Here is a 54,120-nt window from a genome sequence, read left to right on the forward strand (position 1 = left end):
GTGATGTGCAGCAAGACGCCGCCGTGGCCGCAGGGGTTGCCTACCCCAACCTGGACAGCGCCGAGCAGTTGGTTGAGCTGAGCTACGGCTACCAGGCCACCCCGTGGCTGACCCTGCGCCCGGATGTGCAATACATCATCGAGCCGGGGGCGTTTTCCGCTGAGAACATCGACAACGCGCTGGTGTTCGGCCTGCAGGTCAAAGCCACGTTCTGAGCCTTGCTGACACCGGTGAGCGCCGGTTGGTCTATACGCGCCCGGGCAATCCGGGCGATGATCGCGCTCCCGGTTTTCAAGGATTGAAGATGAATACGCTGCTTTCCATCTACGCGCTGTGCGTGGTCGTGCTGTTTGTGAAGATGCTGGCGATCTCCTGCTACCAGGGCTTCTATCGCATCAGCCGCCTGACCTTCAAGAACCCCGAAGACGCCGGCCTGGTCGGCCGCCCGCCGAGCGCCGAGGAACTGCCGCAGGTCGCCCGTGCGGCTCAGGCCTGGGCCAACGATCTGGAGAACATTCCGCTGTTTTTCGTGCTCGGCGCGCTGTGCCTGGTATTCAACCCACCGCTCATGCTCACGGCCGGGCTGATGCTGTTGTTCACCGTCGCCCGCCTGCTGCACACAGTGTGCTTTCTGGCCCGCTGGCAACCGTGGCGCACGATCGCCTACGCCGTGGCAATCGTCTGCCTGTTGGCGATGGCGGCGCTGGTCAGCATGGGCGCCCTGCGGCATTTCTGATCGGGCTTGCCAGGAAGTTCTTAAGTATTGGGAATTTGCAACGAGAAAATGGCAGGGGCGGCTGGATTCGAACCAACGCATGGCAGGATCAAAACCTGCTGCCTTACCGCTTGGCGACGCCCCTGTAATTGTAGCGATGAGTGCCTGGCACTCGCTTGCGATGATGCAGCGTGGTGCAACCTGGAAAGTTGCGGGCCTGCGCTGCCAGCCGGTGAAGGCCGTTGCAAGAATGGCCGGCAATTTAACAAACTTGATTGCATCTGGGAAGCCCCCAGGCAAACAAATTGTTGTTAAAACAGCCACTTACTCTGAATCGAGGCGCCAGGTCGGCGCCTCGACCGTTCACCGGCTACGCCCGACAAGGCGCAACCGGTGTTTTACCGCCGCAAGAAACTCAGTTCCACGGACGGTCGCCGTTCTCGTCTTTGACCCGAGTCGGCAGGCCCATCACATCCAGTGCCTTGAGGAACGGCTCGGCTGGCAGCTCCTCGACGTTGACCATGCGCTGCACGTCCCACTCGCCACGGGCAACCAGCAGCGCTGCTGCTACGGGTGGTACGCCTGCGGTGTAGGAAATACCCTGGCTGTCGGTTTCGGCGTAGGCCTCTTCGTGGTCCGCTACGTTGTAGATGAACACTTCACGCGGCTGGCCGTCCTTGGTGCCCTTGACCAGGTCGCCGATACAGGTCTTGCCGGTGTAACCCGGAGCCAGCGAGGCAGGATCCGGCAGCACGGCCTTGACCACTTTGAGCGGTACCACTTCAAGGCCTTCGGCGGTCTTGACTGGTTGCTCGCTGAGCAGGCCAAGGTTTTTCAGCACGGTGAAGACGTTGATGTAGTGCTCGCCGAAGCTCATCCAGAAACGCACGTTCGGCACGTCGAGGTTCTTCGACAGCGAGTGCACTTCGTCGTGGCCGGTCAGGTACAGGTTCTGCGAGCCGACTACCGGCAGGTCGTCGGTACGCTTGACTTCGAACATGGTGTTGCTGGTCCACTGGCTGTTCTGCCAGCTCCACACCTGCCCGGTGAACTCGCGGAAGTTGATTTCCGGGTCGAAGTTGGTGGCAAAGTACTTGCCATGGGATCCGGCATTGACGTCGAGGATGTCGATCGAATCAATGCTGTCGAAATACTGTTGCTTGGCCAGGGCGGCATAGGCGTTGACCACGCCCGGATCGAAGCCCACGCCAAGAATGGCGGTAACGTTCTTTTGTTGGCACTCTTCGAGGTGTTTCCACTCGTAGTTGCCATACCAGGGCGGCGTCTCGCAGATCTTGCCCGGTTCTTCGTGAATGGCGGTGTCCAGGTAGGCCACGCCAGTATCGATGCAGGCACGCAGCACCGACATGTTGAGGAAAGCGGAACCGACGTTGATGACGATTTGCGATTCGGTTTCGCGGATCAGCGCTTTGGTCGCTTCGACGTCCAGCGCATTCAGCGCGAAGGCCTTGATTTCTGCGGGCTGCTTGAGGCTACCCTTGGCCTTGACGCTGTCGATGATGGCCTGGCATTTGGAGATGTTGCGCGACGCGATAGCAATACGACCGAGTTCGTCGTTGTGCTGCGCGCACTTGTGGGCCACCACCTTGGCGACACCTCCTGCACCAATGATAAGAACGTTCTTCTTCAATTTCTCTTGCTCTCCTTTACTGCCAGCTTACGACAGGCTGGACAAGTAGTCTTCGAAACCAAACTCACGAACCAGCTCGACACTACCGTCGAGTTGTTTCACTACGATGGACGGCATTTTCAGGCCGTTGAACCAGTTTTTCTTGACCATGGTGTAACCCGCTGCGTCAACAAACGACAGCCGATCGCCGATGGCCAGCGGACGATCGAATTGGTATTCGCCGAAAATGTCACCGGCGAGGCAGGACTTGCCGCATACCATGTAGGTGTGTTCGCCCTCGCTTGGCGCCAGCTTGGCGTTCAGGCGGTAGATCAGCAGGTCGAGCATGTGCGCTTCGATCGAGCTGTCGACCACCGCCAGGTGCTTGCCGTTGTAGAGGGTGTCGAGCACGGTAACTTCCAGCGAGGCGCTCTGGGTGATCGCCGCTTCGCCCGGCTCCAAGTAAACCTGCACGCCGTACTTCTCGGAGAAGGCTTTCAGGCGCGCGCAGAAGGCGTCGATTGCATAGCCTTCGCCGGTGAAGTGGATACCGCCGCCAAGGCTGACCCACTCGACCTTGTGCAGCAGGTGACCGAAGCGCTCTTCGATGGTGCACAGCATCTGGTCGAACAGGCCGAAGTCGCCGTTCTCGCAGTTGTTGTGGAACATGAAACCGGAGATCTTCTCGATGACGGCCTCGACCTTCACCGGGTCCCACTCGCCCAGGCGGCTGAACGGGCGCGCCGGGTCGGCCAGCAGGTAGTCGGAGCTGCTCACCTGCGGGTTGACGCGCAGGCCGCGGACCTTGCCTTCAGACTGTTCGGCAAAACGCTCGAGCTGGCCGATGGAGTTGAAGATGATCTTGTCGCAGTTGTCGAGCATCTCTTCGATTTCATCGTCGGCCCAGGCCACGCTGTAGGCGTGGGCTTCGCCGGCGAACTTCTGGCGGCCGAGCTTGAGCTCGTACAGCGACGACGAGGTAGTGCCGTCCATGTACTGCTCCATCAGGTCGAACACCGACCAGGTGGCGAAGCACTTGAGTGCCAGCAGGGCCTTGGCCCCGGACTGCTCGCGCACGTAGGCGATCTTTTCCATGTTGCGCAGCAGCTTGGTTTTGTCGATGAGGTAGTACGGCGTTTTGATCATTTCGAGGCCCCCGGCCAGGCCGGCCAAAAAAAGGACACGCATTGTGCCTTCCCTTGTCTCAAGTCGAAAGAGCAAAAGCGCTTTTCCCTGGATCGGCGGTCAATTTCGGTGCATTCACCCGTGACCGAGCCATTGCTCGAGGAGCAAAACCGCAGCAATCACCACCATCGCCAGCCCCGACACCCGGCTGACCACCTGCGCCGCCGCTGGCCGCGCCTGCAATACCGCCTGGGAGCCAAAGCCCACCAGCAGGTAAACCACCGCACAACTGCCGGCATGCACCAGGCCCAGGGTGACGATCTGCACCGGCACGGGCCAGGCGGCCATGGCATCGGTGAACTGCGGCAGCAAGGCCAGAAACAGCAGGAACACCTTGGGGTTCAGACCACTGACGCAGACGCCCTTGAACGCCCAGCGTGCCCACGACGCCGACTGCTGCGCCAGCCCGGCCTGCGGCGCTGAAGGATGAACAAACATGTTGATGCCCAACCACAGCAAGTAACCGCAACCGGCCACAGTCAGCAGGGTCAGGGCCATGGGGTTGCTGGCCACCAGCCCCCCTACCCCGGCGGCGACAATCAGGGTTGCCAGCAGATGGCCGAGCAGCAACCCGGCCACTGCCGGCACCACCACCCGCCCACGCAACCCGGCGGAAATCGCGTAGGCCCAGTCCGCCCCCGGGGTAATCACCAACAATAACGACACCGCCCAGAACGCGGCCAGCATGTTCAAGGTCATGGCCACAGCTCCGGGTGCTGAATCTGGAATTTTCTTGCCTGCATGCTTGCCTCCGCTCGCTGATCTGACGTTGAGCGGGAGATTAGAGAAAAGCTGATAGGATTATCTTTCTAATATTCCAGAACTAACGGCCAGAACAGAAAGGTTCTTCCCCATGGACAGGATTGACCGCAAGATCCTTGCGCAGCTGCAAAACGACGGGCGCCTGTCGCTGACCGAACTGGCCGACCGGGTGGGCCTGAGCCTGTCGCCCTGTCACCGCCGGGTGCGCGCGCTGGAGCAATCCGGGGTGATTCAGGGCTACCGCGCGCAGTTGGCGCCGGGCGCCCTGGGGCTGAATTTTTCGGCCATGGTCTTCGTCACCTTGCGCGAAGGTGATCGCCAGGCGGTCAGCGTCTTCGAAGCGGCGCTGCAGGAGATTGCCCAGATCGTCGAAGCGCAGCGGCTGTTTGGTGATCCGGACTACCTGCTGCAGGTGGTCACCCGCGACCTGCCAGCCTTCCAGCAGTTGTATGACGAGCGACTGTCGGCCCTGCCCAATGTGCAGCGCCTGACCTCGACCCTGGTGATGAAACGGGTGATCGAGAACCGCTCGTTACCGATGTAAGCTGCGCGCACAATTGTTCTAAACCCCGCCGCACAAACGGGTTATGGTCGTGCATGCCTCACTGCCCGGAGCCCGCCGTGCCCAGCCACAACTGGATCGATCTCGCCCAGGACGCCGACACCGGCATCGAGTCGGTGCGCGCGCATTTCAAAGGCCACGCCTATGACCCGCACTGGCATGACAGTTACCTGATCGGGGTCACCGAGCAAGGCGTGCAGCAGTTTCATTGCCGCCAGTTGCAGCACTTCAGCACGCCGGGCAAGGTATTTATGCTCGAACCTGGGGAACTGCACGACGGCCATGCGCCAACCGCGGACGGCTTCACCTACTCGATGCTCTACCTCGACCCGCAGTGGCTGGAGCGCGAGCTGCAAGCATTGTTCGAGCAGGCGCCAGCGGCTAGTCAGCCCAGCTTTGCCGACACCTTGAGTGGCGACCCGCAGCTGTGCGGGGCCATTGCCCGGGCCTTCCAGGCGCTGCATGGGGGTGAGCTGAAAATGCTCCGGCAGACGGCAATGGACGAGCTGCTCGGCTGCATGACCCGCCATACCCTGTGGAGCAAACGCATCGACCCCGACCCACGCCTGCCGCAGGTGGCGCGCATGGCCCGCGAGTATCTGCACGCCCATTACACCGAGGACATTGGCCTGGTGGAGCTGGCCGAGGCCTGCCAGGTCGATCGCTTTCGCCTCAACCGTGCCTTCAAGAGCGCCTTTGGCCTGGCGCCCCATGCCTACCTGATCCAGCTGCGCCTGGCCAAGGCGCGCCGCTGGCTGGCCCGTGGCGACAGCCCGGCAGTGGTCGCCGCCGCCCTCGGCTTTGCCGACCAGAGCCACCTGGGTCGCTGGTTCCGCCGCGCCTATCGACTCACACCTGCCGATTACCGTCGCCGCTGCGCAAAGCTTCCAGACTGAAAGCCCACCAGCCGGGAACATGGGGCTCCCCTGCACTGGAGTCCGATCATGTTGCCCAACCTGCTGCCTTTCGCCCTGTTCGCTTTTGTCGCCAGTATCACGCCTGGGCCGACCAATATCCTGATCCTCGGCCATGGCGCGCGCTTCGGTTTGCGCGCGACCCTGCCGCTGATACTAGGCGCCTGCCTGGCCGCCGCGCTAGTGGTGCTGCTGGTCGGCCTGGGGCTGGGTGAAGTGCTGCTGGCCTACCCGCGAGTGCAGCAACTGATGACTTGGCTCGGCGTGGCCTGGTTGAGCTGGCTGGGCTGGCAATTGCTCAATGCTGGCGCAGCACCGCTGGCCAGCCCCGACAGCCCCCGAGACCTGCGGGCCCGGGACGCGGCACTGTTGCAGTTGATCAACCCCAAGGTGTGGTTGATGGCGGTCGCGGTGCTCGGGGTTTTCAGCAGCGCCAGCGCGAACCCGTTGCAGGACAGGCTGCAACTGGCGCTCTTGTTTCTGCTCATCGCCCTGCCGTGCATGACCAGTTGGGCGCTGATGGGCGTCGGTAGCGCACGCTTGCTGCGCTCGCCGCAAAAGGCCCGGCGCTTCAATCAGCTGTTGGCGCTGCTGCTGATTGCCTCGGCCTGGCTGGCGGTGCTGGGATAGCCACGGCGGGGCCTTGCGCCCCGCCTCGCACCCTCAGCTGAAGGCGTTGATGAACCAGGTAATCAGCGGCAAGGCGACGATGTCGATCAGCACCGCCCCGCACAGCGGCACGATGATGAAGGCCTTGTACGAGAACACCTTGTAGTGGTCGCAGATCGCGCCCATGTTGGCCACCGCGTTCGGCGTCGCGCCCAGGCCATGGCCCATGTAGCCGGCGCACAGTACCGCCGCGTCGTAGTTGCCGCCGAACAGGCGGAACAAGACGAAGATGCACAGCAGCACCATGATCAGCACTTGCACCACCAGGATCACCAGCAGCGGCAGGCCCAGTTGCTCCAGCTCCCAGAACTTCAGGCTCATCATCGCCATGGTCAGGAACATGCCCAGGCTGATGTCGCCCAGGGTGCTGACGGCATTGTCGGGAATCTCGATGACCCGTGCGCGATCGTTGAAGTTGCGCGCCAGGATGGCGACGAACATGGCGCCGACGTACACCGGCAGGACGATACCCAGGTGCGCCTTCAGCGCATCGCCGATCCAGAAGCCGAGCACCATGATCACCAACATGCAGGTCAGCAAGCGCAGCAGCACCGGCGTATCAATGCTGACAACGGGGGTTTCATTGGCTTTTTCCAGGGCTTGCAGGGCATCGACCTGGTCTGCCTGTACCACCAGTTTCTTGCGTTCGATCAGGTAACGCGCCACCGGGCTGCCGAGCAGGCCACCGGCAACCATGCCGAAGGTCGCCGAGGCCAGCGCGGCTGTAGTGGCGCCGACCGTGCCGAGGCTCTCGGCGATCGGGCCAAAGGCTGCGGCGGCGCCAAAGCCACCTTCCAGCGACACGGCGCCGGCCATGATCCCCAGCAGCGGGTCGATGCCCAAGGCCTTGGCCATGCCCACGCCGACCAGGTTCTGCAGCAGCGCCAGGCCCCAGCAGGCACCCAGGTAGATGAACAGGATCTTGCCGCCCTGGCGCAGCAGGCCAAGGCTGCCGCCCAGGCCGACGGTGGTGAAGAACGCCACCATCAGCGGCGTTTGCATGGCGGTGTCGAGCTTGATGTCCAGCCACTGCTGGTCACGCAGCAGCCACACCACCAGGGCAAAGCCAAAACCGCCGATGACCGGCGCCGGGACACAGAGCTGGCGCAGCCAGTAGCTGTGCTTCTTCAGTTGCGCACCCATCGCCAGCAGCAGGAGCGCCAGGGCGACGGTGGTCAGAGCATCGAGTTGCAGGGTCAGCATGGTTAACACTCTTCTTTTTATAGTTGGATAGGGGTTGTGGATTTCAGTCGACCAGGCTGGCCAGCAGCCGCGCAGCAATGCGCGCGGTGCGTTGGTCCTGGTCAAGACCGGGGTTGAGTTCGGCGATGTCGGCCATGCGCAACTTGCCGCTGGCCTTGGCACGCCGCGCCAGGTGCTCGACCACCATCAGCTCGACGCCATGGGCCGAGGGCGCACTGACGCCGGGCGCCTGGCTGGCCGGCAGGACGTCCAGGCAGAGGGTCAGGTACAGGTGGTCGATGCCGCTGAGAAAGTCATCGACGAAGGTCTCCAGCGCGGCGATATTCCACGGCTGCATCTGCCGGTCGAGGCGATAACGCACGTTCAGGCGCTGGGCCTGGTCGAACAAGGCCTGGGTGTTGTTCAGCTCGCTGACGCCCAGGCAGCAGTATTCAAAGGCCATGCCGGCCTGCTGGCAGTACTCGGCAATCTGCCGGAACGGCGTGCCGGAGCTGCTCTGGGCGCTGTGGCGCAGGTCGAAGTGGGCATCGAAATTGAGAATGCCGATGCGCGGCTGCGCCTCTTGCTGGCGTAAATGGCCAGCCAGGCCGAGAAAACTGGCATAAGCGATTTCGTGCCCGCCGCCCAGGCCCAACGGCAGATGCCCTTGCCCCAGCAGTTGCGTCACCCGCTTGGCATAGGCCTGCTGGGCACCTTCCAGGTCAGTACCGAGGCAGACGAAGTCGCCGCTGTCATAAACCGGGCGCTGGCCACGCCAGGCCAGGTTGGCCAAGGCCTTGCGCAGGGCCGGCGGCCCCTGGCGGGCGCCGCTGCGGCCCTGGTTGCGGATCACCCCTTCGTCACAGGCCAGGCCCACCAGGGCGTTGCCAGCCGGTTGGTCATCAGCCCAGGGCTGCACCCATTGGTGCCAGCGCAGGGCCGCCGTGCCTTCTGCGGCGTCGACGCGGCCCTGCCAGAGCGGCAGTGCGGTAGTGCTGTTCATGCGGGTACTCCAGTAGATTCAGTCCAGCCGCGCACCGATGCGCAGGGCCACGTCGCAGGTCCAGCGGGTCAGGCGCTCGCTGTTCTGCCGGGCGCGAATGGCCGGGGCCATCAGGCTGATTGCGCCATGCAGGCGGTTGCGGCTGTCGAGCACCGGGGCACTGACGCCCCAGATGCCGTCGTCGATTTCACCGAGGCTGATGGCATAGCCATGGTCACGGATCTGCACGAAGCTCTGGCGGTAACTGTCCAGTGCTTCGGCTTCCAGGCCCTGCTCTTCAAGAATCGCCAGGCTGCGCGCCGGCTCCATGTGCGCCAGCAACACCCGCGCCGACGCGCCGACCCGCAGCGGTTGCGCCAGGCCCTTCTGGTAACAGCAGCGCAGTGGCTGCGGGCTGTCGATCAGTTCGATGCAAATGGCCTGGCCGTTGCTCGGCACCATCAGTGCCACGCTTTCCTGGCTGAGTTCGGCCAGGCGCTTGAGCTCGGGCTTGGCCAGCGACACCAGCAGTGCTTCGCGGTCGAACTTCTTCGCCAGTTGCAGGCAGGCCGGGCCCGGCAGGTAGCGACCATGGCCGTTGTCTTCGGCCAGGCCCCAACGCAGCAGGGTCTTCAGGTGCCGATAGGTGCTGCTCAGGGGCTGGTCCAGTTGCAGGCTCAGCTCCTTGGCCGACACGGCCTCGTTGGCCTGGCCGAGGGCGACGAGGATCTGCAGCAGGCGATCGGTGGGCGTGGTGTAGGTCATATGTGCTCCTTGGCGCCATGGTGCACAGTCTTTCTCAATAGGTGAAACTCGATTCCCATTGAATGGGAAATATCCTACTTATAGCCCCTTGGCCGCCCACTGCAGGCAGCGTGTTTGCAAAAAGCCCTGCAACGCCTTGACCCGCTCGGTCACCTGCGCCCGGTGCGGGCACATCAGGTACACCGGGGCGTGCTCGCCCTGCCAGTCGCCGAACAAGCGCTGCAAACGCCCGGCCGCGACGTCCGCGGCCACGTCCAGCCAGGCCTTGTAGACCACGCCATGCCCGGCCAGGGCCCAGCGCCGGGCCACTTCACCGTCATCGCAGCGGTATTCGCCGTGCACCCGCACTTCGTTCACTTCACTGCCACGCGCAAAGCGCCACAGGTCATAGGGCCGGCCGTTGCGCTGGTAGATCACGCACTGATGGTCAGCCAGCTCCTGGGGCATCGAGGGCGTGCCGTGGCGCGCCAGGTACTCGGGGCTGGCGCAGGCCACGCGGTGGTGATCGAGCAGAATCGGCAAGGCGACCATGTCGGAATCGGCCGGCACGCCAAAACGCAGGGCGACGTCGACCGGTTCGCGGTACAGGTCGCTGGCCTGGTCGTTGAGCAGCAGTTGCAGCTGGACCCGCGGGTATTCGCGCTTGAACGCATCGAGCCAGGCCAGCAGCACGCTGCGGCCAAAGTCAGAGGGCGCCGCCAGTTGCAGCAGGCCGCCCATTTCCAGCGCCTGCTCGCGCAGGGCCTGCTCGCCTTCGGCCAGCGCGCCCAGGGCCAGGCGCACGCTGTCGAGGTAGCGCCGGCCTTCGTCGGTCAGCCGTTGCTGGCGGGTCGAACGGGCAAACAGGCGTACCTGCAGGCGCGTTTCCAGGCGCTTGAGCGCAAGGCTGGCGGCTGCCGGAGTGATATCGAGGCTACGCGCGGCGGCAGACAGGCTGCCCTCGTCGGCCACCCGCACGAACAGTTCCAGGTCGAAAAGCGTGCTCATCAGTCCTGCCCGAACACCGGGCGCAAGAACGAGCGCTCATAGCTGAGGATGCAACGGGTGTCCTGGGCGTACTGGAAGGCGGCCAGGCACTCGGGGTCGTTCATCGAGTCCTGGCGGTAGCGTTCGTACGCGGCAAGGTTTGGAAAGGTGAACATCGCCATGGCGATATTGTTGGCACCTTCCGAAGGCAGGAAGTAGCCGTGGTGCTGGCCGCCGAAGCGCTCCACCAGCGGGATCCAGAGTTTGCCGTAGTGTTCGAACTCGGCGAGTTTGTAAGGGTCGAGGACGTAGCGCAGGTAGCAGGTGATCATCGGTGGCTCTCGCTGAAGTTGCTCGGCAGCCGAGAATGCACGATTCCAGCGCTGCCCGCATCAGTCTTGAGGGCCGCCAATCTCATCCATGAAACCTTGCACAAACAGCTCAAGCCGCCGATGCCGCTCGGCCGCCAGACGTGCGCCCTCCCCGGTTTGAAAGCCCGAGGCCAGTTTCAGCAATTTGGTGTGAAAGTGCTCGAGGCTGAACTGGTGGTCCAGGTAGTCGCGGCCTGCCGCGCTGGGATTAGTGAAATCGTACAGGGCCGAGCCCATGCGCCCACCGACGTAGAAGCAGCGAGCCACACCGACCATACCGATGGCGTCCAGACGGTCACTGTCCTGAAGGATTTTTGCCTCGAGGGTTTCCGGCGCCAGGCCGGCTGAAAAACTGTGCGTAGCGACGGCATGAGCGACAGCGCTGATGCGCTCGCCGGGCCAGCCAAGATCGGCGAGTATCCGGGCAGCTTTTTCAGCGGACAGGGTCGAGGCCTGGGCGCGCAGCGGCGAGTTCTTTTCGACCGCGACGCAATCGTGCAGCAGCGTGGCGGCCAGCAGGATGGACAGATCGCCGCCCTCCCGGGCCTGAATCCGCCGGGCATTGCTCCAGACCCGGTGGATATGCGTCAGGTCGTGAGAGCCATCGCCGTTGTCCGCCGGCAGGTGCGGCAACAGCAGGTCAGCGAGGGCTTGGCAGGGATGGAAAGGTTGGGTAGTCATCAGCAGTGGCGCCTTGGAACAGGTCATTGAAAATACGCCAGCGATGCCCGTATTGCGACCGCTGCGCGCTCGATCGCCGGCAAGCCGGCTGCCACAGGGACCATAGGCGCCTTCAACCCTTGTGAGTTCCCTGCAATTCGCCCAGGGCCCGCTGGGTCACCGCCTTGAAGTAGCTCATGTCGTCATGGATCCGTGCCAATAGAATCGCCCCTTCGTAATCCGCTACCAATTGCCGCCCTCGGGCCTGCGCCTGTTCATCATCCAGCAGGCCCTGATAGAGCCGGGCAAACGCCTTAGCCCAGGCGGCAAAGAATTCGCGAATCGGCACCATCAGCTCATTCTTGCCGTAACTGGCATCGATGGCCACCACCGCCATCAGGCAGCCGATGGCATCGGCCTCAAACACCCGACCTGCCTTGCGGCCCATTTCCTCCAGACGTTGAACAGGGCTCAGGCTCAAGTCGTCGGCAATACTGAACAGGTGCTTCGCAAGCCCTTCGTGGGTCCAGGCCAGCACGTCGCGCAGCAGCGCTTCCTTGTTCGGGTAGTGATGATAGAAGGACGCCTTGGTCAGGCCGCAGGCCGCCGAAAGCATGTCCATGGTGGTGCCGTGATAGCCGTAGCGCTTGAAGGTGTTGGCGCAGCGCTGCAGCAGTTGGTCTCGGGGAATTTTCAGCGGTCGCACGGCCAGTCCTGCAGTCGATCAATGGCGCTGATTCTATGCCATAAGCCTGGCCAGCTCCACTTGATAGTTACCGAACGTTTGGTTAGCTTCATCAAACCGAACGATCGGTAAGTAACCCTTCTAACCTCTTTGCCGGAGTGCAAGTCGATGAGCGAAGCCAATAGCGGCCCCGATCGAGTCAGCCGCGAACAGCGTGGCCACCTATGGCTGGTGGGCCTGGACCGCGCCGCCAAGCGCAACGCCATGGACAGCGCGCTGCTGATGGACCTGGCGCTGGCCCTCGGTGAATACGAGGGCAATGACGAACTGCGCTGCATGGTGCTGTTTGCCCATGGCGAGCATTTCACCGCCGGGCTCGACCTTATGGAGTTGGCACCGAAGCTGGCCAGCGGTGGCTTGCACTACCCAGAGGGCAGCATCGACCCCTGGGGCACCCGCCTGCCTCGCCGGAGCAAGCCGGTAGTGGTCGCGGTCGAGGGCATCTGCTGGACCGCGGGCATCGAATTGCTGCTCAACGCCGATATCGCCATCGCTGCCAGCAATGCGCGCTTCGCTCACCTGGAGGTGCTGCGCGGCATCCCGCCATCAGGCGGCTCTACTGTGCGCTTCACCCAGGCCGCAGGCTGGGCCAACGCCATGCGCTACATGCTCACTGGCGATGAGTTCGATGCCGATCAAGCGCGGGCGATGAATCTGGTCAATGAGGTGGTAGCTCCAGGGCAAGCCCTGGCCCGCGCCATCGACTATGCCGAACGCATTGCCAGGGCTGCGCCGCTGGCGATCAAGGCTACTCTGCAATCGGCCTTCCTGGCCCGGGACGAAGGCGATGCTGCGGCATTGGCCAGGCTCGAGGAAACGTTGCTGGAGCTGATCGGCAGCGCCGATGTGCGTGAAGGGGTGATGGCGATGATGCAAAAGCGCGCCCCGCAGTTCACCGGGCGCTGACCACCATGACCCAGATGATCTCCCCGGCCCCGCCGCACGCCTTCACCTTGCATGCCCGTGACGGTTACCCGTTGTCGGCGTACCGCTACCCGGCTGTGGGCGAAGCCCGTGGCAACCTGATCCTGGCCGGCGCCACCGGCGTGCAGCAACGCTTCTACCGGCGCTTTGCCGAGCATGCGGCAGCTCAGGGTTTCAACGTGCTGACTGTCGATTACCGCGGCGTCGGCGAGTCGCGGCCGGCGTCGCTCAAAGGCTTTGAGATGTCCTACCTGGACTGGGCTTACCTGGACTTGGCCGCGGCCGTCGACCTGCTCGGCGCCGAGCCATTACCCTTGTACTGGGTCGGCCATTCCTTCGGCGGCCATGCCATTGGCCTGCTGCCCAATCATGCCTGTATCAGCGCCTGTTACAGCCTCGGCAGCGGCGCCGGCTGGGCCGGCTGGATGCCCTGGCCGGAGGCGCTGAAGGTGCGCCTTTTGTGGCGCTGGGTCCTGCCGCCGCTGGTAGCCCTCAAGGGTTACATGGCCTGGAGCCTGCTTGGCATGGGCGATGATCTGCCACGCGGGGTCTACCGTGACTGGAAGCGCTGGTGCGCCTACCCGCACTACTACTTCGACGACCCGCGCATGGCCCATCTGGCCGGGCAGTACGCCCAGGTACGCATGCCTTGCGTGTTCGCCACCTCGCTGGATGACCCCTGGGCGCCACCGCGCTCGCGGGATGCCTTCGTCAAGGCTTACTGCAATGCACCAATGACCCGCCGTGACCTGCAACCGGACAATGGTGCCATTGGCCACATGGGGTACTTCAAGGCTCAGGCACAACCGCTATGGGACGAGATACTGACCTGGCTCGGCCACTACCCTCGCCCATAAACCAGCAACTCGCCACCGGTGGCGATCACCAGGCTCAAACCGGTATAGGAAAACCCGAAGGCACGCACTTCGGTCTCGATTGCCAGGGTATGAAACCTGGCGGGCCGGTTGTAGCGCGCGCCATGCAGCCAGGAACCCGGCTCGACCAGCAGCAGGTGCTGCTCAGGCCAGGCCAGGGTGATGTTCTCCACCACCCAGCCATCGCTGGTGCTGATCGGCAGGCCGCCGCCCTGGATGCCCGACATGCGGATCACCCGCTCGTTGAGCGGGCCGATGCCGCGGGTTTCCAGATAATGGTCGCTGCCCAGGTTGTCGGTGCGGTCGCGGGCGATTTTCTCGCCGCTGCGACAGTCGATCACACTGCGGCCTGAACTCGAAGCCACCAGCAGCCGCTCGCTGTCACGGTCAAAGCCGATTTCCAGCAGGCCGGCGACGGTGAACTGGCCAGTCAACCGCCACGGCGCAGGTGCGGGTGCAACCGCTTGTTGGCGGATGACCTGGCGCAACGGGTCGAGGTGTCTGCTGCTGGTCATGGTGCCTTCCAGTGCGGATGCGTCAGCCGATACACCCGCACCGGCCGCTCGTGAAACTGCACAGTATCGAAGGCATTGAAGCCGGCTTTTTGCGCCACGCGCAAGGAGGCAATGTTGGCCGCTTCAATAATTGCAATCACCGCCGCCAGCCGGTGCTCGTTGAACGCATGCTCAAGCACGCCGCGCACCGCTTCGCTGGCCAGTCCCTGACCCCAATAGCGTGTAGCCAGACGATAGCCCAGGCTGGCCTGCTCTACCCCTTCGACCTGCTCCGGGCTGACGCCGCAAAAACCGACCAGCTCGCCGTTGACCTTTTCGACCAGCGCCCATTGGCCCATGCCGTAGCTGGCGTAGCACTGCATGCACCAGTCGATGAAGGCCCCGGTCATCTGTTCGTCGCAGACACCGCGCACCGAGAATTTCATCACCTCAGGGTCGCTGAGAATGGCGGTCAGGGCGGGCAGGTCTTGACGCGAGAGTTCGCGCACGAGCAGGCGTGGGGTTTCAAACAGCGGCATGAAGTGCTTCCTTGGGTCATGCAGGCGCGACGATGCGCCGTCGCCCCTACAATCCCTGTCGCCAGCCGCCGGGTCAACCCTCCCGCGAAATCGGCCCCCCCGCGCTGGCTTTCGGCCCGGCCACGGCCCAGGCAATCAGGCCCAGCACGGGTACAAAGACGATAAACACGATCCACAACATCTTGCGATCCGCCCGGCTCTTGCTGCCGATGATGCGTTTGATGGCCCAGAGTTCGACCAGGGTGAGCAATACGGCAAGGGTGATCCAGATATGACCGTTTTCCATGGGTAGCCTCCAGAGGGGTTCTGAAGGTTAGGTGTGCGCAGCCAGCCGGGGTTCATTCTGATTGCCATTGCGGGCCGGGCAATATCTGGCATCATCGCCTCAACCTGCCAGTTCGCGGAGCCGCGCCTTGCCCACCCCACGCCAGTTCAGCAAGAAATCCAGCACCAGTAACATGCTCAACCTCAAGCACCCCGAGGCTGCCTCGACCCCGGCGTACCAGGTGGGCTTTTTGCTGCTGGAGAACTTCTCCATGGCCAGCTTTACCGTGGCCATGGATGTACTGGTGACGGCCAACCTGCTCAAGAGCAACCTGTTCTTGAGCACGCCGTTTTCCCTGGGCAGCGAGCGGGTCACCAGTGACCTGGGCCTGGAGATTTATGCCGCGCACCTGGACCGCGCAGCGCTGGACAACCTCGACATGCTGATTGTTTGCGGCGGCCTGCGTACCCCACTCAAGTACCCGCAGCTGGACAAGCTGCTGTGCGATGCTGCCGCCCACCAACTGGCCCTCGGCGGCCTGTGGAACGGCGCCTGGTTTCTCGGCCGCGCCGGGGTGCTGGAGGGCTACAACTGCACCATCCACCCTGAACAACGGGCAAGCCTGGCCGAGCGCAGCCCGCAGTGCACCATCACCCCGGCAAGCTTTGTGCTCGACCGCGAACGCCTGACCGCCGCCAGCCCCAACGGCGCGCTAGAAATGATGCTGGCGCTGCTCAAGCTGCAACATGGCGAAGCGCTGGCCGAGGGCGTCGAGGAGATCCTGGCGTTTTCCAGCGCGCGCTTTCGCCGGGTCGACAGCAGCCAGAAGAAAACCATGAGCGCGCCACTGCGCACCATCGTCGAGCTGATGGAAAGCAACCTTGAAGAAACCCTCAGCCTCGATCAACTGGCGGCCTACAGCGGCCGTTCGCGCCGGCAGATCGACCGCCTGTTCCAGGCGCAACTGGGCACCTCGCCAAGCCGCTACTACATGGAACTGCGCATCACCAAAAGCCGGCGTCTGTTGCAGTATTCCGACCTGCCGCTGATGGACGTGGCGATTGCCTGCGGTTTTGTCTCGGTCTCGCACTTCAGCAAGTGCTACTGCGCCTACTTCGGCTACCCGCCTTCGCGCGAGCAGCGGTTGGGCGAGTAAGCGCGGCGGTTACCGTTGAGGCTCAAACCGCCCTCCACCACCAGCACCAACACCGCCAGCCAGATCGCAATATAGGTCGGCCATTGCGCCGGGGCGATGCTGTCGCCCAGCAGCACTGCGGCGACCACCAGCAGCACCGGCTCGACATAAATCAGCAGGCCAAACAGGGTCAGGTTCAGCCGTGGTGCCGACAGCGCCTGCAGGCCCAGGGCTGCGGCGCTGATCGCGCCGAGGCCGAGCACCAGCCAGGGCAAGCTTGAGGCTGCGCCGGCAAGGCCGAGCACTACCCCGCCCTTGAGCACGAAATACAGGCTCACCGGCAGGCTCAGGCTCATGTCGAACCACAACCCGCCCATGTTGTTGGTGTCGGTCACCCGGCGCAGCCAGAAGTACAGCGGATAGCCCAGCGACACCACCAGCACCGGCCAGGAAATCGCCTTGGCGATGGCGATCTGGTTAATGATGCCCAGCGCCGCCAAGGCACAGGCCAGCAGTTGCAGGCGGCTGATCGAATCCTTGAACGCCAGGCGGCCGACAATCACCATCACCAGCGGCATCAGGAAGTAGCCCAGCGACACGTCCAGGCCATAGCCGTTGATCGGTGCCCACATGAACAGCCACAACTGCGCGCCGAGCAACACCGCCGAAACCAGGCGAATCGCCCAGAACCAGCGCTCTTCGAACAGGCGCAGGAATATCCGCCGCACCTGCGGCCAGTGCCCGCTGGCGATCACCATCAGGGTCAGGCACGGCACGGTCAGAAGGATCCGCCAGCCATAGATTTCGGCGCCGTCCAGGGGCGCGAGCAGGCTGGTGTAGGCGTACATCACCGCGAACAGCACCGAGGCGAGAACATTGAGCACGACGCCCAACGTGGAGTTATGCGCGGTCATTGCAAATTCCTTAATGAGGACCAGCAGAGGGTGATAATTTATTCCGCAGCCACTGATAAGTGCCCTCGTTTTCACCCCTCAAGATGAGAAATTTTTGCATGGACCTGGATGAATTCGACCTTGCCCTGCTTGCCGCCCTGCAGCGCGATAACAGCCAGCCCCTGCGTGAGCTGGCCGAGCAGGTGCACTTGTCTAGCGCCTCGGTGCAGCGGCGGATCCAGCGCTTGAAAAAGACCGGGGTAATCCAGGCCAATGCCGCGGTGATCAACCCGGACAAAGTCGGCCAGGTGATTACCCTGATGGTCGAGGTGCACGCCGACCGCACCCAGTCGGCGGACCTGGAAGTCATGAAGCGTGCGTTCTCGGGACCTGAAATTCAGCAGTGCTACTACGTCACCGGCGACGCCGACTTTTTGCTGGTGCTGACGGTAGCGAGCATGACCGTGTTCCAGGACATCGCCCAGCGACTGTTTCATGACAACCCGAACGTGAAGTGGTTTCGTACCATCGTGGTGCTGGATCGAGTCAAGACGACCTTGCAGGTGCCGCTGTAAGATCTGCGCCTGCCTGCACTGCCCATGTGGGAGCAACTGTCTTAAGCAGCTTGCAAGTATTGGGGCAGCCAGGCTGTTTGAGCTGATCCATTTGATGATGAGGCGCTGCCGGCGCCTTCCGCCCTTACGGCGGGTCACTTTTGCTTGGCGGCAAAAGTAACCAAAAACGCCCTGTCCCTTCATCGGCCCTGCGCTGCGCTGCGGGTTCCCTCCTTCCACCCTTGCTCCCGTGGGGGCGCGCCGAAGGGCCGTCCCTGGCCCTGCGGCGCTCGCCGGCCATCCATGGCCGTCGCCCCACTACGCAAGGGTTCCACTCGGCCTTCTGCAAGGGACGATCGGTGGCGTCTGCAATTACATACATCTAGAAGCAGAGCGCTTTTTTGCTTTCGCTACTCGTGCATCGCCGGTCCATTCGCCGACAAGGCGCAAAGGTGAAGTGTGAGCAGCATCGCCAATGGATCAGCTCGCGCCTCTAAAGGCCTACGCTACCTGTGGGAGCGGCCGTGCGGCGACCCGACTTGCCCCGCGATGGGGTCAGTTCAGCCTCCCCATCAGGTGGCGTCTGGATTGCGACCGCTTCGCGCTCCATCGCGGGTCCAGCCCGCTCCCACAGCGTTGCGCTGCATTCAAATCCACTATGGCTGCGGCAACGCCTTGAGCGCTGTGGCCAACGCCTCGGCACTGGCATATTCCTTCTGCCCCGCCACAACCCCCTGCTCCAACTGAATCCACAGCACCTGGCCTTCAGCGCCCGGATAACGCGCAACCACCTTGCCGTCGCGGTCCAGCAGCACCCGGTAGTTGTAGTCACGCATGGCCGGGATGGCGAACAGTTTGCTGATCAGTGCCGGCATGCGCTGGATGTCGGCGACGAACACCGCATCGCGTGCTTGCAGGTAGCCCTTGGGCTGCTCACCGACGGCGGCCTGGACCAGCTTGGCACCGTCCATGTTGCGCGCCACCAGCAGCACGCGGGTCTGCGCGTTGAGGCTGTAGGGCTGGTCGTGCTGGTCAAGCAAGGTAAAGGGCGCCAGGCGTTCGCCGACTTCGGCGGCGCCAGCCAGCAACGGCATCAGGCTCAGTAGCAGGGCAATGGCGTATTTCACAGGTGACCTCATTGTCAGTGCAGGACTGCTGATCCTAGCGCGGATGCGAGGGCTGCAGTACCCTTTGCGCTCATTTCAAGGAGGACCCCGCGTGCCAAGGATGCTGACATTGTTGCTCTGCTGTGCCCTGTTCCCGACCACCGCCTGGTCGGCGCTGAGCCTTGGCGAGTTCACGCTGGGCATGCCGCGCGCGCAGGTCGTGGAGGTAATGGAGCGGCATTTCACCCGGGTCTGGCTGATCAACGGCGTGCACTACAACGTGCCCCGTCAGTACTACCAGGCTGTCGACCCGGTACCGGGCATCGAACCCTACAAACTCGGCGGTGTCGAGGTCAGCCGCATCGAAGCGGCCTTCGACAAGGATGACCGCCTGCGCCAGGTTTCGCTGTCACTGGAGACCACCGACGGCGAACGCGCCATGCAACTGGTGCCATTGATGCGCCAGGCCAAAGAAGCGCCGCACAGCAGTGGCCGCCACGACCTGCTGCTCGAAGACGGTGAACTGACCTACTGGACCAGCGCGTTCTGGGAGTGGACGGTAATCAACATCGCCGACAAGCCCACTTCGCTGGAGAACATCCCGGCACGGGCGCGCAGCGACGAGAATCAGCGCGCCAAGGCGGCCAAGCGCTGATCGCGGCCTTACCCCTCGCCATTGCTGGCACCGATCACCCCTGCCCGCTCCCGGCGCGGCAAGCGGCCATTGAGCACGGCATAAGCGCCCAGGCCGATCACCAGCCCCCAGAACGCCCCGCCGATACCGAGCAAACTGATATTGGCGGCCGCAGCCAGAAAGGTGATCAACGACGCTTCGCGGGTTTTCGCATCGGCCATGGCATTGGCCAGGCTGCTGCCAATGGTGCCCAGCAGCGCAAGCCCCGCCAGGGTGCTGATGAAAGTGGCCGGGAAGGCCATGAACAGTGCGGCCAGGGTTACCCCGAAGACGCCGACAAGAATGTAGAACACGCCCGCCGCCACCCCGGCGATCCAGCGCTTGGCAGGTTCTTCGTGGGCTTCCTTGCCGGTGCAGATCGCCGCGGTGATCGCGGCGATGTTGAAGGCGTGGGAGCCGAACGGCGCCATCAACAACGAGCCCAGCCCGGTAACGGCGACAATAGGGTTGGCACTGGCCTTGAAGCCGTCATTGCGCAGCACCAGCATGCCGGGCATGTACTGTCCGGTCAGGGTAATCAGGAACAGCGGCAGGGCCACGCTGAGCATGGCATTGAATGAAAACGCCGGCGCGGTGAAGACCGGCGTCGCCAGTTGCAAGCGCAGCCCTGACAGCTCGACCTGCCCGCGCATCAGCAAAAAGCCCAGCCCCAGCAGCAGGATGCCGACCACCGCATAGCGCGCACTGAAGCGCTTGAAGAGCAGATAGGCCACGATCAGCAGCGCGGCCAGCAACGGGTCGACGCTGAGCCCGGCAAAGGCACCGATGCCGAATTGCAGCAGGATCCCGGCCAGCAGCCCCGCCGCAATGCCCGGCGGGATCAGGCGGATGAGCTTGTCGAAACAGCCCGATAAGCCCAGCAGCACAAACGCGGCTGCCGAGATCAGGTAGGCGCCCACCGCTTCGGCGTAGGGCGTACTGGCCAGGGCCACCACCAGGAAGGCGGCGGCCGGTGTCGACCAGGCGGTGATGATCGGCTGGCGGCTGAGCCAACTGAGCAACAGCCCGGTAACCCCCACGCCGATGGATACCGACCATACCCAGGAAGCCGTGAGGGCCGGGCTCAAACCAGCGACCTTGGCCGCTTGGAAAACCAGGATGAAGGTTCCGCCATAATTGACGATAACCGAGATGAGACCGGCAATGAGCGGGGGCATGAGGTCGCCGGGGCGTAGTGCTGAAGTAGACATGGCGGCAGGGTTCCTTGCGAAGAGGCAGTGACGAGCGACCGAGTGTACGAATAGACTGGCCTGCCCGTTCAGGCCAGTTTCTTCACTTGCGGCAGACCACATGGCAACCACGTTCGAGCTTGAAACCCTGAAGATGCGCGTCAATGACGCCGAGTTCGCAGCGCTGGACCTGCACCAGCGCATCCAGCGTGCGCTGCGCGCGCTGATCCTTGAAGGGGCGCTGTCCGCTGGCGTCAAGCTGCCGGCCAGCCGTGCCCTGGCCAAATCGCTGGGCGTCGCCCGCGACACCGTCGAGAACGCCTACGTGCAGCTGCAGCGCGACGGCTATATCGTCCGCCGCGCAGGCTCGGGCAGTTATGTGCCGGACAACCTCGGCGCGCAACTGCGTGGCAGCGGGCAACGGCGCATCAAGGCCGGGGCGCAAAAACGCAGTGATCTCGAGCCCGGCCAGGGCTTGAGCCTGCGCGGACGGGCACTGTTCGACAACGGCGGCGTCAGCGACCAGCAGGTGATCAAGGCCTTTGCCACCGGCCTGCCAGAAACCCGCTCGTTCCCCCTTGCAGTCTGGGAACGCCTGCAGCGCCAGGCCGTGAAGGACCATCGCGGCAACGTCCTGCTGCACGGCGACCCGCAGGGCAGCGAAGCCCTGCGCAAGGCCATCGCCACCTACCTGAACCTCGAACGTGGCGCCAAGGTGATGCCCGAGCAGGTACTGGTGCTCAGCAGCACCCGCCAGGCACTGTTCCTGTGCGCACAAATGCTGGTGGATGCCGGCAAGCCGATCCTGCTGGAAAACCCCGGTTACTTCGGCGCGAAGAAGGCCTTTGAAGCGGCGCAGGCGCGGATCGTGCCGATCGACGTCGACGCCCACGGCATCCGCACCGACCTGCTGCGCGCCGACCGCAGCGGCGCCAGTTGCGTCTACGTCACGCCATCGCACCAGTACCCCACAGGCGCGACCCTGAGCCTTGCGCGACGCCTGGAGCTGATCGACTGGGCGGCGCAGAACGGCAAGTGGATCATCGAGGACGACTACGACAGCGAGTTCCACTACGACGGCCTGCCCACCGCCTGCGTGCAGGGCCTGGACAGCCAGCAGCGCACCCTCTACATCGGCACCTTCAGCAAGACCCTCTACCCCGGCCTGCGCATCGGCTACATGGTCTTGCCGCCGGAGCTGGTAGCGCCCTTCAGCGCGGCGCGCAGCATCATCGACGGGCACACCCCGCAGGTGCTGCAACTGACCCTGGCGCGCTTCATGGACGACGGCCACTACAACGCCCACATCCGCGCCATGCGCAAACTCTACGCCGGGCGCCGGGCCTGCCTGCTTGATGCGATTGGCAAGCACCTGGCGGGCGTCGTCACCGCCATGCGCCCGCCGGGAGGCCTGCAGATCCCCTGCGTGCTCGAGCCAGGCTGGACAGAGCAACACACCATGAATCTGGCCGCCCGCGCCGGTGTGCAGCTACCCGGGCTCAGCCGTTTGTATGCCGGTGAACATAAACAGCAGGGCTGGCTGCTGGGCTATTCATCGCTGACAGCCAGTGAAATCGAAACCGCAATCCGGCAACTGGCCAAGGTCCTCTGCAGGAGCGGGCTTGACCCGCGATGAGGCCAGCGCCACCCGAGCATCTTCACCCCGCCTGCCCGTCACGCTCCTTGAGCAGTTGCTGGATGACTTGCTCCTGGGTGTCGTAGGCGCCTTCGCCAAAGTGCACATAGCGCACCTGGCCGCTGCCATCGACGATGTAGTGCGCCGGCCAGAACTGGTTGCCGAAGGCGTTCCATATCGCATAGTCGTTGTCGATGGCCACCGGGTAGCCGATACCCAGTTTCGTCACTTGCGCACGCACATTGTCGACTACCCGCTCTTCAGGGTATTCCGGCGTATGCACGCCGATCACCACCAGGCCCTGGTCGGCGTAACGCTTGGCCCAGGTGTTGACGTGCGGCAGGCTGCGCCGGCAATTGATGCACTCGTAGGTCCAGAAGTCCACCAGCACCACCTTGCCCTTGAGCGCTGCGCGGTCCAGTGGTGGCGAGTTGAGCCACTGCACGGCGCCGGCCAGTTCCGGCATCGGCCCCAGTGTCTCAAGGCTTGCCGGCGTGCCGGCGAACAGGCGATTTCCCAGGCCCGCCAGCGCCAGCAGCACGGCCAGCAGTGCGGCGATGCCCAGGGCCCGACGGCGATTTGTGTTGAAATTGATGTTCATGGACGAACCTCCCTGATCGATGGCTTAACCGCCTTCATGGCAGTCACTGGCAAATTTCTGGTACTGCAGGCGGTGTTCCTTGCCCTGGGAATCAAGGTAGTCCATCTGAGCGTTGACCACGCCGCAGCCCATGCTGCTGTCCTCGTGCAAGGCCAGGACCTTGTGCACATCCAGTTGCTGGCCGTAACGATATTGCTGTACCACCACCGCTTCGCTAGCCTGGGCGGCAACGGTGCCGAGGCTGAACAGGGTCAACAGGCTCGCAGTGGCAAGGGTCTTGAGGTTCATGGCGGTACTCCCGAATCAGTTTGCACAGAGGTGGCGGCTGCCACCCGTTGCTGGCTATTTCAGGCCCGCCAGGTATCGCCAATGTGTCCGGATCGGCCCGCTTTGCCTCGCCAGGTATCTATGGCCGCAGCAGATACACTGCAATACAAAGCCCGGCAGGCAAGCCCTGCCCGGCTCTATACACTTGCCGCCACCACCACAGCGGGAGCCGGACGATGGAACATGTCGATCACATCCTGGTCGTCGACGACGATCGCGAGATCAGGGAGCTGGTAGGCAACTACCTGAAAAAGAACGGGCTGCGCACCACCATCGTCGCCGACGGCCGGCAGATGCGCGCCTTTCTCGAGTCCAATGTGGTCGACCTGATCGTGCTCGACATCATGATGCCCGGTGACGATGGCCTGCTGCTGTGCCGCGAGCTGCGCGCCGGCAAGCACAAGGCCACGCCGGTACTGATGCTGACCGCCCGCAACGATGAAACCGACCGCATCATCGGCCTGGAAATGGGCGCCGACGACTACCTGAGCAAGCCGTTCTCGGCCCGCGAGCTGCTGGCGCGGATCAACGCCGTGCTGCGCCGCACGCGCATGCTGCCGCCAAACCTGAGCATCAGCGAAAGCAGCCGCCTGCTCGGTTTCGGCCACTGGCGCCTGGACACCACCGCGCGCCACCTGCTCGACGCCAACGGCACCCTGGTGGCCCTGAGCGGCGCCGAGTACCGGCTGCTGCGGGTGTTCCTCGACCATCCGCAACGGGTGCTCAGCCGCGAGCAACTGCTCAACCTGACCCAGGGCCGCGAGGCGGATATCTTCGACCGCTCCATCGACCTTTTGGTCAGCCGCCTGCGCCAGCGCCTGCAGGATGACGCCCGCGAGCCGGCCTATATCAAGACGGTACGCAGCGAGGGCTACGTGTTCGCCTTGCCCGTGCAGCGGGTCGAGGCCTGAACATGGGCAGCCTGCTGCGTTGGCCGCGCACCCTCGCCTCGCGCCTGGCGCTGATCTTCTTCACCGGCCTGGTGTTGGCCTACGGTTTGTCGTTCAGCTTCCAGTTCTACGAGCGCTACCAGAGCTCGCGCTCGATGATGCTCAGTAACCTCGAGCAGGACGTCGCTACCTCGGTGGCCATTCTCGACCGCCTGCCGGCCGCCGAACGCGCCGCCTGGCTGCCGCGCCTGGAGCGGCGCACCTATCGCTACCGCCTGGATGCCGGCGAACCCGGCCAGCGGCTGAGCATGGATGACGCGCCCATGGCCGCACTGTCCATCGGCAAAGCCCTGGGCGGCCAGTACGCCCTGGACTACCAGAGCATCCCCGGGCCCACGCCGCACTTCCAGGTGCACCTGCGCCTGGCCGACGGCGCACCGTTGAGCGTCGACGTCACCCCGGCGCCGGTGCCGATGTCGAGCTGGCTGCCGGTGGTGCTGCTGATCCAGCTGGCGCTGCTGTTGCTGTGCACCTGGCTGGCGGTCAAAACCGCGATCCGCCCGCTGACCCGCCTGGCCGAAGCGGTCGACCAGCTCGACCCCAATGCCCCGGGGCCGCAACTGGACGAAAGCGGCCCGCGGGAAGTGGTGTATGCCGCAGTGGCCTTCAATACCTTGCAGGCACGTATCGGCGCCTACCTGAAAGAGCGCATGCAACTGCTGGCGGCGATCTCCCATGACCTGCAAACGCCGATCACGCGGATGAAGCTGCGGGTCGAGGCTATGGACAGCAGCAGTGATCGCGACAAGCTCTGGAGCGACCTGGAGGCCATGGAACACCTGGTGCGTGAAGGCGTCGCCTACGCCCGCAGCATCGATGGCAACAGCGAGGCACCGTGCCGGGTCAACCTCGATGCCTTGCTCGACAGCCTGGTGTTCGACTACCAGGACAGCGGCCAGCAGGTCGAGCTGCACGGCAAGACCGGCGCGCTGCTCGAAACCCGCCCGCAAGCCTTGCGCCGGGTGCTGGTGAACCTGATCGACAACGCCCTGAAGTTTGCCGGCGCGGCGCAGCTCGAGGTGCGCAGCGGCGCCAACAACGGCACGCTGATTCGCGTGCTCGACCAGGGCCCGGGGATACCCGCCGAAGAGCTCGACGCGGTGCTGCAACCGTTCTACCGGGTAGAGAACTCGCGCAACCGCAGCACCGGCGGTACCGGCCTGGGCCTGGCCATCGCCGCGCAGCTGACCCAGGCCATCGGCGGCCGCCTGACCTTGAGCAACCGCGACGGCGGCGGCCTTTGCGCGCAGATCGAGCTGCCCTGAGGCAAGCTCAGCCTTGATCACCTGCAGCGACGCTGCAACGACCCGGCGCCAGCACCGCAGTGATGCTGGCGAATGGAATGCAGCGGCATTCATCATCGCAGGCGAAGTACAGCTGCAACTGGTGGGTGCACCAGTCGATGCTGCGCACCACGCCTGACTGGGTTTCCATCACCCCGTACTCGGCGGCAAAACAGCCATACAGCACCACAGTGTCTCCAGGTTGATACAGGCGAAGGCGCTCTTTGTTGTTCTCGTCCATGTCGGTATGGCTCCAGCCTTTGAACCGGCATCATCACCAACCGCAAGGCAGCGCGCTACTGGTAAAAATGTCAGGCGACCAACAGCACGGCACCGCTCACACGGTTTTCTCGCGGGCCACCAGGGTCACCCAGTAGCGGCTGCGCGCCTGTACCGCTACCGGCAGGCTGGCCGCCAGCAGGGCCAGCACCCGATCGGTATCATCCAGGCGGAACGTGCCGGTGACGCGCAGCGTTTCCAGCGCCGGCTCCCAGTGCAGCCAGCCCGGTCGGTAACGCGACAGCTCACGCAAAAACTGCGCCAGCGGCTGGTTGTTGACACTCAGAACGCCATCGCGCCAGTCCGGCTGGTGGGGGTCGAAACGGTCCATGGCGCCACTGCCGTCGGCGGTGATAGTCAGCTGATCGCCGACCTGCAAGGCCAGCGCCGGGCCCTGGCGCGGCTGCACCTGCACTGCGCCCTGGAGCACGGCGATGCGACACTGCTCGGCGTCGCGCCGCAGGCACACCTGGGCCTGGCCGACGCTCACCCGGGCCATGCCAAGGTCAACGTGCAGCGCCTGGGCGCGGCTGACGCTCAGGGCGATTTCGCCCTCGACCAGGGTCAGGCGCTGGTGAGCAAGGTCAAGGTTGACGGCGGTTGCCGTGTTCAACTGCAACAAGCTGCCATCGGCCAGACGCACGCCACGGCGCTCGCCCACAGCGGTGCGCAGGTCGGCGCGCAGGGCCTGCAGCGGCACCTGCTGGCTGAGCAGCCAGCCGGCGGGCAACACCAGCGCCAAAGCCAGGCCACGCTTGAGCAGGGTTCGACGGTTGGCTTCGGGACGGTCGAGGCTGGCCATGGCCAGGGTTGGCGGCACATCCTGGAAACGCTGGCGCAAGCCCTCGGCGCGCTGCCAGATCTGCTCGTGCTGGGCATTGGCCGCGCGCCAGTGCTGCAGACGCTGCAAATCCTCGGCGCTGGCCTGCCCGGAATCGAGCAAGGCCAGCCAGTGCGCGGCGGTGCGCGCCAGTTGCCGGGCTTCGCGGCTGAAGGTGCGGTTCATAGTTCAACCAGCAGGCAATGCTCATAAGCCTGGGCCATGTAGCGTTTGACCGTACGTTCACTGACAGCCAGGCGCTCGGCGATCTGTGCGTAATTCAGGCCTTCAAGCTGCGACCAGAGAAACGCCCGACGCACCGCCGCCGGCAAACCGTCGAGCAGTTCGTCCAGGGCTTGCAGGGTTTCCAGCAGCAACCAACGCTGCTCTGGCGAAGGCATCAGGGCCTCGGGCAGGCTGGCCAGAGCCTCGAGGTAGGCACGCTCCAGGCTGCGGCGCTTGTGGAAGTTGACCAGCAAACGCTTGCCGACGGTCAGCAGATAGGCCCGTGGCTCGCGTAACTCGCTCAGCACCTGGGGGCTTGCCAGCACGCGCAGGAAAGTATCCTGGCTGAGGTCGGCGGCATCCCAGCGGTTGCCCAGGCGCTGGTACAGCCAGCGCTCCAGCCAACTGCGATGCTCTCGGTAGAGGCCCTGCAGGGTCTGCTCGGTGGGGCCCGCCGCTTCGCTCATGTCAACGCACCTGGATGGATTAGACTCAAATGAGATTGATTCTAATTAATACCCTGATGCAAACCAAGCGCTATTACATGGCTTTTATCATCTGCCAGCGTTGCCGCACCTCGCGCACGGTGCCGGCCGACACCCCGCGCAGCTCGCGTGGATAGTCCACCTGCGGGTTTTCCTCGAAGCGCGTGGCGCAGAACTGGCCGTTGCTGGCACGCAGGATGTAGCCGCTGTCCTGGCAGTCTGCCGAGGCCAGGTACAACACCCCGGGCACAACCCACTCGGGCTTGAGGTCTTCGGGCTCGCCCTGCTGACCCCACATGCGCGTGCGCGCCACCGGCGAAATCGCGTTGACGGCAATCCCGTGCTCGGCGCCCTCGGCGGCCAGGGCGTTCATGATCCCCAGTTGCGCCATCTTGCCGGCGGCGTAGGCACCCAGGCCGGTTTGCGCATGGCGCAGGTACATGGCCCGGTCCGAGGTCGTGAGCACGATGCGCCCGCTGCCAGACGCCTTGAGCGCCGGCCAGGCGTGCTTGCTCAACCACAGCGGCGCGTGCACGTTGATGGCCAGGGCGCGCTCGATGAATTCGCTGCTGCAGTCTTCGATGTTCTGGTAACCGACCCAGCCGGCGTTATGGATCAGCGCATCGAGGCCGCCGAAGGTGTCGAGCACCTTGCTGATCAACTGTCGGCACGCTTGCTCATCGCTAAGGTCGGCGCTGTGACCAATCACCTGGTGGCCTTCATTGCGCAACAGTTCGGCGGCGCCCTCGGCAATCGAAGCATCGTGGCCACAACCTTCGCGGTCGGTGCCAAGGTCGCTGATTACCACCTGCGCACCGGTTTGTGCCAGGGCGCGGGCATAGGCCAGGCCCAGGCCACGGGCGCCGCCGGTGATGAGTACGGTTCTGAATGGGGTCACAAGCAGTCTCCTGATGGCCGTTCAGCCTAGCCAGTGAGCGCTGCAAAGTTGAATACTATCGAACAGGGTCGCCGATATCCGTGGGATATCGGCGGCTCCCGGGCACTACTCGCTGCGGCGCGCCAGGCCGGAGACGATGGCAACCATCAGCAAGCTGATACCCCAGCCAATCAGAATTTCGAACCAGATCAGCAGGCGCACGAAATGCTTCCAGCCAAATGATGTGAACTCGTCCCAATACCCTTGCTTGGGTGTCGGCACCAGCGGCGCCCAGTCCGACTCCTGCTGCAGGTCGACCAGGGGCATCAGTACATCCAGGGAATAGGCCAGGGGGCTGAAGCCGGTGTATTCCTCACGCAGGGTTTGGCACAGGTACCAGTTGCCATTGCCATAATAGGTGGGCGGCGTCTCCAGCCCCGGATTGGCCTGCCGCCAGGCGTCGCCCCGGTCTGGTCGACAATCGAAGTAGGCGTCATGCTGGAACACCAGCGGGTTGCTCGGGCCGAACACACGTTGTTGCGAAGCAGCGTACCAATAGAAGCCAGCGCAGATTAACCAGATCGCCAGAAACCAGACCAGTAGTTGCATCGGGCGGTAGCCGAAACCGGTGAGTCGACCGTAGAGCCAGTGCAAGCCTCTGGCCGTGCTTGTGTATATCGGATGTGTCCATTTCCACCAGTTCTGTGGCGGCTGACCAATATGGCCGATGTCGCGCAGTTTCCGTTCAAATGCGACCCCCACTTCACGGGCCTCGGCGGTATGCCCCATGTTCTCGAACACGTGTTGCAGATGGCGCCAGGGTTGGGGGCGAAAGTCATCGCCAGGACTCGCAGGATGGCCTACCAGCGACAGTGCGGGGACCTGCTTGCCCAGCCACGCGACCCTGAACGCAGCGTTGACTGGTGCACTCGCCGCCAGGGACTGGTAGTCCAGGCCGTTGAGCACGATGTTGTCGCCCCAGGTGTCTTCGTCGTCGTCCAGCTCACCAACTCTTGCACCGGCGAACGTGGCGTTACTCAATGGATGATCCAGCGCCCTGAGAATCAACGGCCCCTCCAGATGCATTCCTTCCAGATCCAGTGACACCTTTTTCTCGTCGGCAAACCGGGCTCTGCTGCAATCGAAGCTGCCGGCTAGCCTGGCACCGTCGAAACTCACCGCTTTGTGCGCATGGAAACCATCACCTAGCCTGACCTGCCCCTTCACCTCCACCCTTGCCGCGGCCAGAGAGATATCTTCGTCGCCCTCCAATTCAGCTTTCCCACACATCAGGCCACCGTCGATCTGAGCCCCCATGAGACGAAACGCCCCCGTTGCCTTGAACCCCCGGTGAAGAAAAAGATCTCCTTGAAGAACCATGCCGTCAGCCGACAGCGCATCGCTACCCTGCCCATCGATCACACCGCCGTTAAAATTCAGCTGCCCATCGATCCGGGCCCGAACCAGACGTACCTCGCCCAGCGCGTGGAAACCCTTGCTGAAAAACACGCCTCCCGCAACACCAACACCATCGGCAAACAAGGCTACATTTTGTTGCCCTTCTATACGTCCCTCACAAACTAGTTGCCCATCAATACGGGCCCCTAATAGACGAATCTCACCTATGGCAGCAAAATCGCCTTTCATGCCCAGGTCCTGCCTGAGTTTCAAACCTTCAGCATCCAGAGCCGATTCGCCCATGCCGTTGAGGCTGGCGTCTTCAAGATTCAACTGGCCGTCGATCCGGGCGTTCTGACAACAAACCGATCCCTTTGCCGTGAAAGCGCTGTTCAAACAAACATTGCCTTTCACCCAGGCTTCGTTGAAGAACAGTGACTTCTCGCCCTTGCCGTCAAACATCGAATTACTGCAATCGAGTACCCCTTCGACTTTCATACCCAGGCAGACAACTACCCCCTTTGCCTTAAACTCATCTGAAAGGCGGACTGACGAATCAACCTGCGCATGGGCGAACAGTAGCGCGATAGCCCCTTTTCCATTGAGACGCGCCCCTCGGCCATTCACTTCACCTGATATACGGGCTTCCTGGAACGACACCATGCCCAAGCCAATCAGATCCGTCATCACCAGCGAACCTGCAATTTCGACGCGTGAAGCGAACAACGCAGCCTGTTTGCGCCCATTCAACCTGGCCCTGACCAAGTACAGGCTTCCACCCACTTGGGCATCGCGTAAGTTCATTGGACCGAAACAACGATACTCACTTAGATTCACCGCTCCCCGAACATCCAGCCGTTCAGCCTCGAGGCCCGGGCTTGAGCAGCCAGACATGACCAGTGAGCCGCAAACCTTTGAATCGGTAAAGTTAGGTGAATCACTGAACATACAGTCGCTCAGGGTCATCGAACGAGGTACTGCCGAGCTGCGCAAGTCCAACGTTCCGACGATGTAAGCCCCGGCCAGTTGCACACCACACTCATGAACCGGGGCAGAACGATCACCGCCTAGCAGCAAAAACGCAGAAAATCGGCTCGAATGCTGTTTTCGAACGTTGCCTGGGTCGGCCGCGATGAACCGAATCGAGCTAGCGTTCCGTGTTTGCAGTGCGCCTGCAAATGACTTTCCGCCGCCGTCAATGGCGTGAAATCGCTGCGCGACCTCCCTGTTGCGTTCATGGACTGTCCTCTGGCTCGGGCAAATCGGCAGATACTAGAGCGCATACAAAGTGCCATCAATCTGAGACGGCGATTTTTCGGTCATAATCAGGCTGCTTTTCTGATCCAAGGACGCCCCCCGTGATCGAAACCCGCCTGCTGCGCCAGTTCATCGCCGTGGCCGAGGAGTTGCACTTTCACCGCGCCGCCGAGCGCCTGCACATGGCCCAGCCGCCGCTGAGCCAGGCCATCGCCCGGCTTGAGCAGCGCCTGGGCTTTGCCCTGTTTACCCGACACTCCCGAGGCGTGGCGCTGACGGCCGCCGGCGCGAGCTTTGTGCATACCGCGCGGGCGACTCTGGCAGCCCTGGAGCACGGCATCGTCCAGGCACGCCACGTCGCCGAAGGCATCGCCGGCCAACTGCGTATCGGCAGCCTGGCGCTGGCGGGCTATCCGCTGCTGCTCAAGGCGCTCAAGCAGTTTCGCAGCGACTGGCCCAAGGTACAGCTGGAGCTGCAACAGGGGTCGTCGGCGCAGTTGGTCGAACAGTTGCTCGATGATCAACTGGATATTGCCGTGGTCCGCCAGTTGCCACTGATGAGCGAACGCCTGAGCAGCCGTTTGTTGCTGGAAGAAGAAATCTTGCTGGCACTGCCGAGTGAACATCCGCGCGCTGGCGAAGCGGCTGTCAGCCTGGCGGATTTTGCCGATGAAGATTTTGTCTTCACCCCACAAGCCCTGGGCGCAGGCTATCACCAGCAACTGCTCGACCTGTGCCAAAGCGCGGGTTTTTACCCGCGCATCAGCCAGCAGGCGGCGCAACTGCAAACGCTGATCAACCTGGTCGGTTGCGGCTTCAGCATCGCCCTGGTGCCGGCCGCAGCCGCCCAGGCCAATGCCCAGCCAGGGCTACGCTTTTGCCGCTTGCGCGAGGCCAGCCCGCGCCTGGGGCTGTACCTGATGTGGCGCAGCGACGATCCCTCGCCGCTGCCGGGGCGCTTTATCGCGTTGACTGAAAACGCGGGCACTGACCTTCGAGCCGATAACGCAGGGTAACCAGCTGGCCACTGGAGTCCTCGAAGGTCATCAGCATCGGCGCCGCTTCGCAGCCGCGGGCCATGGGCGTCTGTTCGATCAGACGGGCGACATCCACAGATTTGCCGTAGGTAAAGTCCTGGATAGTGGGGGCAGTCTTGCCGGTTCTTGCTGCATAGGCCTGCACTGCCTGCTCATGGGCAACCAGACGCGCATCCTTTACCTCTGGTGCCGAAGCCTGCGCGCTTTGGCCGGCCAGCAGAACCACTGCGGCCATTACCAAACCTTGCATGCGCTTCATTGGCGGATACCTCGAATGAAGTGAAATGACAACAGGAACAACGGTTTCGAGCTTACGCCGCTAATGGTATTCCAGCTACAAAGTGATACCGAGGGCCTGACGCAATTGCTCACCGCGGCTGTCAGACGCGGCGCTGACCAGGGCGTAGTTGTAGTCACCTCGCGACCAGTAGCGGGCCTGCAACTGGCCGTCGGTGCGCTCGCCACTGGGCATGCGCGCGTAATGCTCACCCGGCGAGCGCAAGAACAGGCTGACCCGCTGGCCCTGGGCGTCCTCGAACAGCAGCAGCGCCGCCGGCCCCTGCTCGTTGCTCAGCAGCCGCGCGCCCACCGGGGTGAAGCCGTAGGCCGAAAGGTCTGGCAGGTTGCCGACATGGGCAAAGTGCTGGCCCAGCCAGGCCTGCAGGCGCGCCGGGTCCTGGGCGCTGAGGTCGAGGGCCTTGGCGTCGGCGAACAACCGATGGGCCTGCACGGCATCAGCCATCGGCGGGTTACTGGCCAGCAGAATCGCCTCGCGCCCTTGCCAGCCGCCCAGGCCGCCGATGCCCAGGGTAACCAGCAGCACCGCAGCACTGGCCCAGCGCCGCTGGCGCCGACGGCGCAGCTCACGGCGTACGTTGGCCGGGTCCAGGCGCGGGTTGGGCGCCTGCCCGGCAAAGCCGGACAGCGCCGCGCGCAACTGGCGGGCATCGTTGCGCCAGGCTTCGACCCGCGCCGCCTGTTCGGGGTTGGCCGCCAGGTACAGCTCCACCGCCCGGCGCCGCTCGCTGTCCAGGCGCTCGTCAACATAGGCGTGTAATTCGTGATCAGACGGGATCAAGCTCATTTCAACCTCCGCAGCGCCGCGGGCGGGGTGTTGCCCTCGGCCAGTTCGCGCATGGCCGCACGGGCGCGCGACAAGCGTGACATCACCGTGCCAATCGGCACATCCAGGGCCAGCGCGGCCTCCTTGTAACTCAGGCCTTCGACGCTGACCAACAACAATAAGGCGCGCTGCTCGGTGGGCAACTGCGCAAACGCCGCCAGGCCCGACTGGGCAATAACGATGTCTTCGGTGTTGCTGCCCGCCTCCTCGCCACGGCCGAACCAGGCCAGCCAGCGCGCCTGGCGGCGTTCGCGGCGTTTGCCGTCGATAAACTGCCGGTACAGGATCGAGAACAACCAGGCGCGCAAGCTGCCCTCTTGCCGCTGTTGCCCGCGGCGGCTCAAGGCGCGCTCGAAGGTGGCCTGGACCAGGTCATCGGCGCTGCTGGCCTCGCGCGTCAGCCACAGGGCGAAGCGGCGCAGGCGCTGAAGCATTTCGCGCAATTGCTCGTCGTCTAGTTCGTTCATTGCCGCAGTCTTGGCCTGTAGGCGATCAGTGTACGAGGCAGACGCTGGCGGTGAAGAATTATTCCCGGGCGTTGGAATAAATTTCTGCGACCGGCGTCGTACCGGCTCATTCACTGACCCGGATCACCGCCATGAGCACTCCGTTACACGGCCGCCCCCGCGCCCTGCGCCTGGCTGCCATTGGCCTCGGGCTGGCGGCCCTGGCCGCTGGCTTTGCCTACACCGCAGGCTGGATCGGCGCCGAACGCCTGAGCCCCAAGCGCTTTATCGACACCTTCGAAGACCAGGCCGGGCACTATCCCGGCTACCGTAAGAATCACGCCAAGGGCCTGTGCGTCAGCGGCTACTTCCAGAGCAGCGGCGCGGCGGCCAAGCTGTCCACCGCGCGGGCATTCAGCCAGGCCCGGGTGCCGGTGATCGGCCGCTTCGCCATCGGCGGCGCCAACCCCCACAGCGCCGATGCCAGTGTGCCGACCCGTAGCCTGGCGCTGCAACTGAGCAGCGACGATGGCCAACTGTGGCGAACCGGCATGAATACCCCACCGGTGTTGGCGGTAGGCACGCCCGAAGCCTTCTACCAGCAGGTACTGGCCATGACCCCGGACCCGGCCACCGGCAAACCGGACCCAGCGCGCCTGCAGGCGTTTTTCGCCGCCCACCCGGAAAGCGCCGCCTTTCGCCAATGGGCCAAGGACTACAAAGCTTCGGACAGTTTCGCCAACTCAAGCTACAACAGCATCAATGCCTTTGCCCTGATCGACGCCGCTGGTAGTGCCCGCTTCGTGCGTTGGAGCCTGCTGCCGCAAACGCCGTTCGCCGCGTTGCCGGCCCAGGTCGATGATCGCGACTACCTGCAACACGACCTGCGCCAGCGCCTGGGCCAGGGCCCGCTGCGCTGGACCTTGCAACTGACCCTGGCCGAAGCCGGCGATGCCGTCGATGACCCCAGCCAGCCCTGGCCCGCGCAACGGCCCACGGTGAACGCCGGCACCCTGGTGATCGACCAGGTCGATGCCGCGGAGCAAGGCGCCTGTCGCGACCTGAACTTCGACCCGCTGATTCTGCCGAGCGGCATCCGGCCGTCCGCAGACCCGATCCTCGCAGCCCGCTCGGCGGCCTACTCGGAATCCTTCAACCGTCGCGCCCGTGAAGCCGCGCAGCTGGGAGCCCGCCCATGAAACCTGTTGCCTTCCACCCCCTGGCCCGCGCCGTGCACTGGCTGATGGCCGTGCTGATCCTGGCCATGCTGCTTGTGGGCGTGAGCATGGTCAGCGACCTGTCGCCGCGCCATACCTGGTTGATCAGCCTGCACAAGGCCATTGGCCTTGCGCTGTTGCTGCTGGTGATTGTGCGCATCGGCCTGCGCCTGAGCCTGCCGCACCCGCCGCTGCCCGCCGACGTGCCAGCACCGCAGCGCTGGGCGGCCAAGGCTTCGCACCTGTTGTTGTACGGGTTGATGCTGGCGATGCCGCTGCTGGGCTGGGGCATGCAGTCTGCCGGTGGCTACCCGCTGCCGTTGCAACTGCCGGCGCTGCTGCCGGCGCTGCTGCCCCACGACCTGCAGCTGTATGCCCTGCTGCGCCAGGCCCACGCTTGGCTGGCCTATGTGCTGTTTGCCACCGTGCTGGTGCACCTGGGCGCAGCGCTGGTGCACGGGCTGATCCGCCGTGATGGCGTGCTGCGCAGCATGTGGCCGGGGCCGTTACCCAAGGATTAATATCTTAATTATTTTTCATTCCTGGCCATTTCCACCCTAAAGAGGTCTATTCAAAAATAAAGATAATATGTTAACAATATAGGCAGAGACACCTGGCACCCGCCACACACAACAACAAGAAAGGTAGCCCTAATGCTTCTGCCCCGTTCGCTGACGGTGAGTGCCGGCCTGTGCGCCGCATTCACCCCCTACCTGGCCCAGGCCGAGTTCATCAAGGACAGCAAGGCCAGCCTTGAGACGCGCAACTTCTATTTCAGCCGCGACTTTCGCCAGAGCGGTGCGCCGCAGAGCCAGGCGCGGGAGTGGGCCCAGGGTTTTATCCTGAAAATGGAGTCGGGTTTTACCGAAGGCACCGTAGGCTTCGGCCTCGATGCCCTGGGTGAGCTGGGGGTCAAGCTCGACTCCAGCCGCGACCGCCGTGGCACCGGCCTGCTGCCCTTTGGCGCCAGCCAGGAGCCGGTCGACGACTACAGCGAGCTGGGCCTGACCGCCAAGCTGCGCGTCAGCAAGACCACCCTCAAGCTCGGCACCCTGCAACCGATGCTGCCGGTGGCGGCGATCAACGACGTACGCCTGCTGCCCTCGACCTACAGCGGCGGCCTGCTGACCTCGCAAGACATCGACGGCCTGACCTTGAACCTCGGTCGCCTGGAAAAGCAGAACCTGCGCGACTCCTCGAGCAACGACGAGATGAGCTATGCCGGGGTCGAAAGCAACCACCTGGACCTGGCCGGCGGCACCTACGCGATCAACCCGCGCCTGGCCGTCAGTTACTACTACGCACAAATGCAGGACATCTACCGCCAGCACTACGCCGGACTGGTCCACGACCTGCCCCTGGCCGAAGGCATCAACCTGCGCAGCGACCTGCGCTACTTCGACACCCGCGAACAGGGCAGCCACAACCTGCGCGCAACCTCACGGGTCGATGGTGGCAAGATCGACAACCGCTTCTTCAACGGCATGCTGACCTTGGGCGTGGGCGCGCACAAGTTCGGCCTCGGTTACCAGAATCTTTCTGGCGACGGCGATTTTGCCTACCCGGGCCTGGACCCTTATTCGGTCAACCTGGTCACCGTCAACGTCTTCACCAAGGCCGAGACCGATGCCTGGCAAGCGCGCTACGACTACAACTTCGCCGCCCTCGGCCTGCCGGGCCTGAGCTTCATGACCCGCTACGTCAACGGCAGCCATATCGAGACCGCCAGTGTCAGCGGCGGCAAGGAATGGGAGCGCGATACCGACATTGCCTACGTGGTGCAAAGCGGGCCGCTGAAGAATGTCAGTGTGCGCCTGCGCAATGCCACCTTCCGCTCCAGCGGCGGCTTGACCACCGATATCGACGAGAACCGCCTGATCGTCGGCTATACCCTGGCCCTCTGGTAAACACGGGTGGCGGCAGTGTGAAAACAACCCTTTATAAGTTTTTTGGGAATGCTTATCATCTGCATCATTTTTTCGGGATGCAGCCAGGATGAGCGCACCGCCGTCACCGCCCAATGCCGAGCTCGGCCAGCTCTACCAGCACCATCACGTGTGGCTGCAACACTGGTTGCGCCGGCGCCTGAGCTGCCCGCAGCGCGCCGCCGACCTGATGCAGGACACCTTCGTGCGCATCCTCGCTTCCTCCGAGGCGCTGGAACTGGTGCGCTTGCTGCGTGAGCCGCGCAATTACCTGGTAACTGTGGCGCGGCGGGTGATGATCGATCATTTCCGCCGTCAGCAACTGGAACGCGCCTACCTCGAAGCCCTGGCCGCGCAGCCGGAAGCCGAGCAGATCTCCACCGAAGAGCAGGTGTTGATTCTGGAAACCCTGCGGGAAATCGACCAACTGCTGGCAGGCTGTGGCGCCAAGGCGCGCAAGGCGTTTCTGATGGCCAACTGGCTGGGCATGACCTACGTGGAAATCGCCGCTGCCTTGGGCGTGTCGCTGACCACGGTGAAAAAATACCTGATCAAGACCACCGAGCGCTGCCTGCTCCTCGCCTTCGATGCCCAGCCATGACTGACCGCGAACGCCAACGCCAGGCCCTCAAAGCCGCCGCCCGCTGGCATGTGCAACTGGCCGCCGGCGATGCCCCGGCCGAACTGCAGCAGGCCTGGCAGGTGTGGCTGGCCAGCGCCGCCGAGCATCGCTGGGCCTGGGCACGGGTCGAGCAGTTGCAGGGGCGCCTGGCCAGTGTGCCGGGGGCGCTGGCCTTCGACACCTTGCAACGCAGTGAAGCCCAGGGCCTGCCCCGGCGCAGTGTGCTCAAAGGCCTGCTGCTGGCCAGCGGCCTTGGCCTCGGTGGCTGGGCCAGCTACCGCAGCCAGCCGGCGCAGCAGTGGCTGGCAGATGAGCACAGCGCCACCGGCGAAATCCGTCACCTGAACCTCGCCGACGGCAGCCAGCTGGTGCTCGATACCGCCAGCGCCGTGGACATCCGCTTCGATGATCAGCAACGCCTGATTCGCCTGCGCCACGGGCGGATTTTTCTTACTAGCGGCAAAGACGGCCGCCAGCGCCCGTTGCGGGTGGAAACCGCCGAGGGCCTGGTCGAAGCCCTGGGCACGCGCTTCAGCGTTGATCAGCGCGAGGCCGCCAGCCGGGTCGAAGTGTTCGAGCATGCGGTGCGCATCAACCCGCGCCAGGCCCCGGCACGACGCCTCGAGGCCGGCCAGCGTTGCCAGTTCGACAGCCATGCGGTGCAGGCCGCGCAGGCCGTCGCCAGCAGCGAAGCGGCCTGGACCGGTGGGCACCTGATCGTCGAGGACTGGCGCCTGGGCGAGTTGCTCGACGAACTCGGTCGCTACCGCCCTGGGCTGTTGTCCTACTCCAGCGAGCTTGAAGGGCTACGGGTTTCCGGGACGTTCTCGCTCACCGACAGCGATGCGGCGCTGTCGGCCCTGGCCACCTCGTTCAAGCTCAAGGTGCGTCGTTACAACCGCTTCTGGGTCAGTGTCGACCTGAGTTGAATTTTTTCAGCCAGGGGGGTGCCTGTTTTTTTTCGTTCGTCCGCCTCTGTAGGAAATAATCTCATTTGCGAACGAAGAGGATTTCCATGCAACCCCGCTTCCCCCGTGCCCCCCTTCCCCAGTTGATTGGCCGCCATCTGCTGGCTGCCGCCCTGGCCCTGCCCCTGCTGCCCATCACTGTTGCCCAGGCGGCAGAGAGCGACAGCGCCAGCAGCGGCCAGGTCTTTGCCATCGAAGCAGGTTCCCTGAGCCGGGTGCTGGGCAGCTTTGCCGCAGCCGCCGGGGTCAACCTGTCGTATGACGCGCAGTTGACTGCCAGCCTGCACAGCCCGGGCCTGCAGGGCCGCTTCGGGGTGCTCGAAGGCTTGAGCCGGATCCTCACCGGCAGCGGCCTGCAGGCTTACCGCCAGGCCGATGGCAGCTACTCGCTGCGCCCGCTGCCGGCCAGCAACGGTGCGCTGGAGCTGGGTGCAACCACCATTGGCGCCAGCACCTTGCAGGCGCCGATGGAAACCACCGATAGCTTCACCGCGCGCCAGGTCAGTTTCGCCAAGGGCGAGCATTCGCTGCGCGAAACGCCGCAATCGGTGACGGTCATCACCCGCAAGATGATGGATGAGCAGAACCTCACCACCCTCGAACAGGTGATGGAGAAAACCCCGGGGATCACCGTGCACGATTCGCCCATGGGCGGTAAATACTTCTACTCGCGCGGTTTCATGCTCGCCGGCCAGTACCAGTACGACGGTGTGCCGCTGGACCTGGGTGGCAACTACGTGCAGGCCAACAGCTTCGCCAGCGACATGGCCTACTACGACCGCGTCGAAGTGCTGCGCGGCGCCGCCGGCATGCTCAAGGGCTCGGGCAGTTCCGCCGGCGGGGTCAACTTCATTCGCAAACGCGGGCAGGAAAAGGCCGCCACCAGTGTCAGCCTTTCAGCCGGCTCCTGGGACAACTACCGCGCCCAGCTCGATACCGGCGGCCCGCTGAACGAATCCGGCAGCCTGCGCGGCCGCCTGGTGGTCGCCGGCCAGGACCGCCAGTACTTCTACGACATGGGCAAGCGCGACGACCAGGTGGTCTACGGCGCCCTCGACTACGACTTCAACGACGCCACCACCCTGGGCATCGGCGCCGCCTACGAGAAGCTCAATGCCACCCCCTGCTGGCAGGGCCTGCCACGCTACAGCGATGGTTCGGACCTGAAACTGTCGCGTTCCACCTGCCTGGGCGCGACCTGGAACAGCTGGGAAAGCCAGCGGGTCAACCTGTTCGCCGACCTTACCCACCACTTCAATGACCAGTGGCTGCTGAAAGTCGCCGCCATGCACAGCCACAACACCCAGGACATGCAGTACGCCATGACCCTGGGCAGCGTGCCGGTCGGCAGCACTTCGGCCAACAGCCAGCTGTACTCCGGCGTGTTCGACTACGACCAGCACGACTACGGCATGGATGCCTACCTGGACGGCAAATTCACCGCCTGGGGCCTGGAGCACGAGCTGATCGTCGGCGCCAACGCCAGCCGGGCCAAGGGCAGCGACAGCTACGCGCTGATCAACATGACCCAGCTGATGGGCGTGACCATGAACCCCTTCGCCCCCGACCGCGACATTCCCAAGCCGCCAGACAGCCTGTACCAGACGGCCTCCTACCGTGGCGGCCCGCTGCCGGTGGAAAGCGACACCCGGCAGATCGGCACCTATGCAACCTTGCGCCTGAAACTGGCCGAACCCCTGACCCTGGTGCTTGGCAGCCGGGTCAGCTGGTACCGCAGCCAGCGCGACTCCTACACCCAGGCCTGGGACTACTGGCAGCACGACCGCAGCCAGGAAAACGGCCAGGTCACACCGTTCGCCGCACTGATCTACGATCTGGACGAGACCTGGTCGGTGTACGGCAGCTACGCCGACATCTTCCAGCCCCAAGGCACTTACACCGATGCCCAGGGCAGCCCGCTGCAGCCCAAGACCGGCGCCAACTACGAGCTGGGGATCAAGGGCGAATGGCTCGATGGCGGCCTGAACGCGGCGTTCAACCTGTTCCGCACCATCGAGGCGCACCGCGCCGAAGCCGATTACGACTCGGTGTGCGCCGGCTCCTCCGACGGTTACTGCTACAGCGACAAGGGCAAGGTCCGCGCCCAGGGCTTCGAAGCCGAGCTCAGCGGCGAGCTGGCCGAACGCCTGCAGGTGCTGGCCGGCTACACCTACACCGAGCTTGAGTACCTCAAGACCAACAGCACCAGCCAGGACGCCACCTTCACCGCCAGCTACGTACCGCGCCATCTGCTGCGGGTCTGGGCCGACTACCAACTGGACGGCCCGCTGCAACGCTGGAGCCTGGGCGGCGGGGTCAATGCGCAAAGCGACAACCACTACCAGGACCGCGCGGCGAAAACCGAACAGCCCGGCTATGCGATCTGGAACGCGCGCGTGGGTTACAAACTGGACGACAACTGGAGCATTGCCGTCAACGGCAACAACCTGTTCGACAAGCACTACTATTCCAGCGTCGGCGCCCTGGCCTGGGGCAACTTTTATGGTGAGCCGCGCAACTTCATGGTGACCCTGAAGGGCGATTTCTAAAAAGGCAGTTAAACAGTCGGCGGCGATGAATCAAGCGCCCGTCGCCGACTACCGCTCACGCGAACTGATAGCGAAACGGTCGCAGACAATTGAGGAAATCAGGTCGGCATAGCGCGCACGAAAACTGCCCTCCACCCGTAGATACTGCGAATCGTCGCCTTTGTCGACAGTGACATTTAGCGTGCCGTAGGGCAGACGTAAAACGCCACTTTGAATTATCCGAATGTCGTCTACTTTCGCCAGATCAAAAGAGTACGATCCCGAGACCGGAATGCGACGGTGGGGAATGAATATCGAAACAGGCACCCGGGCCTGAAACACCAAGAACACACCTTCCAAGCCCATGGTCACTGAGAACGCATCGGCAACCAATGCTGTTTCGTTGTAACCCACCCGCCACGTGCCCTTGAACTCATTACCCGAGCGGCTGCCCGCAAGCGATGCGTTGGCCGGCGCGGCCTCGCGTTCTCGGCTGGTGAAGAGAAAATCAGGACATTCAAACGTTGATTTCCCATCGATCAACACGCTGGAAAAACGTCCAGCATAAAAACCAATCAATGCCTGGTCCGTCAACTTTACATCGACCGTCAACATGCCCTGCTCGATGGGCACTTGGGCGCCGCCCATCCAGATACTAACGTCCGAGCCTCGATGCAAATTGAACTGGTAATGTCCCGCGTTTGGAATACAGACAAACGGGATGCTGATCATGACCGTTTGCAATCCCCCCCCGGCGATCAAAAAGACCCCCTTGAAACCATAGAGAAACTCGAAGGTCTGGGCCCGAATTTCATATGTCTCATCCCAGATATGCAGTGAAGCCTGTAAATAGGAAGTACTCTGCGGAGCAGGAGGTTGCATCTCAAGTTCGGTTGCCGAAGCAATTGCTGCGTACTCTGAGTCTTTCATCACGTAATCCTCTGAGTGCCGGGCCAGGTGGCTGACAGCGTCAGGGTAGGTCTGGTGAAACTCATCAGTAAACTGGCAAAAATGCCAGGTCCATGGTTGTCGAAGCAAAAGTGCGAGAGCACATAACGAGCTGCAAATAATTATTATTTGCAGCCTTACTGTTTTGCCAAGGGCTTTCCTACGGCACAATACCCAGTATGTTCACCTGCCCTGGATAGCCCATGACCACCGCAACGGACCCTGCCGTGCTCGACCATAGCGAGCGCTCCCCCTTTGACCTGCGCCCGCTGCTGGCGGCGAACATGGCCTGCACCATGGCGATGATGGCGTTCGTCTCGTTGATCGGCCCGATTGCCCGCACTCTCGGCCTGGCCACCTGGCAAGCCGGCGCGGCGGTAACGGTTGCCGGGGTGATCTGGATGCTCCTGGCCCGCCCCTGGGGCCGTGCCAGTGATCGCCTGGGGCGGCGCAAGGTGTTGCTGCTCGGCACCGCGGGTTTCACCGTCGCCTACTGGGCGTTGTGCCTGTTCATCGATACCGCCTTGCACCTGCTGCCCAGCGCCGCCCTGGCCTTTGCCGGGCTGGTGCTGGGCCGCGGCCTGATCGGCGCCTTTTACGCGGCGTTGCCGGTCGGTGGCGCGGCGCTGATCGCCGACAATATCGAACCCCGGCACCGCGCCCGGGCCATGGCTTCGCTGGGGGCGGCCAACGCTTTCGGCCTGGTCATCGGCCCGGCCCTGGCGGCGGTGCTGGCGCGCTTCAGCCTGAGCCTGCCGTTCTATGTAATGGCGGTGCTGCCGATGCTGGCGTTTGTGCTGCTGCTCAAGCTCAAGCGCCAGGAACTGCACCTCAAACAGCCGCCACGCCCGGTGCGCCTGGCCGACCCGCGCCTGCGCCGGCCACTGCTGGTGGCCTTCGTGGCGATGCTCAGCGTGTCGGTGGCGCAGATCACCGTCGGTTTCTTCGCCCTCGACCGCCTGGGCATGGCCCCGGCCGATGCTGCGCAAACCGCTGGCGTCGCCCTGACCATGGTCGGCGTGGCGTTGATTCTGGCGCAGATCCTGGTGCGCAAGCTCGAATGGCCACCGCTGCGGATGATCCGCGTCGGCGCCAGCATCGCCGCCGCAGGCTTTGCCGCCAGCGCCCTGGCCACCAGCGCCGTGGGCCTGTGGGCGTGCTTCTTTTTCTCGGCCTGCGGCATGGGCTGGGTGTTCCCGGCGTTTTCGGCGCTGGCGGCCAACGCCATGGACGCCTCCGAGCAAGGCGCCACGGCCGGTTCCATCGGCGCCGTGCAGGGCCTGGGAGTGGTCATCGGGCCGCTGGCCGGGACCCTGATCTACGCCGTCGATCCGCGCCTGCCGTACCTGATTGTTGCGGCGCTGCTGCTGTTGGTCGGGCTGTGGCCGCAGCCGAAAAAGCCCGCCTAACAGGTGGGCCGCTAAAGCCGGTTCGAATGTGTTTTAATGCCTCGCCCAAAATTTTTGACACATAAGGCGGCTATGGACACGGGGACACGACTCAAACTGGTGCGTGAACGCAACAAACTCTCCCAACGGGAGCTGGCTCGGCGCAGTGGCCTGACCAACTCGACGATCTCGCAGATCGAGCAGAATCGCGTCAGCCCTTCGGTCAGTTCCCTGAAAAAGCTGCTTGAAGGCATTCCGATGTCGTTGGCGGAGTTCTTCAGTTTTGACGAGCCGATCCGCGAAGAACGCTTTGTGTTCCGCTCGACCGAACAGCCCGACCTGGGCAACAGCGGCCTGCGCATGCTGCTGGTCGGGGCCAGTGTCGAAGGCCGACAAATGCGCATGTTGCGCGAGCTGTACGCGCCGGGCGCCGACTCCGGCGAGCCGATCGTGCACGCCGAGGGCGAAGAGTGCGGCCTGGTGACCCGTGGCACCATCGAATTGCGGGTCGATGGCCAGGTCAGCATCCTCAACTCCGGTGACGGCTACTACTTCCCCACCACCCTGCCCCACAGCTTCAAGAATATCGGCCAGGATGAGGCCGAGATCATCAGCGCCAACACCCCGGCGAACTTCTGATGGTGCGATCGCGGGTCTTGCCCGCTCCTACAGGACCTGTGTAGGAGCGGGCTTGCCCCGCGATGAACCTTGCTGCTACATCCAGCCTAGCCACTGCCACCAGGTCGCGGCAAACACCAGCATCAGCCCATAACCGATCAGGGTGACGATGATCCCCACCCGGGCGAACTGTTTGGCGGTGAAGGTCTCGGTGCCCAGGCAGACCATGTTCTGCGGCGCGTTGATCGGCAAGATAAAGCCGTAGCTGACCACAAAGCCCAGGGCCATGGTCATGCCCAGGCGGCTGAAGTCCCCCGGCAAGGTCTGCAACACCGCAATCAAAATCGGCAGCAGCGCCGAGGTCAGGGCGGTGGCGCTGGCAAAGCCCAGGTGAATCAGAATCAAAAAGGCCGCAAGGATCGAGAACACCCCCAGGGTACCCAGTTGATCCAGCCCGGTATGGGCCACCACTTGCGCGCCCAGCCATTGCCCGGCCTGGGTGGTAAGCAAGGTAGTACCCAGGCTGATGCCCACCCCGAAGACAATCACCGTGCCCCAGGGAATGCGCGCCTGCACATCTTTCCAGGTCATCACCCCTACCCGTGGCAGCAGCAGGATCACCAGCCCGGCATAGGTGGTCGAAGTGGTGTCAAAGTGATGCAGCTTGCCCTCGGTGGCCCAGGCCAGCAGCAGCAACAGCGACACGCCCAACAGACGTTTCTGCGCGCCGCTCATCGGCCCGAGCTCGGCCAGGGTCTTGCTTACTGCCGCCTTGCCACCCGGAATCGCATCGCTTTCGGGCGGCAGCATTTTCAGCACCAGGACGATCAGCACCACCGACATGATCACTGCCCACGGCGCGCCAGCGATCAGCCAGTCGATCCACGACACCCGCGCACCGAGCATCTTGTCCATGAAGCCGACGGTCAGCAGGTTCTGCGCCGCGGCAGTCTGGATGCCGATGTTCCAGATGCTGGTGCCCTGAGCGACGATGATCATGATCCCGGCAGCGATGTTCGAGCGTTTGTCGACACCAAAGGCAGCGATCACCCCCATCATGATCGGCACCACGCAGGCACTGCGCGCGGTGGCGCTGGGCACCACCAGGCTGAGCAGCACGGTGACGGCCACCGCCCCCAGAAGGATGCGCCGGGTGCTGACGCCGATGCTCGACAAGGTCACCAGGGCGATACGCCGGTCCAGCCCGGTGTGGGTCATGGCCGCGGCGATGAACAAGGCACCGACTACCAGGGCCAGGGCACTGTTGGAAAAACCGGTCAGGGCCAGGGTGATGGCGGCCGAGGAGCCGTAGATCACCGAAGGGTCGGCCACCGTCGGCGCCGTGCCGAGCAAAAAGGCCATCAGCGAGGTAATCATGATCGCGCTGGCTTCGTACGACACCGCTTCGCTGATCCACACCACCACGGCAAAAGCCAGAATCGCCAGCACCCGGTGGCCGGCCACTGGCAGGTCGGCGGGCATCGGCAGCAACAGCACCCCGACCAGCGCTGCGATACCGACCAGCAGGCCAATCGGCACGCGGGCTCTGGCGGTTTGTGAGACAGGCACATTGGCCGGCGAATTCATCGGTAACTCCCTTTAGAACATGTGCGGCCATGATCGCGCAGATCGCTTTTGCGCAGACTGATACGCATCAATGCCCCGAATTCGAGGCATTGTCCGACAAGATGTAGTGCCTTGAAAAAAACACTACAAAACCTGTTGACGCCGTTCGTCGCCCCTTGCATGATGAGGTCGTCTCCCCGATCGGGGGTACTGGCAAGGGTGTTCCAGGCAGCTCGACAGATCCATGAGCTGTGTGCGGATGGGTACTGCCCAAAAGGCAGCGTGTAGAAGCCCCCAGTTGTGACGCTGCTGTAGCAGCTTTCATTTAACGCTACATGTTATGCGCCAAGTGCGAACAAACAACGAATGGTCAAGGGGGCTTTATGATGAATCTGAACAATCAACCGACTGTTGAAGAACTGGCCCGGCTGTTCGCCGCGCGCAAGGACACTCTCGACAGCCACATCCTCTGGGTTTGCAAAACCGGTGAAGTTCACCTGGACAGCCTGGAAACCATGAGCGACGAAGCCGAGTTCGAAGAACGCAAGCCGAACATGCGTGCCCGCCTGAAGATGTACCGTCGCGGCCAGGGCTACGTTGGCAAAAAGGCCGCCGCCGACACCCAGTATGTCGGTCGGGTTCTGCAGACCCTGCAAAGCGAGTGGGCTGCGCTGCAGAACAAGCCTGGCGTCGCGGTGATCGACCGTCTCTGCTAAGGGTCGCTGGGGTGCGGCACTGCCCCAGCCACGCTTGAGCCCAATCCACGCGGATTGGGCTTTTTTATTTATGGCGGTACAGGGCTAGAATGTCCCTCTTTGCGCCAAGAACCCGCTTATGACCCACCCCACTTTCGGAACCGACGATGCATCCTACCAGGCCGCCGGAGGCATCGACGGCCTGCGCCGCCTGGTCGATGACTTCTACCGCTTGATGGATGAAAACCCCGAGGCACGGACCGTGCGCCAGATGCACCCGCAAAGCCTGGAAGCTTCGCGCGACAAGCTGGCGTGTTTTCTCAGTGGCTGGCTCGGCGGCCCGCGGCTGTTCAGTGAGCGCTATGGCCCGATCGCCATCCCGGCCTTCCATGCCCAATGGCCGATCAATGAAAGCCACAGCGCTATCTGGTTGGGCTGTATGCAACAGGCGATTAACCTGCAGGAGTATTCTGCAGAATTTGCCGAGTACCTGTTGCGCCAACTGCGCGTGCCGGCCGAACGCATCGTCCAGGCCAGCCGCGCCCGTCACCCTCAGGCCTGACGGCGCAGCGGCGCCTTCTCCAGCGGCAAGGCACCGGTGGCCAGCGCCCTGGCGCGGTCAACGCCCCAGACCATGGCGCGGGTCATGGTCTCGCCGGGGCGATTGTCGTGGTACTCCTCGACCAGCGCCTTGCCCTGGCGCGTATAGATGCCGAGGAACAACTGAGTGGCGCCGGTGCGCGACAGCCTCACCTGAACGTCGATACTGGTGCCGTCGCTGAGCTGTTCGTCATGGCTGCGGCTGTGCAGTTGTGCGTCAGCCCAGTTCCAGTAGGTCTCTTCCCTGATACGCATCGAATGGCTCCTGTATTGATGGCGGCATTAGTAAGGCACACAACCCGGCATCAGGCGAGCGTCAGCCGCGCAACCTTTGCGCAAGGTCAAACAATGCAAAAAAAACCCCGCCGTTGGGCGGGGTGGTGGTCGATTCGTTTACTTCTTCGCTGGCAAGCGCGGGGTGAACTTACCCTTCTTGCTGCGCTGTAGCGCGTTCAGGCGCACCTGCGCATCATCCAGCGTCATGTTGGCAAAGCCCAGGCGATAGCCGCTCTGGCCACAGCGCACCACACTGTTGATGGGAAATTCGTCGCCCTGGTCCTCAATGTAGGATTCAATCATGCCCCAGTCTCCCTCCGATGGCGGACCAGTACCGGCAAGCAGATGATTGCCCAGAAAAGTACTGACCCTGGTGACTCTGAGACTAGCCGGTCATTTGTGGACCGCACGGGCAAGAACAAAAAAGCCCGACCAATGGCCGGGCTGTTTTTGTCGCACCCCTGGCGTTTACCTGAGCTTCACCGCGGTACCGGTAACGAACACCACGACCATGCCGCCACGGGCCGAGGGCATGCTGATTTCATAGTCCAGGCCGACCACCGCATCGGCCTGCAGGCTGCGCGCGCGGGCGCGGATTTCGTCGGTGGCCTGGATGCGCGCTTCTTTCAACGCACATTCCAGGGTTTGCGAACGGCCACCGAAAAAGTCGCGGAAACTGGCGAACATATCGCGAACCACGTTGATACCCTGAACCGACTCGGCGCTGACCACATCCAGATAGGCGGAAATTTCCCGGCCTTCGATGGTCCCTGTGGTGGTAATGATCATGCTGCTCTCCTTCGGCCTTGCCTGTCAGCCGCCCGCAATTGAGCGGGCGGAAAAAGCGCGATGGTAACAAAACCGTCGGCCGCTGCGTGGCCATTTATACAAGCAATTGGTTGTGTAATACATGCCAGCCACCTAGACTCCCCTTCCATTGCCGCCTTACTTGCGAAGGAGTCGCCGATGAACACCGCCCACCCTCAGCCCGCGTCATGGGCCGAACTGCTCCACGGGCGCAATGCCCTGCGCTCGATCGCCCTGGCCGGCGGCGTCGCCCTGCATGCAATCAACGTCTATATCGTCACCACCATCCTGCCCACAGTGATCGCGGATATCGGCGGCCTGGCCTTTTATGCCTGGAGCACCACGCTGTTTGTCGCCACCTCGATCATCGGCTCGACCCTCTCGGCGCAATTGATCGAGCGCCTGGGCGCGCGGGCGGCCTTTCTCCTGGCCCTGGCGGTGTTCAGCCTGGGCTCGGTGATCTGCGCCGCCGCGCCGAGCATGCCGGTGCTGCTGATCGGTCGCAGCGTCCAGGGCCTGGGCGGCGGTATCCTGTTCGCCCTGAGCTATGCCCTGATCCGCTTGATCTTCGATGAGCGCCTGTGGCCCCGGGCCATGGCCATGGTCTCGGGCATGTGGGGCGTGGCCACCCTGTGCGGGCCGGCGGTAGGCGGTATCTTTGCCCAGGGCGGCCACTGGCGCTGGGCGTTCTGGTCGCTGCTGCCAGTGGCGGCGCTGCTGGCGCTGATCGTCATCAACCAGTTGCACGGCAAGGTGGCTGCCAGCACCCGGGCCACTCGCCCACCCTATGGCCTGATTGCTTGCCTGGTCGCCTCGGTGCTGGCGATTTCTGCCGCCAGCCTGGCCCAGCAACTGCTGTGGAACCTGCTCGGGATTGGCGCGGGCCTGGCCATCGCAGTGCTCATCGCCCGCCTCGACCACCAGCCCGAGCGCCGCTTGCTGCCTTCTGGTGCTTATTCCCTGGGCACCTCACTGGGCAAGTTGTATGCGGTGATGTGCCTGTTGATTGCGGCAGTGACCACGGAAATTTTCGTCCCCTACTTCCTCCAGGCCATTCACGGCCTCAGCCCGCTGGCCGCCGGCTACATGACCGCGGCCATGGCGGCGGGCTGGACCCTGGCCGCGCTGTGCAGCGCCAGCCGCACCGGTGAGGCCGCCGAGCGCATGATCCGCGTCGGCCCGGGCATCGTCCTTGCGGCCCTGCTGGGGCTGGCGTTGATGACCGGCCAGCAGGCCTGGCTGGGCAGCACTGGCGGCCTGGCCGTGTATTGCCTGGCGCTGGCCGGCGTGGGCCTGGGGATCGGCCTGGGCTGGCCGCACCTGCTGACCAAGGTGCTCAGCGCCGCGCCACCCGGTGAAGAAAACCTGACCTCGGCATCGATCACCACCGTGCAGCTCTACGCCACGGCGCTGGCGGCAGCCCTGGCCGGGGTGGTCAGCAACAGTGCCGGGCTGGTCGAGCCGGGCGGCGTCGCTGGCGCGCAACAGGCCGCGACCTGGCTGTTCGCGGTGTTTGCCATCGCGCCACTGCTGACCTGGCTGTTGGTCTGGCGCCTGACTGGCACTGCACCCAAGGTCATGGCCCGATGAGCCTCAGCAACCTCGATAGCGCCTCAAGCGCCGAGCGCATCCTGTTCCTGCTCAAGACCCGCGGCGCGTTGAAAACCACCGACCTGGCCAGCCTGCTGCAGATCAGCTTCGAGGCCACGCGCCAGCACCTGCAGAAGCTGCAGGCCGCCGGGCAAATCAATGGCATCAGTGTCCCGAGCACTGGCGCCGGGCGGCCTTCGCAAAAGTGGATGTTGACCGACGCCGCCCAGCGGCGCTTTCCCGACACCCACAGTGTGCTGACCCTGCAACTGATCGACAGCGTCGAACAGGTGTTCGGCCCCGAGGGGGTCGACCAGCTCATCAGCCGCATGGAAGCCAGCAGCCGCGCCGAATACCAGCAGGCCTGCAACCAGGCCCAGGGGCTGGAAGACAAAGTGCGGGTGCTGGTGCAACTGCGTGAGCGGGCCGGCTACATGGCCCAGATGCAGGCCTGCGGCGACGGCTGGCTGATCATCGAAAACCACTGCCCGATCTGCGTGGCCGCCAGCCGCTGCCAGGGGTTTTGCCGCTCGGAGCTGCAGGTGTTCCAGGCCGCGCTCGGTGAGCAGGCGCAGGTGGAGCGCTGCGAACACCTGCTGAGCGGTGATCGGCGTTGTGTCTACCGGGTTATGCCGGCGTAATCACCCACGGCTAGGCCATCCGCGCCAGCAACAACTGGCGCAGGCGCGGGCCGAAGACGTTGATCAACAGCCCGGCCATCACCAGCAGCGCGCCCCAGCCTTGCAGCGGGGTCAGGCGCTCGTCCAGCAGCAAGGCCGAAGAGCTCAGGCCCACCACCGGCACCAGCAACGAAAACGGCGCCACCTTGCCGGCCGGGTAGCGCGACAGCAGATGGCTCCACAGGCTGTAGCCGAGCATGGTGGCGATAAACGCCAGATAGGCCAGCGCCAGCACCGAGCTCCAGCCGATGCCGCGCAGCGAGCTTTCGATCCGCTCGGGGCCTTCCAGCCACCACGACAGCGCCAGAAACGGCAGCGGCGGTACCAACCCGCCCCAGATCACCAGGGCCACCAGGTCGATATTGCCGAAACGCCGGGTGATGATATTGCCCATGGCCCACATCGCGGCGGCGCACAGGGTCAGCAGCAAGGCAAAAAACGGCACGCTGGCGCCGTTTTCGCTGCCGATCAGGGCCAGGCCGCCGGCGGCCACCAGCAGGCCCAGTACGCTGGCCGCGCGCAGCCGCTCGCCGAGGAAGATCGCGGCAAAAAACAGGGTGAAGAACGCCTGGGATTGCAGCACCAGCGACGCCAGCCCCGGCGGCATGCCATTGCCCATGGCCTCGAAGAGAAAGGCGAACTGGCCCAGGGAGATGGTCGCGCCGTAGGCAATCAGCCAGCGCCAGGGCAACTGCGGGCGCTTGACCAGCAGCACCGCCGGAAACGCCACCAGGGCAAAGCGCAAGGCGCCCAGCAACATCGGCGGCAAGCCATCGAGGCCGACCTTGATCACCACGAAATTGACGCCCCAGGCGACAATCACCACCAGCGCCAGCAGTAAATCCTTTAACGGCATGCTTCCCTCAACGGCTTTGTAATATTTCGCAACAGCATAACCTTATGCACGAAATCATCGCAGCATCCATCGCGACGGATGGACGCCGCAAAGCCGACACCTCCACTTGACTGTATTTGTATATACATGCTCATATCTGTTTCAGTCGCCCGCCTGCGTTCGGCTGGCGACCCGACCGCGACAACACAACAATAGGCGGAGATCCCGAGCAATGACCCAGGCCAATGCCTCGCGCAGCAAGCCCCTGATCGAGCGGCGCTCGATCGACTACATCCCGGAAAACGAACGACACGGACGCCTCTACAGCCAGTTCACCCTGTGGCTGGGTGCCAACCTGCAAATCACCGCAATCGTCACCGGGGCCCTGGCCGTGGTGCTCGGTGGCGATGTGTTCTGGTCGCTGATCGGCCTGCTGCTCGGGCAACTGGTCGGCGGCGCGGTCATGGCCCTGCACGCCGCCCAAGGGCCGAAACTCGGCCTGCCGCAGATGATCTCCAGCCGCGTGCAGTTCGGGGTGTACGGCGCGGCCATCCCGATTGCCCTGGTGTGCCTGATGTACCTGGGCTTCACCGCCACCGGCACGGTGCTCTCGGGCCAGGCCATCGGCCAGTTGCTGAGCGTCAGCGACAGCGCCGGCATTCTGATTTTCGCCGGGGTCATCGTCCTTGCCACGGTGTTCGGCTACCGCATGATCCACTGGATCGGCCGGGTGGCCAGCGTGCTGGGAATCATCGCCTTCGTCTACCTGTTCAGCCGCATCATGGTCATCAGCGACATCGGCCAGTTGCTGGAGAACCGCCACTTCACCTGGGCCTCGTTCCTGCTCGCGGTGTCGCTGTCGGCGTCCTGGCAGATCTCGTTCGGCCCTTATGTCGCGGATTATTCGCGCTACCTGCCGAGCAACACCTCATCGTTCAAGACCTTCCTCGCCGCAGGCCTGGGCTCGGTGGTCGGCGCCCAGGCGTCGATGGTCCTCGGGGTGTTTGCCGCGGCGATTGCCAACGGCCAGTTCTCCGGCCGTGAAGTGGCCTACATCGTCGGCCTGGGCGGTACCGGCGCCACCGCCGCGCTGCTGTACTTCAGCATCGCCTTCGGTAAGGTGACCATCTCGACCCTCAACTCCTACGGCAGCTTCATGTGCATCGCCACCATCATCAGTGGCTTTCGCGGGCACATCGAAGTCACCCGCCGTCAGCGGCTGTTCTTCGTCCTCGCCATCGTTGGCGCTTCGACGTTGATCGCCCTGCTCGGCCAGCATTCGTTCCTGGCCGCGTTCAAGTCGTTCATCCTGTTCCTGCTGACCTTCTTCGTGCCCTGGAGCGCGGTCAACCTGGTGGACTACTACTTCATCACCAAGGAGCGCTACGACGTGCCGGCGCTGGCAGACCCCAACGGCCGCTACGGGCGCTGGAACATGCCCGGCATCATCGTCTACACCATCGGCGTGCTGGTGCAGATGCCGTTCATTTCCACCAAGCTCTACACCGGCCCGATGGTTGCCCACCTGGGCGGCGTCGACCTGTCGTGGATCATCGGCCTGATCGTACCGAGTGTGCTGTATTACCTGGTGGCGCGGCGCAAGGCTGCCGATGCCCCGGCGCAAATGATCCTGCCGCAAACCAGCCAGTCCTGAAACAAAAAGGCCGAGCCCCGTCACCGGGGCTCGGCCTGTTTTTGTTCCTGCCCTTCATAGCTTGGCGATCGACACCTCGGTGGATTTGACGAAGGCAATCACTTCGCTGCCGACCCGCAGCTCCAGCTCGTGCACCGAGCGGGTGGTGATCACCGAGGTGACGATGCCGGCGGAGGTCTGTACGTCGATTTCCGATACCACCGGGCCTTCGATGATCTCCTTGACCGTGCCTTTGAACTGATTGCGTACGTTGATCGCCTTGATGGTCATGTGCTGCTTCCTCGTCCTGGGGTGCACTGCCGCGCAGTGCTTGAGGTGCAGATTGCGCTCGAGCGAATAAAATTAAAAAGAATAAATACTTACGAATATAGAACAAAACGAAATATACAAATCGACATATCGAAAGACCTACAAGTTATTTATTTTCAGTTTTTTAGATCCTTTAGCATCGGTACCACCCTCATCGAGCAAGTGAGCGCCACCTTTGCACCGCACTCCATCGACCCCTTTGCACATCGCCCGGGAACTGGCCAGCGAGTTCGCCCGCAGCGCCGTCGAGCGCGACCGCCAGGGCGGCACGCCCAAGGCTGAACGCGATGCCATCCGCAGCAGCGGCCTGCTGGCCTTGAGCATCCCCCGCGAGTTCGGTGGGCTGGGCGCCAGCTGGAGGCAAACCTTCGAGGTGGTTCGTGAATTCGCCCGGGTCGACAGTTCCCTGGCCCACGTGTTTGGTTTTCATCACCTGATGCTCGCCACCGTGCGCCTGTTTGCCACGCCCGCGCAGTGGCAGCCATGGTTTGAACTGACCGCGCGCAAGAGCTGGTTCTGGGGCAATGCCCTCAACCCGCTGGACACCCGCACGGTGGTCAAGGACCGTGGCAGCTTTCGCGAGTTCTCCGGTAAAAAAAGCTTCTGCTCCGGCGCCAGCGATTCAGAGATGCTCATCGCCTCGGCGGTGGACGAGAGCGCCGGCGGCAAGCTGCTGATTGCGGCGATCCCCAGCGGGCGCACCGGCATCACCCTGCACAACGACTGGCACAACATGGGCCAGCGCCAGACCGACAGCGGCAGCGCCAGCTTCGAACGGGTACGGGTGGAAGAAAGCGACCTGCTGCTCGACCCCGGTCCCTTGAGCACGCCGTTCGCCTGCCTGCGGCCGCTGATTGCCCAGCTGCATTTCGCCAATATCTTCCTCGGCATCGCCGAGGGCGCTTTCGAAGAGGCCCGGGATTATGCCCTGCGCGAGTCGCGGCCATGGTTCAAATCGCTCGCCGAACAGAGCAGCGCCGACCCGTATGTACTCAAGCATTTCGGCGACTTCTGGGTGCGCCTGCAGGGTGCGCGGCTGCTGGTTGACCAGGCCGCCCAGGAACTGGACCAGGCCTGGGCCAAAGGCGCGGCGCTGAGCGCCGAACAACGCGGGCGCCTGGCGGTGAGCATCGCTACCGCCAAGGTCGCCGCCAGCCGCGATGGCCTGGAGATTTGCAGCAAGGTGTTTGAAGTCACCGGCGCCCGCGCCACCCAGGCCTCGGTGGGCCTCGACCGGCACTGGCGCAACCTGCGCACCCAGAGCCTGCACGACCCGCTCGACTACAAGCTGCACGAACTCGGTGAATGGGCCCTGCGCGGGCAATTGCCGACTCCGACCTTCTACTCATAGTGTGACCGCCATGCAATTGTTGACCCTACCGCCCTCCCCGGCC

Annotated in this window: 62 protein-coding genes and 1 tRNA gene (2 of these 63 running past the window's edge); 29 read left to right on the plus strand and 34 right to left on the minus strand. The window is 63.7% G+C overall.

Annotated elements, in window-relative coordinates:
• Both LOY22_RS16205 and LOY22_RS16210 read left to right on the plus strand, forming a co-directional pair.
• Positions 1-215, plus strand: partial view of a carbohydrate porin gene (locus tag LOY22_RS16205; RefSeq protein ID WP_258593969.1) — the final stretch only. It extends 1,051 nt beyond the left edge of the window; the window shows 215 of its 1,266 coding nt (coding positions 1,052-1,266); its start codon lies beyond the left edge, outside the window; it ends in the stop codon at positions 213-215.
• Positions 216-304: 89 nt separating this feature from the next.
• On the plus strand, positions 305-736 hold the full coding sequence (locus LOY22_RS16210; RefSeq protein WP_093381410.1) for an MAPEG family protein: 432 nt from the start codon (positions 305-307) through the stop codon (positions 734-736).
• Between the two features lie 49 nt (positions 737-785).
• Here LOY22_RS16210 and LOY22_RS16215 read toward each other — a convergent pair.
• The 4 genes from LOY22_RS16215 to LOY22_RS16230 form a co-directional block, all read right to left on the minus strand.
• A tRNA-Gln gene (locus tag LOY22_RS16215) sits at positions 786-860 on the minus strand.
• A gap of 270 nt (positions 861-1,130) precedes the next feature.
• Entirely contained in the window at positions 1,131-2,366 is a 1,236-nt protein-coding gene (locus LOY22_RS16220) for a saccharopine dehydrogenase family protein (RefSeq protein WP_045194188.1), read from the minus strand.
• Positions 2,367-2,393: 27 nt separating this feature from the next.
• Entirely contained in the window at positions 2,394-3,491 is a 1,098-nt protein-coding gene (gene nspC / locus LOY22_RS16225) for a carboxynorspermidine decarboxylase (protein ID WP_045195650.1), read from the minus strand.
• 114 nt (positions 3,492-3,605) lie between these two features.
• Positions 3,606-4,229, minus strand: a complete 624-nt coding sequence (locus tag LOY22_RS16230) for a LysE family translocator (protein ID WP_093381404.1) — start codon at positions 4,227-4,229, stop codon at positions 3,606-3,608.
• A 154-nt stretch (positions 4,230-4,383) separates the two neighbouring features.
• Between LOY22_RS16230 and LOY22_RS16235 the strand changes: the two genes are divergently transcribed.
• From LOY22_RS16235 to LOY22_RS16245, 3 genes are all read left to right on the plus strand, one after another.
• Positions 4,384-4,836, plus strand: coding sequence for an Lrp/AsnC family transcriptional regulator (locus LOY22_RS16235; protein ID WP_258593972.1), 453 nt, complete (start codon positions 4,384-4,386; stop codon positions 4,834-4,836).
• Between the two features lie 77 nt (positions 4,837-4,913).
• A complete protein-coding gene (locus LOY22_RS16240) occupies positions 4,914-5,750 on the plus strand; it encodes an AraC family transcriptional regulator (protein WP_258593974.1) in 837 nt (278 codons plus the stop codon).
• Between the two features lie 51 nt (positions 5,751-5,801).
• Complete coding sequence (locus LOY22_RS16245) at positions 5,802-6,398, plus strand: LysE family translocator (protein ID WP_093387475.1); 597 nt, start codon at positions 5,802-5,804, stop codon at positions 6,396-6,398.
• 33 nt (positions 6,399-6,431) lie between these two features.
• On the opposite strand, the gene gltS is transcribed toward LOY22_RS16245, so the two are convergent.
• The 7 genes from gltS to LOY22_RS16280 all read right to left on the minus strand — a co-directional run bounded on the left by gltS (position 6,432) and on the right by LOY22_RS16280 (position 12,069).
• Complete coding sequence (gltS, locus tag LOY22_RS16250; RefSeq protein ID WP_093381397.1) at positions 6,432-7,640, minus strand: sodium/glutamate symporter; 1,209 nt, start codon at positions 7,638-7,640, stop codon at positions 6,432-6,434.
• A 43-nt stretch (positions 7,641-7,683) separates the two neighbouring features.
• Positions 7,684-8,622 (minus strand): formimidoylglutamase, encoded by a 939-nt coding sequence (gene hutG / locus LOY22_RS16255; RefSeq protein ID WP_093381395.1) that lies wholly within the window; start codon positions 8,620-8,622, stop codon positions 7,684-7,686.
• Between the two features lie 18 nt (positions 8,623-8,640).
• Positions 8,641-9,366, minus strand: coding sequence for an IclR family transcriptional regulator (locus LOY22_RS16260; RefSeq protein ID WP_258593977.1), 726 nt, complete (start codon positions 9,364-9,366; stop codon positions 8,641-8,643).
• A 78-nt stretch (positions 9,367-9,444) separates the two neighbouring features.
• Positions 9,445-10,353 carry a LysR family transcriptional regulator gene (locus LOY22_RS16265; RefSeq protein WP_093381393.1) on the minus strand — a complete coding sequence of 303 codons (909 nt, stop codon included), beginning with the start codon at positions 10,351-10,353 and terminating at the stop codon, positions 9,445-9,447.
• On the minus strand, positions 10,353-10,664 hold the full coding sequence (locus tag LOY22_RS16270) for an NIPSNAP family protein (protein WP_093381391.1): 312 nt from the start codon (positions 10,662-10,664) through the stop codon (positions 10,353-10,355). The genes LOY22_RS16265 and LOY22_RS16270 overlap by 1 nt, the downstream gene beginning before the upstream one ends.
• Positions 10,665-10,724: 60 nt before the next feature.
• Positions 10,725-11,384, minus strand: coding sequence for an HD domain-containing protein (locus LOY22_RS16275; protein ID WP_045195652.1), 660 nt, complete (start codon positions 11,382-11,384; stop codon positions 10,725-10,727).
• Positions 11,385-11,496: 112 nt separating this feature from the next.
• A complete protein-coding gene (locus LOY22_RS16280; RefSeq protein ID WP_045194206.1) occupies positions 11,497-12,069 on the minus strand; it encodes a TetR/AcrR family transcriptional regulator in 573 nt (190 codons plus the stop codon).
• 147 nt (positions 12,070-12,216) lie between these two features.
• Here LOY22_RS16280 and LOY22_RS16285 point away from each other — a divergent pair, with 147 nt between their 5' ends.
• A complete protein-coding gene (locus LOY22_RS16285) occupies positions 12,217-13,014 on the plus strand; it encodes a crotonase/enoyl-CoA hydratase family protein (protein WP_045194208.1) in 798 nt (265 codons plus the stop codon).
• Between the two features lie 5 nt (positions 13,015-13,019).
• A complete protein-coding gene (locus LOY22_RS16290; RefSeq protein WP_195884508.1) occupies positions 13,020-13,889 on the plus strand; it encodes an alpha/beta fold hydrolase in 870 nt (289 codons plus the stop codon).
• Here the strand turns inward: LOY22_RS16290 and LOY22_RS16295 are convergent.
• The 3 genes from LOY22_RS16295 to LOY22_RS16305 form a co-directional block, all read right to left on the minus strand.
• A complete protein-coding gene (locus tag LOY22_RS16295) occupies positions 13,874-14,422 on the minus strand; it encodes a hypothetical protein (protein WP_258593981.1) in 549 nt (182 codons plus the stop codon). The two genes, LOY22_RS16290 and LOY22_RS16295, sit on opposite strands and share 16 nt — an antisense overlap.
• Positions 14,419-14,940 (minus strand): GNAT family N-acetyltransferase, encoded by a 522-nt coding sequence (locus tag LOY22_RS16300; protein WP_258593983.1) that lies wholly within the window; start codon positions 14,938-14,940, stop codon positions 14,419-14,421. Before LOY22_RS16300 ends, LOY22_RS16295 begins: the two co-directional genes overlap by 4 nt.
• Positions 14,941-15,013: 73 nt before the next feature.
• Positions 15,014-15,226 carry a PLD nuclease N-terminal domain-containing protein gene (locus LOY22_RS16305; RefSeq protein WP_258593985.1) on the minus strand — a complete coding sequence of 71 codons (213 nt, stop codon included), beginning with the start codon at positions 15,224-15,226 and terminating at the stop codon, positions 15,014-15,016.
• Positions 15,227-15,353: 127 nt separating this feature from the next.
• Between LOY22_RS16305 and LOY22_RS16310 the strand changes: the two genes are divergently transcribed.
• Positions 15,354-16,361 (plus strand): GlxA family transcriptional regulator, encoded by a 1,008-nt coding sequence (locus LOY22_RS16310; protein WP_258593987.1) that lies wholly within the window; start codon positions 15,354-15,356, stop codon positions 16,359-16,361.
• Here LOY22_RS16310 and rarD read toward each other — a convergent pair.
• Positions 16,325-17,254: an EamA family transporter RarD gene (rarD, locus tag LOY22_RS16315; RefSeq protein ID WP_258593989.1), complete on the minus strand. Its 930-nt coding sequence runs from the start codon at positions 17,252-17,254 to the stop codon at positions 16,325-16,327. The genes LOY22_RS16310 and rarD overlap by 37 nt on opposite strands.
• A 98-nt stretch (positions 17,255-17,352) precedes the next feature.
• Here rarD and LOY22_RS16320 point away from each other — a divergent pair, with 98 nt between their 5' ends.
• The gene (locus LOY22_RS16320) at positions 17,353-17,808 is read left to right on the plus strand and encodes an Lrp/AsnC family transcriptional regulator (RefSeq protein ID WP_045194217.1); all 456 of its coding nucleotides are present in this window, start codon (positions 17,353-17,355) and stop codon (positions 17,806-17,808) included.
• Positions 17,809-18,443: 635 nt separating this feature from the next.
• On the opposite strand, the gene LOY22_RS16325 is transcribed toward LOY22_RS16320, so the two are convergent.
• Positions 18,444-18,914, minus strand: a complete 471-nt coding sequence (locus tag LOY22_RS16325) for an FAD/FMN-containing dehydrogenase (RefSeq protein WP_093381381.1) — start codon at positions 18,912-18,914, stop codon at positions 18,444-18,446.
• A gap of 100 nt (positions 18,915-19,014) precedes the next feature.
• Between LOY22_RS16325 and LOY22_RS16330 the strand changes: the two genes are divergently transcribed.
• Positions 19,015-19,548, plus strand: coding sequence for a hypothetical protein (locus tag LOY22_RS16330; RefSeq protein WP_093381379.1), 534 nt, complete (start codon positions 19,015-19,017; stop codon positions 19,546-19,548).
• An 8-nt stretch (positions 19,549-19,556) separates the two neighbouring features.
• Here LOY22_RS16330 and LOY22_RS16335 read toward each other — a convergent pair whose 3' ends face one another.
• Positions 19,557-20,777, minus strand: a complete 1,221-nt coding sequence (locus LOY22_RS16335; RefSeq protein ID WP_093381377.1) for a benzoate/H(+) symporter BenE family transporter — start codon at positions 20,775-20,777, stop codon at positions 19,557-19,559.
• A gap of 100 nt (positions 20,778-20,877) precedes the next feature.
• On the opposite strand from LOY22_RS16335, the gene LOY22_RS16340 reads away from it, so the two are divergent.
• Positions 20,878-22,392, plus strand: coding sequence for a PLP-dependent aminotransferase family protein (locus LOY22_RS16340; protein ID WP_258593992.1), 1,515 nt, complete (start codon positions 20,878-20,880; stop codon positions 22,390-22,392).
• 22 nt (positions 22,393-22,414) lie between these two features.
• On the opposite strand, the gene LOY22_RS16345 is transcribed toward LOY22_RS16340, so the two are convergent.
• Both LOY22_RS16345 and LOY22_RS16350 read right to left on the minus strand, forming a co-directional pair.
• Complete coding sequence (locus tag LOY22_RS16345; protein WP_258593994.1) at positions 22,415-22,993, minus strand: thioredoxin family protein; 579 nt, start codon at positions 22,991-22,993, stop codon at positions 22,415-22,417.
• Between the two features lie 24 nt (positions 22,994-23,017).
• Positions 23,018-23,281 (minus strand): DUF2790 domain-containing protein, encoded by a 264-nt coding sequence (locus tag LOY22_RS16350; protein ID WP_093381371.1) that lies wholly within the window; start codon positions 23,279-23,281, stop codon positions 23,018-23,020.
• Between the two features lie 215 nt (positions 23,282-23,496).
• Here LOY22_RS16350 and LOY22_RS16355 point away from each other — a divergent pair, with 215 nt between their 5' ends.
• Positions 23,497-24,231: a response regulator gene (locus tag LOY22_RS16355; protein WP_258593996.1), complete on the plus strand. Its 735-nt coding sequence runs from the start codon at positions 23,497-23,499 to the stop codon at positions 24,229-24,231.
• Positions 24,232-24,245: 14 nt separating this feature from the next.
• The gene (locus LOY22_RS16360) at positions 24,246-25,535 is read left to right on the plus strand and encodes a HAMP domain-containing sensor histidine kinase (RefSeq protein WP_213604400.1); all 1,290 of its coding nucleotides are present in this window, start codon (positions 24,246-24,248) and stop codon (positions 25,533-25,535) included.
• A gap of 7 nt (positions 25,536-25,542) precedes the next feature.
• Here the strand turns inward: LOY22_RS16360 and LOY22_RS16365 are convergent, their stop codons facing one another.
• The 5 genes from LOY22_RS16365 to LOY22_RS16385 form a co-directional block, all read right to left on the minus strand.
• Complete coding sequence (locus tag LOY22_RS16365; protein ID WP_093381367.1) at positions 25,543-25,794, minus strand: hypothetical protein; 252 nt, start codon at positions 25,792-25,794, stop codon at positions 25,543-25,545.
• Between the two features lie 96 nt (positions 25,795-25,890).
• A complete protein-coding gene (locus LOY22_RS16370; protein ID WP_213603950.1) occupies positions 25,891-26,838 on the minus strand; it encodes a FecR domain-containing protein in 948 nt (315 codons plus the stop codon).
• Complete coding sequence (locus LOY22_RS16375; RefSeq protein ID WP_045194228.1) at positions 26,835-27,344, minus strand: sigma-70 family RNA polymerase sigma factor; 510 nt, start codon at positions 27,342-27,344, stop codon at positions 26,835-26,837. The genes LOY22_RS16370 and LOY22_RS16375 overlap by 4 nt, the downstream gene beginning before the upstream one ends.
• A gap of 73 nt (positions 27,345-27,417) precedes the next feature.
• Complete coding sequence (locus LOY22_RS16380; RefSeq protein ID WP_258594000.1) at positions 27,418-28,260, minus strand: SDR family NAD(P)-dependent oxidoreductase; 843 nt, start codon at positions 28,258-28,260, stop codon at positions 27,418-27,420.
• 105 nt (positions 28,261-28,365) lie between these two features.
• Positions 28,366-30,585, minus strand: coding sequence for a hypothetical protein (locus LOY22_RS16385; RefSeq protein WP_258594002.1), 2,220 nt, complete (start codon positions 30,583-30,585; stop codon positions 28,366-28,368).
• Between the two features lie 410 nt (positions 30,586-30,995).
• On the opposite strand from LOY22_RS16385, the gene LOY22_RS16390 reads away from it, so the two are divergent.
• Complete coding sequence (locus LOY22_RS16390) at positions 30,996-31,910, plus strand: LysR substrate-binding domain-containing protein (protein WP_258594004.1); 915 nt, start codon at positions 30,996-30,998, stop codon at positions 31,908-31,910.
• Here LOY22_RS16390 and LOY22_RS16395 read toward each other — a convergent pair.
• The 3 genes from LOY22_RS16395 to LOY22_RS16405 all read right to left on the minus strand — a co-directional run bounded on the left by LOY22_RS16395 (position 31,855) and on the right by LOY22_RS16405 (position 33,521).
• Complete coding sequence (locus LOY22_RS16395; RefSeq protein ID WP_093381359.1) at positions 31,855-32,190, minus strand: DUF2790 domain-containing protein; 336 nt, start codon at positions 32,188-32,190, stop codon at positions 31,855-31,857. The genes LOY22_RS16390 and LOY22_RS16395 overlap by 56 nt on opposite strands.
• Positions 32,191-32,265: 75 nt before the next feature.
• A complete protein-coding gene (locus LOY22_RS16400; RefSeq protein WP_213603944.1) occupies positions 32,266-33,015 on the minus strand; it encodes an anti-sigma factor in 750 nt (249 codons plus the stop codon).
• A complete protein-coding gene (locus LOY22_RS16405) occupies positions 33,012-33,521 on the minus strand; it encodes a sigma-70 family RNA polymerase sigma factor (RefSeq protein ID WP_258594008.1) in 510 nt (169 codons plus the stop codon). Before LOY22_RS16405 ends, LOY22_RS16400 begins: the two co-directional genes overlap by 4 nt.
• Positions 33,522-33,652: 131 nt before the next feature.
• Between LOY22_RS16405 and LOY22_RS16410 the strand changes: the two genes are divergently transcribed.
• The 6 genes from LOY22_RS16410 to LOY22_RS16435 all read left to right on the plus strand — a co-directional run bounded on the left by LOY22_RS16410 (position 33,653) and on the right by LOY22_RS16435 (position 40,781).
• Entirely contained in the window at positions 33,653-34,699 is a 1,047-nt protein-coding gene (locus LOY22_RS16410; RefSeq protein ID WP_258594009.1) for a catalase family peroxidase, read from the plus strand.
• Positions 34,696-35,238, plus strand: coding sequence for a cytochrome b (locus LOY22_RS16415; protein ID WP_258594011.1), 543 nt, complete (start codon positions 34,696-34,698; stop codon positions 35,236-35,238). The genes LOY22_RS16410 and LOY22_RS16415 overlap by 4 nt, the downstream gene beginning before the upstream one ends.
• A gap of 132 nt (positions 35,239-35,370) precedes the next feature.
• Positions 35,371-36,624: an OprD family porin gene (locus LOY22_RS16420; RefSeq protein WP_093381349.1), complete on the plus strand. Its 1,254-nt coding sequence runs from the start codon at positions 35,371-35,373 to the stop codon at positions 36,622-36,624.
• 88 nt (positions 36,625-36,712) lie between these two features.
• The gene (locus LOY22_RS16425; protein WP_045194244.1) at positions 36,713-37,243 is read left to right on the plus strand and encodes a sigma-70 family RNA polymerase sigma factor; all 531 of its coding nucleotides are present in this window, start codon (positions 36,713-36,715) and stop codon (positions 37,241-37,243) included.
• The gene (locus LOY22_RS16430; RefSeq protein WP_093381347.1) at positions 37,240-38,193 is read left to right on the plus strand and encodes a FecR domain-containing protein; all 954 of its coding nucleotides are present in this window, start codon (positions 37,240-37,242) and stop codon (positions 38,191-38,193) included. Before LOY22_RS16425 ends, LOY22_RS16430 begins: the two co-directional genes overlap by 4 nt.
• Positions 38,194-38,279: 86 nt before the next feature.
• Positions 38,280-40,781, plus strand: a complete 2,502-nt coding sequence (locus LOY22_RS16435) for a TonB-dependent siderophore receptor (RefSeq protein ID WP_258594013.1) — start codon at positions 38,280-38,282, stop codon at positions 40,779-40,781.
• Between the two features lie 48 nt (positions 40,782-40,829).
• On the opposite strand, the gene LOY22_RS16440 is transcribed toward LOY22_RS16435, so the two are convergent.
• Entirely contained in the window at positions 40,830-41,690 is an 861-nt protein-coding gene (locus tag LOY22_RS16440) for a hypothetical protein (RefSeq protein ID WP_093381341.1), read from the minus strand.
• Positions 41,691-41,911: 221 nt separating this feature from the next.
• Here LOY22_RS16440 and LOY22_RS16445 point away from each other — a divergent pair, with 221 nt between their 5' ends.
• Complete coding sequence (locus LOY22_RS16445) at positions 41,912-43,117, plus strand: MFS transporter (RefSeq protein ID WP_045194250.1); 1,206 nt, start codon at positions 41,912-41,914, stop codon at positions 43,115-43,117.
• A 72-nt stretch (positions 43,118-43,189) separates the two neighbouring features.
• Positions 43,190-43,735 (plus strand): cupin domain-containing protein, encoded by a 546-nt coding sequence (locus LOY22_RS16450; protein ID WP_010226800.1) that lies wholly within the window; start codon positions 43,190-43,192, stop codon positions 43,733-43,735.
• A 75-nt stretch (positions 43,736-43,810) separates the two neighbouring features.
• Here LOY22_RS16450 and LOY22_RS16455 read toward each other — a convergent pair whose 3' ends face one another.
• The gene (locus LOY22_RS16455) at positions 43,811-45,301 is read right to left on the minus strand and encodes a DASS family sodium-coupled anion symporter (protein WP_093381336.1); all 1,491 of its coding nucleotides are present in this window, start codon (positions 45,299-45,301) and stop codon (positions 43,811-43,813) included.
• A 362-nt stretch (positions 45,302-45,663) separates the two neighbouring features.
• On the opposite strand from LOY22_RS16455, the gene LOY22_RS16460 reads away from it, so the two are divergent.
• Both LOY22_RS16460 and LOY22_RS16465 read left to right on the plus strand, forming a co-directional pair.
• Complete coding sequence (locus LOY22_RS16460) at positions 45,664-45,996, plus strand: hypothetical protein (protein ID WP_283817199.1); 333 nt, start codon at positions 45,664-45,666, stop codon at positions 45,994-45,996.
• 118 nt (positions 45,997-46,114) lie between these two features.
• The gene (locus LOY22_RS16465; RefSeq protein WP_093381334.1) at positions 46,115-46,537 is read left to right on the plus strand and encodes a group II truncated hemoglobin; all 423 of its coding nucleotides are present in this window, start codon (positions 46,115-46,117) and stop codon (positions 46,535-46,537) included.
• Here LOY22_RS16465 and LOY22_RS16470 read toward each other — a convergent pair.
• The 3 genes from LOY22_RS16470 to LOY22_RS16480 all read right to left on the minus strand — a co-directional run bounded on the left by LOY22_RS16470 (position 46,528) and on the right by LOY22_RS16480 (position 47,640).
• Positions 46,528-46,830 (minus strand): hypothetical protein, encoded by a 303-nt coding sequence (locus LOY22_RS16470; RefSeq protein ID WP_045194260.1) that lies wholly within the window; start codon positions 46,828-46,830, stop codon positions 46,528-46,530. The genes LOY22_RS16465 and LOY22_RS16470 overlap by 10 nt on opposite strands.
• A gap of 138 nt (positions 46,831-46,968) precedes the next feature.
• Entirely contained in the window at positions 46,969-47,154 is a 186-nt protein-coding gene (locus LOY22_RS16475; protein WP_045194262.1) for a hypothetical protein, read from the minus strand.
• Positions 47,155-47,319: 165 nt separating this feature from the next.
• Positions 47,320-47,640: a YbjQ family protein gene (locus LOY22_RS16480; protein WP_258594017.1), complete on the minus strand. Its 321-nt coding sequence runs from the start codon at positions 47,638-47,640 to the stop codon at positions 47,320-47,322.
• Positions 47,641-47,817: 177 nt separating this feature from the next.
• Here LOY22_RS16480 and LOY22_RS16485 point away from each other — a divergent pair, with 177 nt between their 5' ends.
• Both LOY22_RS16485 and LOY22_RS16490 read left to right on the plus strand, forming a co-directional pair.
• Entirely contained in the window at positions 47,818-49,248 is a 1,431-nt protein-coding gene (locus LOY22_RS16485; protein ID WP_213603936.1) for an MFS transporter, read from the plus strand.
• Complete coding sequence (locus LOY22_RS16490) at positions 49,245-49,889, plus strand: metalloregulator ArsR/SmtB family transcription factor (RefSeq protein WP_045194267.1); 645 nt, start codon at positions 49,245-49,247, stop codon at positions 49,887-49,889. The genes LOY22_RS16485 and LOY22_RS16490 overlap by 4 nt, the downstream gene beginning before the upstream one ends.
• Before the next feature lie 10 nt (positions 49,890-49,899).
• Here the strand turns inward: LOY22_RS16490 and LOY22_RS16495 are convergent, their stop codons facing one another.
• Complete coding sequence (locus LOY22_RS16495) at positions 49,900-50,784, minus strand: EamA family transporter (RefSeq protein ID WP_123566206.1); 885 nt, start codon at positions 50,782-50,784, stop codon at positions 49,900-49,902.
• 211 nt (positions 50,785-50,995) lie between these two features.
• Here LOY22_RS16495 and LOY22_RS16500 point away from each other — a divergent pair, with 211 nt between their 5' ends.
• Entirely contained in the window at positions 50,996-52,417 is a 1,422-nt protein-coding gene (locus LOY22_RS16500; protein WP_258594020.1) for a cytosine permease, read from the plus strand.
• Positions 52,418-52,471: 54 nt separating this feature from the next.
• Here LOY22_RS16500 and LOY22_RS16505 read toward each other — a convergent pair whose 3' ends face one another.
• A complete protein-coding gene (locus tag LOY22_RS16505; protein WP_010227092.1) occupies positions 52,472-52,687 on the minus strand; it encodes a molybdopterin-binding protein in 216 nt (71 codons plus the stop codon).
• Positions 52,688-52,901: 214 nt separating this feature from the next.
• Between LOY22_RS16505 and LOY22_RS16510 the strand changes: the two genes are divergently transcribed.
• Both LOY22_RS16510 and LOY22_RS16515 read left to right on the plus strand, forming a co-directional pair.
• Positions 52,902-54,077 (plus strand): acyl-CoA dehydrogenase family protein, encoded by a 1,176-nt coding sequence (locus LOY22_RS16510; RefSeq protein WP_123566204.1) that lies wholly within the window; start codon positions 52,902-52,904, stop codon positions 54,075-54,077.
• A gap of 10 nt (positions 54,078-54,087) precedes the next feature.
• Positions 54,088-54,120 carry the 5' portion of a sigma-54-dependent Fis family transcriptional regulator gene (locus LOY22_RS16515; protein ID WP_093381322.1) on the plus strand. It continues 1,068 nt past the right edge of the window, so the window shows 33 of its 1,101 coding nt (coding positions 1-33); it begins with the start codon at positions 54,088-54,090; its stop codon lies beyond the right edge, outside the window.

The organism is Pseudomonas sp. B21-035 (assembly GCF_024748945.1).
Lineage (GTDB): Bacteria > Pseudomonadota > Gammaproteobacteria > Pseudomonadales > Pseudomonadaceae > Aquipseudomonas.

Coding starts and splice junctions, on each gene's coding strand:
- LOY22_RS16210 (WP_093381410.1), top strand. CDS start 305: ATGAATACGCTGCTTTCCATCTACGCGCTGTGCGTGGTCGTGCTGTTT.
- nspC (WP_045195650.1), bottom strand. CDS start 3,491: ATGATCAAAACGCCGTACTACCTCATCGACAAAACCAAGCTGCTGCGC.
- LOY22_RS16230 (WP_093381404.1), bottom strand. CDS start 4,229: ATGACCTTGAACATGCTGGCCGCGTTCTGGGCGGTGTCGTTATTGTTG.
- LOY22_RS16235 (WP_258593972.1), top strand. CDS start 4,384: ATGGACAGGATTGACCGCAAGATCCTTGCGCAGCTGCAAAACGACGGG.
- gltS (WP_093381397.1), bottom strand. CDS start 7,640: ATGCTGACCCTGCAACTCGATGCTCTGACCACCGTCGCCCTGGCGCTC.
- hutG (WP_093381395.1), bottom strand. CDS start 8,622: ATGAACAGCACTACCGCACTGCCGCTCTGGCAGGGCCGCGTCGACGCC.
- LOY22_RS16260 (WP_258593977.1), bottom strand. CDS start 9,366: ATGACCTACACCACGCCCACCGATCGCCTGCTGCAGATCCTCGTCGCC.
- LOY22_RS16265 (WP_093381393.1), bottom strand. CDS start 10,353: ATGAGCACGCTTTTCGACCTGGAACTGTTCGTGCGGGTGGCCGACGAG.
- LOY22_RS16270 (WP_093381391.1), bottom strand. CDS start 10,664: ATGATCACCTGCTACCTGCGCTACGTCCTCGACCCTTACAAACTCGCC.
- LOY22_RS16275 (WP_045195652.1), bottom strand. CDS start 11,384: ATGACTACCCAACCTTTCCATCCCTGCCAAGCCCTCGCTGACCTGCTG.
- LOY22_RS16285 (WP_045194208.1), top strand. CDS start 12,217: ATGAGCGAAGCCAATAGCGGCCCCGATCGAGTCAGCCGCGAACAGCGT.
- LOY22_RS16290 (WP_195884508.1), top strand. CDS start 13,020: ATGACCCAGATGATCTCCCCGGCCCCGCCGCACGCCTTCACCTTGCAT.
- LOY22_RS16295 (WP_258593981.1), bottom strand. CDS start 14,422: ATGACCAGCAGCAGACACCTCGACCCGTTGCGCCAGGTCATCCGCCAA.
- LOY22_RS16300 (WP_258593983.1), bottom strand. CDS start 14,940: ATGCCGCTGTTTGAAACCCCACGCCTGCTCGTGCGCGAACTCTCGCGT.
- LOY22_RS16305 (WP_258593985.1), bottom strand. CDS start 15,226: ATGGAAAACGGTCATATCTGGATCACCCTTGCCGTATTGCTCACCCTG.
- rarD (WP_258593989.1), bottom strand. CDS start 17,254: ATGACCGCGCATAACTCCACGTTGGGCGTCGTGCTCAATGTTCTCGCC.
- LOY22_RS16320 (WP_045194217.1), top strand. CDS start 17,353: ATGGACCTGGATGAATTCGACCTTGCCCTGCTTGCCGCCCTGCAGCGC.
- LOY22_RS16330 (WP_093381379.1), top strand. CDS start 19,015: ATGCTGACATTGTTGCTCTGCTGTGCCCTGTTCCCGACCACCGCCTGG.
- LOY22_RS16335 (WP_093381377.1), bottom strand. CDS start 20,777: ATGTCTACTTCAGCACTACGCCCCGGCGACCTCATGCCCCCGCTCATT.
- LOY22_RS16340 (WP_258593992.1), top strand. CDS start 20,878: ATGGCAACCACGTTCGAGCTTGAAACCCTGAAGATGCGCGTCAATGAC.
- LOY22_RS16345 (WP_258593994.1), bottom strand. CDS start 22,993: ATGAACATCAATTTCAACACAAATCGCCGTCGGGCCCTGGGCATCGCC.
- LOY22_RS16350 (WP_093381371.1), bottom strand. CDS start 23,281: ATGAACCTCAAGACCCTTGCCACTGCGAGCCTGTTGACCCTGTTCAGC.
- LOY22_RS16355 (WP_258593996.1), top strand. CDS start 23,497: ATGGAACATGTCGATCACATCCTGGTCGTCGACGACGATCGCGAGATC.
- LOY22_RS16365 (WP_093381367.1), bottom strand. CDS start 25,794: ATGGACGAGAACAACAAAGAGCGCCTTCGCCTGTATCAACCTGGAGAC.
- LOY22_RS16370 (WP_213603950.1), bottom strand. CDS start 26,838: ATGAACCGCACCTTCAGCCGCGAAGCCCGGCAACTGGCGCGCACCGCC.
- LOY22_RS16375 (WP_045194228.1), bottom strand. CDS start 27,344: ATGAGCGAAGCGGCGGGCCCCACCGAGCAGACCCTGCAGGGCCTCTAC.
- LOY22_RS16385 (WP_258594002.1), bottom strand. CDS start 30,585: ATGTTCAGTGATTCACCTAACTTTACCGATTCAAAGGTTTGCGGCTCA.
- LOY22_RS16395 (WP_093381359.1), bottom strand. CDS start 32,190: ATGAAGCGCATGCAAGGTTTGGTAATGGCCGCAGTGGTTCTGCTGGCC.
- LOY22_RS16400 (WP_213603944.1), bottom strand. CDS start 33,015: ATGAGCTTGATCCCGTCTGATCACGAATTACACGCCTATGTTGACGAG.
- LOY22_RS16405 (WP_258594008.1), bottom strand. CDS start 33,521: ATGAACGAACTAGACGACGAGCAATTGCGCGAAATGCTTCAGCGCCTG.
- LOY22_RS16410 (WP_258594009.1), top strand. CDS start 33,653: ATGAGCACTCCGTTACACGGCCGCCCCCGCGCCCTGCGCCTGGCTGCC.
- LOY22_RS16415 (WP_258594011.1), top strand. CDS start 34,696: ATGAAACCTGTTGCCTTCCACCCCCTGGCCCGCGCCGTGCACTGGCTG.
- LOY22_RS16420 (WP_093381349.1), top strand. CDS start 35,371: ATGCTTCTGCCCCGTTCGCTGACGGTGAGTGCCGGCCTGTGCGCCGCA.
- LOY22_RS16425 (WP_045194244.1), top strand. CDS start 36,713: ATGAGCGCACCGCCGTCACCGCCCAATGCCGAGCTCGGCCAGCTCTAC.
- LOY22_RS16430 (WP_093381347.1), top strand. CDS start 37,240: ATGACTGACCGCGAACGCCAACGCCAGGCCCTCAAAGCCGCCGCCCGC.
- LOY22_RS16435 (WP_258594013.1), top strand. CDS start 38,280: ATGCAACCCCGCTTCCCCCGTGCCCCCCTTCCCCAGTTGATTGGCCGC.
- LOY22_RS16440 (WP_093381341.1), bottom strand. CDS start 41,690: ATGAAAGACTCAGAGTACGCAGCAATTGCTTCGGCAACCGAACTTGAG.
- LOY22_RS16445 (WP_045194250.1), top strand. CDS start 41,912: ATGACCACCGCAACGGACCCTGCCGTGCTCGACCATAGCGAGCGCTCC.
- LOY22_RS16450 (WP_010226800.1), top strand. CDS start 43,190: ATGGACACGGGGACACGACTCAAACTGGTGCGTGAACGCAACAAACTC.
- LOY22_RS16455 (WP_093381336.1), bottom strand. CDS start 45,301: ATGAATTCGCCGGCCAATGTGCCTGTCTCACAAACCGCCAGAGCCCGC.
- LOY22_RS16460 (WP_283817199.1), top strand. CDS start 45,664: ATGATGAATCTGAACAATCAACCGACTGTTGAAGAACTGGCCCGGCTG.
- LOY22_RS16465 (WP_093381334.1), top strand. CDS start 46,115: ATGACCCACCCCACTTTCGGAACCGACGATGCATCCTACCAGGCCGCC.
- LOY22_RS16470 (WP_045194260.1), bottom strand. CDS start 46,830: ATGCGTATCAGGGAAGAGACCTACTGGAACTGGGCTGACGCACAACTG.
- LOY22_RS16475 (WP_045194262.1), bottom strand. CDS start 47,154: ATGATTGAATCCTACATTGAGGACCAGGGCGACGAATTTCCCATCAAC.
- LOY22_RS16480 (WP_258594017.1), bottom strand. CDS start 47,640: ATGATCATTACCACCACAGGGACCATCGAAGGCCGGGAAATTTCCGCC.
- LOY22_RS16485 (WP_213603936.1), top strand. CDS start 47,818: ATGAACACCGCCCACCCTCAGCCCGCGTCATGGGCCGAACTGCTCCAC.
- LOY22_RS16490 (WP_045194267.1), top strand. CDS start 49,245: ATGAGCCTCAGCAACCTCGATAGCGCCTCAAGCGCCGAGCGCATCCTG.
- LOY22_RS16495 (WP_123566206.1), bottom strand. CDS start 50,784: ATGCCGTTAAAGGATTTACTGCTGGCGCTGGTGGTGATTGTCGCCTGG.
- LOY22_RS16500 (WP_258594020.1), top strand. CDS start 50,996: ATGACCCAGGCCAATGCCTCGCGCAGCAAGCCCCTGATCGAGCGGCGC.
- LOY22_RS16505 (WP_010227092.1), bottom strand. CDS start 52,687: ATGACCATCAAGGCGATCAACGTACGCAATCAGTTCAAAGGCACGGTC.